57 protein-coding genes (1 of these 57 running past the window's edge) are annotated in these 53,753 nt (G+C 74.8%); 34 read left to right on the top strand and 23 right to left on the bottom strand.

Annotated elements, in window-relative coordinates:
• From ABZ923_RS18680 to ABZ923_RS18660, 5 genes are all read left to right on the top strand, one after another.
• Nucleotides 1-1,251, top strand: the 3' portion of a protein-coding gene (locus ABZ923_RS18680; protein ID WP_361472606.1) for an enoyl-CoA hydratase-related protein. 675 nt of this gene lie to the left of the window's left edge; the window shows 1,251 of its 1,926 coding nt (coding positions 676-1,926); the start codon falls outside the window, past its left edge; the stop codon is at nucleotides 1,249-1,251.
• A gap of 34 nt (nucleotides 1,252-1,285) precedes the next feature.
• Nucleotides 1,286-1,567, top strand: a complete 282-nt coding sequence (locus ABZ923_RS18675; protein WP_361472603.1) for a DUF6059 family protein — start codon at nucleotides 1,286-1,288, stop codon at nucleotides 1,565-1,567.
• Nucleotides 1,564-2,121, top strand: coding sequence for a sigma-70 family RNA polymerase sigma factor (locus tag ABZ923_RS18670; RefSeq protein ID WP_361472600.1), 558 nt, complete (start codon nucleotides 1,564-1,566; stop codon nucleotides 2,119-2,121). Before ABZ923_RS18675 ends, ABZ923_RS18670 begins: the two co-directional genes overlap by 4 nt.
• 5 nt (nucleotides 2,122-2,126) lie before the next feature.
• The gene (locus ABZ923_RS18665; protein WP_361472597.1) at nucleotides 2,127-2,693 is read left to right on the top strand and encodes a DUF5134 domain-containing protein; all 567 of its coding nucleotides are present in this window, start codon (nucleotides 2,127-2,129) and stop codon (nucleotides 2,691-2,693) included.
• Nucleotides 2,694-2,790: 97 nt separating this feature from the next.
• Nucleotides 2,791-4,005: a cytochrome P450 gene (locus ABZ923_RS18660; RefSeq protein ID WP_361472594.1), complete on the top strand. Its 1,215-nt coding sequence runs from the start codon at nucleotides 2,791-2,793 to the stop codon at nucleotides 4,003-4,005.
• 24 nt (nucleotides 4,006-4,029) lie between these two features.
• Here the strand turns inward: ABZ923_RS18660 and ABZ923_RS18655 are convergent, their stop codons facing one another.
• On the bottom strand, nucleotides 4,030-4,995 hold the full coding sequence (locus tag ABZ923_RS18655; RefSeq protein ID WP_361472591.1) for a phosphotransferase: 966 nt from the start codon (nucleotides 4,993-4,995) through the stop codon (nucleotides 4,030-4,032).
• A gap of 82 nt (nucleotides 4,996-5,077) precedes the next feature.
• Here ABZ923_RS18655 and ABZ923_RS18650 point away from each other — a divergent pair, with 82 nt between their 5' ends.
• Nucleotides 5,078-6,067: an NAD-dependent epimerase/dehydratase family protein gene (locus tag ABZ923_RS18650; RefSeq protein ID WP_361472588.1), complete on the top strand. Its 990-nt coding sequence runs from the start codon at nucleotides 5,078-5,080 to the stop codon at nucleotides 6,065-6,067.
• Nucleotides 6,068-6,134: 67 nt separating this feature from the next.
• On the opposite strand, the gene ABZ923_RS18645 is transcribed toward ABZ923_RS18650, so the two are convergent.
• Nucleotides 6,135-7,244, bottom strand: a complete 1,110-nt coding sequence (locus ABZ923_RS18645) for a HAMP domain-containing sensor histidine kinase (protein ID WP_361472585.1) — start codon at nucleotides 7,242-7,244, stop codon at nucleotides 6,135-6,137.
• Between the two features lies 1 nt (nucleotide 7,245).
• Nucleotides 7,246-8,028 (bottom strand): response regulator transcription factor, encoded by a 783-nt coding sequence (locus ABZ923_RS18640; RefSeq protein ID WP_361472582.1) that lies wholly within the window; start codon nucleotides 8,026-8,028, stop codon nucleotides 7,246-7,248.
• A gap of 114 nt (nucleotides 8,029-8,142) precedes the next feature.
• On the opposite strand from ABZ923_RS18640, the gene ABZ923_RS18635 reads away from it, so the two are divergent.
• Genes ABZ923_RS18635 through ABZ923_RS18625 form a run of 3 tightly spaced genes read left to right on the top strand, consistent with a single transcriptional unit; the run spans nucleotide 8,143 to nucleotide 10,252 of the window.
• Nucleotides 8,143-8,856 carry a glycosyltransferase family 2 protein gene (locus ABZ923_RS18635; RefSeq protein ID WP_361472579.1) on the top strand — a complete coding sequence of 238 codons (714 nt, stop codon included), beginning with the start codon at nucleotides 8,143-8,145 and terminating at the stop codon, nucleotides 8,854-8,856.
• Complete coding sequence (locus ABZ923_RS18630) at nucleotides 8,853-9,482, top strand: DUF2064 domain-containing protein (RefSeq protein ID WP_361472576.1); 630 nt, start codon at nucleotides 8,853-8,855, stop codon at nucleotides 9,480-9,482. Before ABZ923_RS18635 ends, ABZ923_RS18630 begins: the two co-directional genes overlap by 4 nt.
• Nucleotides 9,479-10,252 (top strand): class I SAM-dependent methyltransferase, encoded by a 774-nt coding sequence (locus ABZ923_RS18625; protein ID WP_361472573.1) that lies wholly within the window; start codon nucleotides 9,479-9,481, stop codon nucleotides 10,250-10,252. The genes ABZ923_RS18630 and ABZ923_RS18625 overlap by 4 nt, the downstream gene beginning before the upstream one ends.
• A gap of 313 nt (nucleotides 10,253-10,565) precedes the next feature.
• On the opposite strand, the gene ABZ923_RS18620 is transcribed toward ABZ923_RS18625, so the two are convergent.
• Entirely contained in the window at nucleotides 10,566-11,801 is a 1,236-nt protein-coding gene (locus tag ABZ923_RS18620) for a molybdopterin-dependent oxidoreductase (RefSeq protein WP_361472570.1), read from the bottom strand.
• A 113-nt stretch (nucleotides 11,802-11,914) separates the two neighbouring features.
• On the opposite strand from ABZ923_RS18620, the gene ABZ923_RS18615 reads away from it, so the two are divergent.
• Nucleotides 11,915-13,270, top strand: coding sequence for a hypothetical protein (locus tag ABZ923_RS18615; RefSeq protein WP_361472568.1), 1,356 nt, complete (start codon nucleotides 11,915-11,917; stop codon nucleotides 13,268-13,270).
• 105 nt (nucleotides 13,271-13,375) lie between these two features.
• On the opposite strand, the gene ABZ923_RS18610 is transcribed toward ABZ923_RS18615, so the two are convergent.
• On the bottom strand, nucleotides 13,376-14,101 hold the full coding sequence (locus ABZ923_RS18610; protein WP_361472565.1) for a chaplin: 726 nt from the start codon (nucleotides 14,099-14,101) through the stop codon (nucleotides 13,376-13,378).
• A gap of 303 nt (nucleotides 14,102-14,404) precedes the next feature.
• Between ABZ923_RS18610 and ABZ923_RS18605 the strand changes: the two genes are divergently transcribed.
• The 5 genes from ABZ923_RS18605 to ABZ923_RS18585 all read left to right on the top strand — a co-directional run bounded on the left by ABZ923_RS18605 (nucleotide 14,405) and on the right by ABZ923_RS18585 (nucleotide 17,189).
• On the top strand, nucleotides 14,405-14,965 hold the full coding sequence (locus tag ABZ923_RS18605) for a DUF2243 domain-containing protein (protein WP_361472562.1): 561 nt from the start codon (nucleotides 14,405-14,407) through the stop codon (nucleotides 14,963-14,965).
• Nucleotides 14,965-15,768, top strand: a complete 804-nt coding sequence (locus ABZ923_RS18600) for a cytochrome c oxidase assembly protein (RefSeq protein WP_361472559.1) — start codon at nucleotides 14,965-14,967, stop codon at nucleotides 15,766-15,768. The genes ABZ923_RS18605 and ABZ923_RS18600 overlap by 1 nt, the downstream gene beginning before the upstream one ends.
• Nucleotides 15,769-15,804: 36 nt before the next feature.
• Nucleotides 15,805-16,293: a MarR family transcriptional regulator gene (locus ABZ923_RS18595; protein WP_361472556.1), complete on the top strand. Its 489-nt coding sequence runs from the start codon at nucleotides 15,805-15,807 to the stop codon at nucleotides 16,291-16,293.
• The gene (locus ABZ923_RS18590; RefSeq protein WP_361472554.1) at nucleotides 16,290-16,739 is read left to right on the top strand and encodes a MarR family transcriptional regulator; all 450 of its coding nucleotides are present in this window, start codon (nucleotides 16,290-16,292) and stop codon (nucleotides 16,737-16,739) included. The genes ABZ923_RS18595 and ABZ923_RS18590 overlap by 4 nt, the downstream gene beginning before the upstream one ends.
• A 102-nt stretch (nucleotides 16,740-16,841) precedes the next feature.
• The gene (locus ABZ923_RS18585) at nucleotides 16,842-17,189 is read left to right on the top strand and encodes a tetratricopeptide repeat protein (protein ID WP_361472665.1); all 348 of its coding nucleotides are present in this window, start codon (nucleotides 16,842-16,844) and stop codon (nucleotides 17,187-17,189) included.
• 82 nt (nucleotides 17,190-17,271) lie between these two features.
• Here the strand turns inward: ABZ923_RS18585 and ABZ923_RS18580 are convergent, their stop codons facing one another.
• The 3 genes from ABZ923_RS18580 to ABZ923_RS18570 are packed head-to-tail and all read right to left on the bottom strand — an operon-like array spanning nucleotide 17,272 to nucleotide 20,049.
• On the bottom strand, nucleotides 17,272-18,201 hold the full coding sequence (locus ABZ923_RS18580) for a M56 family metallopeptidase (protein ID WP_361472553.1): 930 nt from the start codon (nucleotides 18,199-18,201) through the stop codon (nucleotides 17,272-17,274).
• Between the two features lie 6 nt (nucleotides 18,202-18,207).
• On the bottom strand, nucleotides 18,208-18,606 hold the full coding sequence (locus ABZ923_RS18575; RefSeq protein WP_361472550.1) for a BlaI/MecI/CopY family transcriptional regulator: 399 nt from the start codon (nucleotides 18,604-18,606) through the stop codon (nucleotides 18,208-18,210).
• Nucleotides 18,607-18,648: 42 nt separating this feature from the next.
• A complete protein-coding gene (locus ABZ923_RS18570) occupies nucleotides 18,649-20,049 on the bottom strand; it encodes a PepSY domain-containing protein (protein ID WP_361472547.1) in 1,401 nt (466 codons plus the stop codon).
• 132 nt (nucleotides 20,050-20,181) lie between these two features.
• Between ABZ923_RS18570 and ABZ923_RS18565 the strand changes: the two genes are divergently transcribed.
• Entirely contained in the window at nucleotides 20,182-20,826 is a 645-nt protein-coding gene (locus tag ABZ923_RS18565) for a peptide deformylase (protein WP_361472544.1), read from the top strand.
• Between the two features lie 8 nt (nucleotides 20,827-20,834).
• Here the strand turns inward: ABZ923_RS18565 and ABZ923_RS18560 are convergent, their stop codons facing one another.
• Entirely contained in the window at nucleotides 20,835-22,265 is a 1,431-nt protein-coding gene (locus ABZ923_RS18560; RefSeq protein ID WP_361472541.1) for an NAD(P)/FAD-dependent oxidoreductase, read from the bottom strand.
• Between the two features lie 142 nt (nucleotides 22,266-22,407).
• Here ABZ923_RS18560 and ABZ923_RS18555 point away from each other — a divergent pair, with 142 nt between their 5' ends.
• Nucleotides 22,408-22,788, top strand: coding sequence for a thioredoxin family protein (locus tag ABZ923_RS18555; RefSeq protein ID WP_361472538.1), 381 nt, complete (start codon nucleotides 22,408-22,410; stop codon nucleotides 22,786-22,788).
• Nucleotides 22,789-22,813: 25 nt separating this feature from the next.
• Here ABZ923_RS18555 and ABZ923_RS18550 read toward each other — a convergent pair whose 3' ends face one another.
• The gene (locus ABZ923_RS18550; RefSeq protein ID WP_361472535.1) at nucleotides 22,814-23,815 is read right to left on the bottom strand and encodes a LacI family DNA-binding transcriptional regulator; all 1,002 of its coding nucleotides are present in this window, start codon (nucleotides 23,813-23,815) and stop codon (nucleotides 22,814-22,816) included.
• A 151-nt stretch (nucleotides 23,816-23,966) separates the two neighbouring features.
• Here ABZ923_RS18550 and ABZ923_RS18545 point away from each other — a divergent pair, with 151 nt between their 5' ends.
• The gene (locus ABZ923_RS18545) at nucleotides 23,967-24,647 is read left to right on the top strand and encodes a TetR/AcrR family transcriptional regulator (RefSeq protein WP_361472532.1); all 681 of its coding nucleotides are present in this window, start codon (nucleotides 23,967-23,969) and stop codon (nucleotides 24,645-24,647) included.
• Entirely contained in the window at nucleotides 24,644-25,792 is a 1,149-nt protein-coding gene (locus ABZ923_RS18540) for an NAD(P)/FAD-dependent oxidoreductase (RefSeq protein WP_361472529.1), read from the top strand. The genes ABZ923_RS18545 and ABZ923_RS18540 overlap by 4 nt, the downstream gene beginning before the upstream one ends.
• Nucleotides 25,793-25,849: 57 nt before the next feature.
• Here the strand turns inward: ABZ923_RS18540 and ABZ923_RS18535 are convergent, their stop codons facing one another.
• A complete protein-coding gene (locus ABZ923_RS18535; RefSeq protein ID WP_361472526.1) occupies nucleotides 25,850-26,530 on the bottom strand; it encodes a helix-turn-helix domain-containing protein in 681 nt (226 codons plus the stop codon).
• A gap of 99 nt (nucleotides 26,531-26,629) precedes the next feature.
• Here ABZ923_RS18535 and ABZ923_RS18530 point away from each other — a divergent pair, with 99 nt between their 5' ends.
• The 5 genes from ABZ923_RS18530 to ABZ923_RS18510 all read left to right on the top strand — a co-directional run bounded on the left by ABZ923_RS18530 (nucleotide 26,630) and on the right by ABZ923_RS18510 (nucleotide 32,078).
• The gene (locus tag ABZ923_RS18530) at nucleotides 26,630-27,187 is read left to right on the top strand and encodes an NAD(P)H-dependent oxidoreductase (RefSeq protein ID WP_361472523.1); all 558 of its coding nucleotides are present in this window, start codon (nucleotides 26,630-26,632) and stop codon (nucleotides 27,185-27,187) included.
• Between the two features lie 509 nt (nucleotides 27,188-27,696).
• Entirely contained in the window at nucleotides 27,697-28,659 is a 963-nt protein-coding gene (locus ABZ923_RS18525; protein WP_361472520.1) for an alpha/beta hydrolase, read from the top strand.
• A gap of 128 nt (nucleotides 28,660-28,787) precedes the next feature.
• On the top strand, nucleotides 28,788-30,212 hold the full coding sequence (locus ABZ923_RS18520; protein WP_361472517.1) for an amidase: 1,425 nt from the start codon (nucleotides 28,788-28,790) through the stop codon (nucleotides 30,210-30,212).
• A gap of 26 nt (nucleotides 30,213-30,238) precedes the next feature.
• Nucleotides 30,239-30,457, top strand: coding sequence for a hypothetical protein (locus ABZ923_RS18515; RefSeq protein WP_361472515.1), 219 nt, complete (start codon nucleotides 30,239-30,241; stop codon nucleotides 30,455-30,457).
• A gap of 133 nt (nucleotides 30,458-30,590) precedes the next feature.
• Nucleotides 30,591-32,078: an SPFH domain-containing protein gene (locus ABZ923_RS18510; RefSeq protein WP_361472512.1), complete on the top strand. Its 1,488-nt coding sequence runs from the start codon at nucleotides 30,591-30,593 to the stop codon at nucleotides 32,076-32,078.
• Between the two features lie 210 nt (nucleotides 32,079-32,288).
• Here the strand turns inward: ABZ923_RS18510 and ABZ923_RS18505 are convergent, their stop codons facing one another.
• Nucleotides 32,289-32,417, bottom strand: coding sequence for a hypothetical protein (locus ABZ923_RS18505; protein ID WP_361472509.1), 129 nt, complete (start codon nucleotides 32,415-32,417; stop codon nucleotides 32,289-32,291).
• 207 nt (nucleotides 32,418-32,624) lie between these two features.
• Between ABZ923_RS18505 and ABZ923_RS18500 the strand changes: the two genes are divergently transcribed.
• Nucleotides 32,625-33,071 (top strand): type II toxin-antitoxin system PemK/MazF family toxin, encoded by a 447-nt coding sequence (locus ABZ923_RS18500; RefSeq protein WP_361472506.1) that lies wholly within the window; start codon nucleotides 32,625-32,627, stop codon nucleotides 33,069-33,071.
• A 163-nt stretch (nucleotides 33,072-33,234) separates the two neighbouring features.
• On the opposite strand, the gene ABZ923_RS18495 is transcribed toward ABZ923_RS18500, so the two are convergent.
• A complete protein-coding gene (locus ABZ923_RS18495) occupies nucleotides 33,235-34,089 on the bottom strand; it encodes a TIGR02452 family protein (protein ID WP_361472503.1) in 855 nt (284 codons plus the stop codon).
• A gap of 271 nt (nucleotides 34,090-34,360) precedes the next feature.
• Here ABZ923_RS18495 and egtA point away from each other — a divergent pair, with 271 nt between their 5' ends.
• Genes egtA through egtD form a run of 4 tightly spaced genes read left to right on the top strand, consistent with a single transcriptional unit; the run spans nucleotide 34,361 to nucleotide 38,779 of the window.
• Nucleotides 34,361-35,704 carry an ergothioneine biosynthesis glutamate--cysteine ligase EgtA gene (egtA, locus tag ABZ923_RS18490; protein ID WP_361472500.1) on the top strand — a complete coding sequence of 448 codons (1,344 nt, stop codon included), beginning with the start codon at nucleotides 34,361-34,363 and terminating at the stop codon, nucleotides 35,702-35,704.
• Nucleotides 35,701-37,044, top strand: a complete 1,344-nt coding sequence (gene egtB / locus ABZ923_RS18485; RefSeq protein ID WP_361472497.1) for an ergothioneine biosynthesis protein EgtB — start codon at nucleotides 35,701-35,703, stop codon at nucleotides 37,042-37,044. The genes egtA and egtB overlap by 4 nt, the downstream gene beginning before the upstream one ends.
• Entirely contained in the window at nucleotides 37,044-37,823 is a 780-nt protein-coding gene (gene egtC / locus ABZ923_RS18480) for an ergothioneine biosynthesis protein EgtC (protein WP_361472494.1), read from the top strand. Before egtB ends, egtC begins: the two co-directional genes overlap by 1 nt.
• Nucleotides 37,820-38,779, top strand: a complete 960-nt coding sequence (egtD, locus tag ABZ923_RS18475) for an L-histidine N(alpha)-methyltransferase (protein WP_361472491.1) — start codon at nucleotides 37,820-37,822, stop codon at nucleotides 38,777-38,779. The genes egtC and egtD overlap by 4 nt, the downstream gene beginning before the upstream one ends.
• A gap of 15 nt (nucleotides 38,780-38,794) precedes the next feature.
• Here the strand turns inward: egtD and ABZ923_RS18470 are convergent, their stop codons facing one another.
• Nucleotides 38,795-40,051, bottom strand: a complete 1,257-nt coding sequence (locus ABZ923_RS18470; RefSeq protein WP_361472487.1) for an extracellular solute-binding protein — start codon at nucleotides 40,049-40,051, stop codon at nucleotides 38,795-38,797.
• Nucleotides 40,052-40,260: 209 nt separating this feature from the next.
• Between ABZ923_RS18470 and ABZ923_RS18465 the strand changes: the two genes are divergently transcribed.
• Nucleotides 40,261-40,476, top strand: a complete 216-nt coding sequence (locus tag ABZ923_RS18465) for a dodecin (protein WP_361472484.1) — start codon at nucleotides 40,261-40,263, stop codon at nucleotides 40,474-40,476.
• Between the two features lie 18 nt (nucleotides 40,477-40,494).
• On the opposite strand, the gene ABZ923_RS18460 is transcribed toward ABZ923_RS18465, so the two are convergent.
• Entirely contained in the window at nucleotides 40,495-40,986 is a 492-nt protein-coding gene (locus ABZ923_RS18460; protein ID WP_361472481.1) for a hypothetical protein, read from the bottom strand.
• Nucleotides 40,987-41,213: 227 nt separating this feature from the next.
• On the opposite strand from ABZ923_RS18460, the gene ABZ923_RS18455 reads away from it, so the two are divergent.
• The 3 genes from ABZ923_RS18455 (at nucleotide 41,214) to ABZ923_RS18445 (ending at nucleotide 44,912) form a co-directional block, all read left to right on the top strand.
• Nucleotides 41,214-42,221, top strand: a complete 1,008-nt coding sequence (locus ABZ923_RS18455) for an LLM class flavin-dependent oxidoreductase (protein WP_361472478.1) — start codon at nucleotides 41,214-41,216, stop codon at nucleotides 42,219-42,221.
• 133 nt (nucleotides 42,222-42,354) lie between these two features.
• A complete protein-coding gene (locus ABZ923_RS18450) occupies nucleotides 42,355-42,552 on the top strand; it encodes an antitoxin (protein ID WP_361472475.1) in 198 nt (65 codons plus the stop codon).
• Nucleotides 42,553-42,581: 29 nt separating this feature from the next.
• Nucleotides 42,582-44,912: an excinuclease ABC subunit UvrA gene (locus tag ABZ923_RS18445; protein WP_361472472.1), complete on the top strand. Its 2,331-nt coding sequence runs from the start codon at nucleotides 42,582-42,584 to the stop codon at nucleotides 44,910-44,912.
• Nucleotides 44,913-44,946: 34 nt separating this feature from the next.
• Here ABZ923_RS18445 and ABZ923_RS18440 read toward each other — a convergent pair whose 3' ends face one another.
• From ABZ923_RS18440 to ABZ923_RS18405, 8 genes are all read right to left on the bottom strand, one after another.
• Nucleotides 44,947-45,501, bottom strand: coding sequence for a hypothetical protein (locus tag ABZ923_RS18440; RefSeq protein ID WP_361472469.1), 555 nt, complete (start codon nucleotides 45,499-45,501; stop codon nucleotides 44,947-44,949).
• Nucleotides 45,502-45,531: 30 nt separating this feature from the next.
• Entirely contained in the window at nucleotides 45,532-46,092 is a 561-nt protein-coding gene (locus tag ABZ923_RS18435) for a hypothetical protein (protein ID WP_361472466.1), read from the bottom strand.
• Between the two features lie 98 nt (nucleotides 46,093-46,190).
• Entirely contained in the window at nucleotides 46,191-47,024 is an 834-nt protein-coding gene (locus ABZ923_RS18430) for a lysophospholipid acyltransferase family protein (RefSeq protein WP_361472464.1), read from the bottom strand.
• Nucleotides 47,024-47,794, bottom strand: coding sequence for a GNAT family N-acyltransferase (locus tag ABZ923_RS18425; RefSeq protein WP_361472461.1), 771 nt, complete (start codon nucleotides 47,792-47,794; stop codon nucleotides 47,024-47,026). The genes ABZ923_RS18430 and ABZ923_RS18425 overlap by 1 nt, the downstream gene beginning before the upstream one ends.
• A gap of 144 nt (nucleotides 47,795-47,938) precedes the next feature.
• Nucleotides 47,939-48,967 carry a hypothetical protein gene (locus tag ABZ923_RS18420; RefSeq protein WP_361472458.1) on the bottom strand — a complete coding sequence of 343 codons (1,029 nt, stop codon included), beginning with the start codon at nucleotides 48,965-48,967 and terminating at the stop codon, nucleotides 47,939-47,941.
• A 104-nt stretch (nucleotides 48,968-49,071) separates the two neighbouring features.
• Nucleotides 49,072-49,821: a succinate dehydrogenase/fumarate reductase iron-sulfur subunit gene (locus ABZ923_RS18415; RefSeq protein ID WP_361472455.1), complete on the bottom strand. Its 750-nt coding sequence runs from the start codon at nucleotides 49,819-49,821 to the stop codon at nucleotides 49,072-49,074.
• Nucleotides 49,818-51,767: a fumarate reductase/succinate dehydrogenase flavoprotein subunit gene (locus ABZ923_RS18410; RefSeq protein ID WP_361472452.1), complete on the bottom strand. Its 1,950-nt coding sequence runs from the start codon at nucleotides 51,765-51,767 to the stop codon at nucleotides 49,818-49,820. Before ABZ923_RS18410 ends, ABZ923_RS18415 begins: the two co-directional genes overlap by 4 nt.
• Nucleotide 51,768: 1 nt before the next feature.
• A complete protein-coding gene (locus ABZ923_RS18405; RefSeq protein WP_361472662.1) occupies nucleotides 51,769-52,440 on the bottom strand; it encodes a succinate dehydrogenase in 672 nt (223 codons plus the stop codon).
• Nucleotides 52,441-52,560: 120 nt separating this feature from the next.
• Between ABZ923_RS18405 and ABZ923_RS18400 the strand changes: the two genes are divergently transcribed.
• Nucleotides 52,561-53,445, top strand: a complete 885-nt coding sequence (locus tag ABZ923_RS18400; protein ID WP_361472449.1) for a LysR substrate-binding domain-containing protein — start codon at nucleotides 52,561-52,563, stop codon at nucleotides 53,443-53,445.
• Nucleotides 53,446-53,753: the final 308 nt, after the last annotated feature.

Here is a 53,753-nt window from a genome sequence, read left to right as displayed (position 1 = left end):
TGGGCCGCCGGTGTGCTGCGCGGGCGGCACACCGTGACCCGGCCCGCGCCGGAGGACTTCGCCGGCCAGTGGGACGACGCGCTCGCCCGCGCCGCCGGCCTGGTGGAGAGCCGCACCCACGGCTTCGTCCCCGCGCCCCGCCGTGCCCTGGAGCTGCTCGCGCTCGCCAGGACGGCCTCGCGCGACGAGGTGTTCACCGCCGCCGAACAGGCGGCCGCCGACCTGTTCGTCACCCCGGAGTTCCAGGCCGGCCTGTACGCCCTCCACCTCACCCAGAAGCACGCCGAGGCGCACCCGGCGCGCCCCGACCCGCGCCTGGCCCGGCCGGTGCGCGGCGTGGGGCTGGTCGGCGGGGGCCGTCCGGGCCTGCGGCTCGCCGCCCTGCTGCTGGAGAAGCTGCGCCTGCCGGTCGTGGTGTACGCCCCCGACGCGGCCGGGTGCGACGCGGCGACCGCCGAGCTGCGCCGGCTGCTCGACGAGGCCGCGGCGTCGGGCCGTATCGCCGCGGCGGACGCCCGGCGGTGCGCCGAGCACATCACCGGCGGCACCACGGTGGACGTCCTCGCCGCCACCGACGCCGTCGTCGCCTCGCCCGGCGGCGACGAAGCGGTGCTGCGGGAGGCGGAAGGCGCTCTGCCCGACGGCTGCGTCCTCCTCGCCGCCGACGACGGTACGGTCGCCGCCCTGGCCGCCGGCCTGAAGCATCCCGACCGGGTGGTGGGTCTGCGGCTGCCGGCCGCGGCCGGCCCCGGTGCGGCGGAACTGTGCCGCGCCGCGGCCACCGACACCGCGTACGCCACGGCGGGCGCCCTGGCCGTGCGGCTCGGCCTGACCGTCCTGCCCGTCGGCGACCATCCCGGGTCCGTGGCGGACCGGCTGCGCGGCACCTTCCTCGGCGCGTTGCTCGACCACGCCCGGGAGGAGGACCTCGACACGGTGTGCGCACCGCTCGCCCTGCCGACACCGCCCAGCGTGGCGTGGCGGCGGCTGCGCGAGGCCGGCCGCCCGGACCGCTCGGCGCCGCCTGCCCCGGTCACCGCCCCGTCCGCGCTGGACGAGGCGCTGGCGGCCCTCGCCCGTGACATCCGTGCGCTCCTGGCCGACGGTGTGCTGGCCGGCCCCGCCGATGCCGACCTGCTGCTCCTGGCCAGCGGCGAGTGGCCCTTCCATCTGGGGGGCGTCACTCCGTACCTGAACCGTTCCGGCATCGCCGCCCGCGCCACGGGGGACGCGCTGGAGGAGCGGAGGTGACCGGCCGCCCGCAGCGTGTGCGCGCCGCACGCCGGTGAGCGGTGCCCTGTTCTGGCGCTGCCGGGTCCTCGTCCTGCTGGACGGGGCGTGGCGGGCGCTCACCGCGTACGGCAGCTTCTGGGTCGCCCCGGGCCATCCCGAGTTCACCGCGCTGCTGCTGCGCACGCGCGACCCCGCGCCGGGCCACCCGGAGCGCCGGGGCTCCGGGGCCCCCTGGGGAGCCGAGGAGCGGGCGCTCGCCCGCCGCCTGTACGGCGGCGGGCGCAGCCGTCGGCGCCCGCGCGGCCACGAGCACCGACCGAGAGGAACTCCGTGACGCACACCGACCGGTTGACCCGCGACACGCACGCGACCCGACTGGCGCTCGCGGCCCGCGACGGCGACGCGGACGCGGCGGAGCGCTTCGTCCGGTCACTGCACCGCGACGTCTGGCGCTTCGTCGCCCACCTCAGCCGCGACCCGCAGGCCGCCGACGACCTCACGCAGGAGACCTTCCTGCGCGCCCTCGGTGCGCTCGGCCGCTTCCAGGGCCGCTCCTCCGCGCGGACCTGGCTGCTGACGATCGCCCGGCGCGCCGTCGTCGACAGCAGCCGCTACGCGGCGAGCCGGCCCCGTCTGTACGCGGTGCCGGACTGGGAGTCGATGGCCGAGCGCGCCCAGCCGCGCGGCCTGCCGGGGTTCGACGACGGCATCGCGCTGGGGCAGTTGCTGGACACGCTGCCCGAGGAGCGGCGCGAGGCGTTCGTCCTCACCCAGGTGCTGGGGCTGCGCTACGCCGAGGCCGCGCGGGTCAGCGGCTGCCCGGTGGGGACGGTGCGGTCCCGGGTGGCCCGGGCGCGGGCCGCGCTCATCGAGGACCTGGTGGGCTGATCGCCATGCATCATGCGGCGCTGTCGGGGTTCCCCGGCTGGCTGCTGGCGGCCCTGTGCGCGGCCGTCGGCGCCTACTGTCTGCTGCGGGCGCGCACCGGGTCCGGGGCGGAGCGGGCCGGGATGACGGGGGATGCCGTGATGGGCCTGGGCATGGCCGTGATGGCGGTGCCGTCGCTCATGCCCGTCCTGCCCGGCTGGAGCGGTGCCCTGTTCGGGGCGGTCTTCGCCGCGGCGGGACTGGGCGCGCTGGTGGCCGCGGGCGCGTGGCACCAGCGCGTGCACCATGCCGTCGGCGCGCTCGCGATGGTCCACATGGCGCTCGCGATGCCGGCGGCGGGACACGGCGCGGGCACGGCACACGGCGCGCGGGCGGCCGTCACCGGCGTGCCGCTGCTCACCGGCGCGCTCCTCGCCTACTTCGCCGGCTACGTCCTGTACGCCGGGGCCACCCTGGTCACACCCCCCGCGGCCGGATTCCCCGGTCCGGCCCCGCACACCGGCCTGTTCGTGACGCGCGCCTGCCGCACCGCGATGGGGTTGGCGATGGTCACGATGCTCGCGGCGCTCTGACGCGTGCCGGTCCGTGCTGCGAGGTCGGCCGGACTACCGCATAGTGGACGAGGCGACCTCGTCCAGGGCCGCCTGACATCGTTGTCCGGGAGGCTGTATGTCGTTCCAGGACCCGGCAGTGCTCCACTGCCCCTTCGACTTCGCCGACGCGCTGGAGTTCGACCCCTCGCTGGCCTCGCTGGCGGAGCAAGGGCCGGTCAGCCGGATCCGGCTGCCCTACGGCGAGTCGGAGGCGTGGCTGGTGACCAGCTTCGCCGGAGTGCGCCAGGTGACGTGCGATCCCCGGTTCAGCCGGGCGGCGATCGTCGGGCGGGACTATCCGAGGATGACGCCGGAGCCCATCGTGTCGCCGGAATCGATCAACGTGACGGACCCGCCGCACGTCACCCGTCTGCGGCATGTGACGGCCCAGGCGTTCACCCGGGAGCGGGTGGCGGCGATGCGGCCGGCCGTGGACAAGGTGGTGGCCGGGCTGCTCACGGCGATGGCCGAGGCCGGGCCGCCCGCCGATCTGGTGACGCATCTGTCGGTGCCGCTGCCCCACCTGACGATCTGCGAGCTGCTCGCCGTCCCCGAGGCCGACCGCGACCAGTTGCGGGACTGGACCATGCGGCTGCTGGCCACCTCTCCGGACGCCCGGCAGGACGCGGCCGACGCCAAGGCCCGCCTGCGCAAGTACTTCGCCGAACTGATCCCGGCCCGGCGGAGCGCGCCGGGCGAGGACCTGCTGAGCGCGATGGCCACGGCCGAGGTGCCGGAGGGCGAGGAACCGCTGAGCGACGACGAGCTCGCGGTCCTGTCCGTGACGCTGATCCTGAGCGGCAACGACACCGCGACCTGCCAGATCAGCAACATCGCCTATCTGCTGCTGACCCGGCCCGAGGAGCGCGACGCGCTCGCGCGCGAGCCCGAGCGGTTCCCCGGCGCGCTGGAGGAGCTGCTGCGGTTCATCCCCTTCCGCAAGGGCGTGGGCATCCCGCGGATCGCGCTGGAGGACGCGGAGATCGAGGGCACCGCCATCAGCGCCGGCGACTACGTGCACGTGTCCTACCTGGCGGCCAACCGCGACCCGGCCGTCTTCCCGGACCCGCACAGGCTCGACCTCGGCCGGCCGGTGCACCCGCACATGACGTTCGGCTGGGGCGGGCACCACTGCCTCGCCGCGCCGCTCGCCCGCGCGGAGCTGGACAGCGCGGTCACCGGCCTGCTGGCCCGCTTCCCCGACCTGCGCCTCGACGTCTCCCCCGACGAGGTCCGCTGGGACACCGGCACCATCCGCCGCTTCCCGCTCAGCCTGCCGGTCACCTGGTGAAGCCGGGGCCCGGCCGCCGGGGCGTCAGCCGTACCGGCCGAGGAGCGCCTGGAGGTAGTCCTCCAGGCGCTCCGTGAGGACGGCCGCCGTCAGGTCCGTCCTGCCCAGCTGCCGCCAGGGCTCGGCGACCTTCTCCGCGTCCGGCGCGAAGGCCAGCGCGTCGAGCACCCGCCAGTACAGGTGGTCCGCCGGCGTCTCGCTGAGGGTGCCGCCGGCCGCCAAGTAGTGATCGGCCAGCCGCATGCCGGCCCGTACGCCGTGCAGCAGGGCGAGTGCGGTGGAGCAGTGGGCCACGTCCAGGTCGGCCGGCCCCCACGACGTCTCCACCCAGTCCACGACACCGGTGACGGCCAGACCGGCGCCCGTGCCGGAGAAGAGCACGTTCCCCGGGTGGAAGTCGCGGTGCAGGAAGCAGGGCCGGTGCGCCGGGGGCGGACGGCGGATCACGTCGACGGCACGCCGCCACACGTCCGGCCGTCCCGGGCGCCCGGGCAGCCGTACCCGGTCCGGACCGGTCCACGCCTCATAGGTGCGCGGCCGGGCGTCTTCCGGTACGGGCAGCGTGTGGATCGTCACCAGCTGCTCGGCCAGGAGTGCGGTCGTCCGCTCCAGGTCCTCCCCGGTCAGCCGTAGCGTTCCGGGCAGCAGGGACATCAGCAGGGACGGATGGTCGCAGTGCTCGGCCGCCGCGTCGACGGCGTGCAGCCGGGCCGCCGGCACGCCGGTGTCCGCCAGCAGCCGGAGGATGTCCGCTTCCCGGGTCAGCAGTCCCGGCGCGTGCCGGACGTAGAACGGCTTGACGAACGAGCGCAGGACCAGGGAGTACCCCTCACCGTCGCCCTCGACGTCCAGGCGCCGCATCCGCGAGGTCCAGCCCCCGCGCAGTTCCACCACACCGCGGATCCGCTCCCCGGGCCGCAGACCCCGCTCCACCCACGAGCGGGTCCTGGACCATCCGGCGGCCTCCGTCTCCCCCACTGCCTCGATCACGACGGCAGCCTAGGGCTTACGGAGTCGTGACGTGCGGGCGCGGCCGGGTGGTGCGGCGTCGGGGCGGGCCTAGCGTGGGCGTATGCGTGTACTGGTCACCGGCGGTGCCGGGTTCATCGGGTCCCATGTCGTGGCGGCGCTGACGGCGCGCGGGCACGAGGCGGTCGTCTTCGACGTGCGGGCGGATCCGGGCGCGGACGTGCGCGATCCGGCGGCGGTCGCCCGGGCCGTGGCCGGCGTGGACGCCGTCTGCCACCAGGCCGCGATGGTCGGCCTCGGGACGGGGTTCGGGGACGCGGCGGAGTACGTCTCCCGCAACGACCTGGGCACCGCCGTCCTGCTCGCCGCCATGGCGGAGGCGGGGGTACGGCACCTCGTGCTGGCCGGGTCGATGGTGGTGTACGGCGAGGGGCGGTACGCCTGCCCGCGCGACGGGGTCGTACGGCCGGGCCCGCGGGCGGTCGCCGACCTGGACGCGGGGCGGTTCGAGCCCAGGTGCCCGGGGTGCGGTGCGCAGCTGGCTCCGGGGCTGGTCGGTGAGGACGCGCCGGCCGATCCGCGCAACGTGTACGCCACGACCAAGCTCGCGCAGGAGCACCTGGCCGCCGCCTGGGCCCGGTCGACGGGCGGGTCCGCCGTGTCGCTGCGCTACCACAACGTGTACGGGCCCCGGATGCCCCGCGACACCCCGTACGCCGGTGTCGCCTCCTTCTTCCGGTCCGCGCTCGCCCGGGGCGAGGCGCCCCGCGTGTTCGAGGACGGGCGGCAGCGCCGGGACTTCGTCCACGTGCGGGACGTGGCCGCCGCCAACGTCGTGGCGCTGGAGGCCGGTTCCGCCCCGGGCGTGCTCACCGCGTACAACACCGGCAGCGGCGAGCCGCACACCGTCGGGGAGATGGCCCGCGCGCTGGCCGACGCCCACGGCGGTCCCGCTCCGGTGATCACCGGGGAGTACCGCCTGGGCGACGTACGGCACATCACGGCCGACTCCTCGCGGCTGCGGACCGAGCTGGGCTGGAAGCCGGAGGTCGGTTTCACGGAGGGCATGCGGGAGTTCGCCGTCTGCGAGTGAGCCGGGGGCCCGGCCCGGGCGTCGAAGTCCCGTCGTCCGCCCGGAGGGTGGGCCCCGGCGTCGGGGCCTAGGGTGCCGCGGGCAGGGTGACCTCGAAGCGGCAGCCGCCGGGGATGTTGTGCACGGTGGCCCGGCCCCGGTGGGCCTCGACGATGCCGCGCACGATGGCCAGGCCCAGGCCCGCGCCGGCCGGCGGGGTGCGGGCGTGGGTGCCGCGCCAGCCGGTGTCGAAGACGCGGGGCAGGTCCTCCTCGGGGATGCCGCCGCAGCCGTCCGTCACGGAGACGACCACGCCGTCGGCCGACCGCTCGGCGGCGACCGCGACCGTGCCGTCGGCGGGTGTCCGGCGGATGGCGTTGACCAGCAGGTTGCCCAGGACGCGGCTCATCTCCTTGGCGTCGACCTCCACCGGGACCGGCTCCACCCGGTCGCCGACCAGCCGGACGCCGTGGGCGCGGGCGAGCGGGTCGGCTCCGGCGAGGGCGTCGCCGACGAGGTCGTAGAGGGAGATCCGGGACGGGGCCAGCGGCAGGGTGCCGGCGTGGATGCGGGAGAGTTCGAAGAGGTCGCCGACCATGTCGTTGAGGCGCTCGACCTCGGTGCGGATCTGTTTCAGATAGCGGGCGGGGTCGTCGGCGACGCCGTCCTCCAGGGCCTCCGACATGGCGCGCAGCCCGGCGAGCGGGGTGCGCAGGTCGTGCGAGATCCAGGCGACCAGTTCCCGGCGTGAGGTCTCCAGCAGGCGTTCCCGCTCCCGGGACTCGGCGAGCCGCGCGCTGGTGGCCGCCAGCTCGCGGCTGAGCGCGGCCAGTTCGGCGGTGGCCGGGGCCGCGGGGGCGGCGAAGTCGCCGGCCTCCCCGAACGAGCGGGCCGCCAGGGCGAGTTCGCGGCTGCGGGCGACGACCCAGCGGCCGAGCAGGAGGGCGGTGGCCAGGGAGACCACGGCCGCCATCGCGACGACCGTCGTCACCACGGTCAGGTCGTGCGGGGACAGGAACATCGCCCAGGCGACCGCGAGGGTGCCGGTGAGCACGCCGCCGACGCCGACCGCGGCGACGACGGCGAGGGACACGGTGAGCGAGCGGTGCCGCAGCAGCCGGAGCGCGGCGGCCCCCGCGAGGCCCGTGACGGCGGCCCCGGCGAAGGCGTACAGGGCGATGAGCAGGGTGTCGCGCATGTCAGCCCTCCTCGTCCCGGCCGCTCGGGTCGAAGCGGTAGCCGACGCCCCACACGGTCTGGATCAGGCGCGGCCGCGCCGGGTCGTCCTCGGTCTTGCCGCGCAGCCGGCGGATGTGGACCGTCACGGTGGAGAGGTCGCCGAAGTCCCAGCCCCACACCTCGCGCATCAGGTCCTCCCTGCTGTACGCCCGCCCCGGGTGCCGCAGGAAGAAGGCGAGGAGGTCGAACTCGCGCAGGGTGAGGGCGAGTTCGGTGCCGTTCTTGGTGGCGCGGCGGGCGGCGGGGTCGACGGTGAGGCCGGCGGCGGCCAGCGGGCCGGCGGCCACGGCGGGGCGGGCGCGGCGCAGCACCGACTGCACCCGCAGGACCAGTTCGCGGGGGCTGAACGGCTTGGTCACGTAGTCGTCGGCGCCGACCTCCAGCCCCAGGATGCGGTCGTCCTCGTCGCCGCGTGCGGTGAGCATGACGACGGGCACGGCGGCCCGGGCGCGCAGCCGGCGGCAGACCTCCAGGCCGTCCATGCCGGGCAGCATCAGGTCGAGGACCACCAGGTCCGGCCAGTGCGCGGCGGCGCGGGTGAGGGCGGTGGGGCCGTCGTCGGCCCGGTCCACGAGGTACCCGGCGCGGCCGAGGTAGCCGGCGACGACCTCGGCCACGGTGGCGTCGTCGTCGACGACCAGGACCCGGGCGCCACCGGGGGCGGACGTCGGGGCCGGTGCGGGGGCGGCGGGGGCGGTCCCGCCGGTGGCTCTGCCCGTGCCGGGCGGGTGCGGCTGCTGCATGGTCCCAGCCTCGCACCGGGCCGTCGCGGGTGTCGCCCCGCGGCCCGCCCCCGGCCCCGACGTCCGCGTTTCGTAAGGAGCATCGGTCCGGTATGTCCGCTTCCCGTTCGTAGGGTGAACGGCGTGACCACCTCATCACCCTCTTCAGCGGCGAGCGTGGACGTGGTGCTGCCGTGCCTGGACGAGGCGGCGGCCCTGCCCTGGGTGCTCGCCCGGATCCCGGCCGGCTGGCGCGCCCTCGTCGTGGACAACGGCTCCACCGACGGCTCGGCGGACATCGCCCGCGCTCTTGGCGCGACCGTCGTCCACGAGCCGCGGCGCGGTTTCGGTGCCGCCTGCCACGCCGGGCTGACCGCCGCCACCGCCGACGTCGTCTGCTTCTGCGACTGCGACGCCTCCCTCGACCCCGGGCACCTGGTGCCCTTCGTGCGGGACGTCCTCGACGGCCGGGCCGACCTGGTCCTCGGCCGGCGGCGGGCGCGGGGCCGGGGTGCCTGGCCCGTGCACGCCCGGGCCGGCAACCTCGCACTCGCCCGGCTGCTGCGCCGCCGTACCGGACTGCGGCTGCACGACCTCGGCCCGCTGCGGGCGGCCCGCCGGGAGCAGCTGCTCGCGCTCGGGCTGAGCGACCGGCGCAGCGGCTATCCGCTCCAGATGGTGGTGCGGGCGGCCGACGCCGGCTGGCGGATCACCGAGCACGACGTGCCGTACCTGCCGCGCGCCGGCTCCTCCAAGGTGACGGGCACCTGGCGCGGCACCTGGCAGGCGGTGCGGGACATGAGCCGCGTCCTCGCCGAACCCCCGGCCGAGCGGAGGGCCGTACGGTGACCACGCTGCTCGTCATCGCCAAGGAACCGCTGCCGGGACGGGTCAAGACGCGGCTCACCCCGCCGTTCAGCCCCGCGGAGGCGGCGGCGCTCGCCGAGGCGGCACTCGCCGACACCCTGCACGCCGTGGCGGCCACCCCGGCCGACCGGCGCGTCCTGGTGCTGGACGGGGCTCCCGGCCCCTGGCTGCCGCCCGGTTTCGACGTCGTACCGCAGTGCGCGGGCGGCCTGGACGCCCGGCTGGCCGACGCGTTCGCCCGGTGCACGGGTCCCGCCCTGCTCATCGGCATGGACACCCCGCAGGTCACCCCGGAGTTGCTGACCGTGGACCTCGCCGGGTACGACGCGTGCTTCGGGCCGGCGGCGGACGGCGGGTTCTGGGCGCTGGGGCTGACCGAGCCCGATCCGCGGCTGCTGCGGGGCGTGCCCATGTCGACCCCGTGGACGGGTGCCGTGCAGCGGCGGCGGCTGGTGGCCGCCGGGCTGCGGGTGCGCGACCTGCCCATGCTGCGGGACGTGGACACCGCTGCCGACGCGGCGGCGGTCGCCGCGCTCGCACCGCACGGCCGGTTCGCCGCCCGGCTCGCCCGGTGCGCCGCGCACACCGCCCCCGGGACCGCCCGATGAGCACCCCGCCGGCCCTCGCCTGGGCCGGCGCCGATCCCTACGCGGCCGCGCTGCGCACCGGGCGCGGCCCGCTGTTCCTGCGCCGCAGCGACGGCTGGCTGCTGCCGCTGGAGGTCGAGCGGTGGTGCGCGCGGGCGGACCCGGTGGACCAGGCGGTGCTGGACCGCTGCGAGGGCGCCGTCCTCGACGTCGGCTGCGGGCCGGGGCGGCTGGTGGCGGAACTCGCCGTCCGGGGCCGTACCGTCCTCGGGATCGATGTCAGCGAGGCCGCCGTCGAGCACACCGTGCGGCTCGGCGGCCAGGCCCTGCGGCGCTCGGTGTTCGAGCCGCTGCCCGGCGAGGGCCGCTGGGGCACGGTGCTGCTCATGGACGGCAACATCGGCATCGGCGGCGATCCGGGCGCCCTGCTGGACCGGGTGGCCCGGCTGCTGCGTCCCGGCGGCCTGTTGATCGCCGAGACGGCCGCGGTCGACGTCGACGAACGCTCCGAGGTGCAGGTCGTCGCCGGCACCGGGGCGGGGACGGGCGGCGGTGCCTTCCCGTGGGCCCGGCTCGGCACCCCGGCCCTGCTGCGCTGCGCGGGCCGGGCGGGCTGGCGGACGGCGGGTCAGTGGACGGCCGGCGGGCGGCGCTTCGTCGCCCTGCGCAGCCGCACCCGCCCCCGGCCGCGCAGGGCCAGCAGCAGCGCCGAGCCGCCGAACAGCACGGCGCTGATCAGCAGCCAGCGGGCGAGGAAGCCGTCCGGGGACAGGCCGGTGGCGGACCGGTAGCGCCGGTCCGCCATCCCGCTGATCAGCGGGAACCATACGAGCAGGAGCAGCCCGGACAGGGCGGCCGGGACCCGGACGTACAGCGTCCACTCCCGCCGCCCGGCGGCGCCGAGCCCGCGGACGACCGCCCGGTCCGCCACCGAGTACAGCGGCAGCAGCACGAGGTCGTGCAGCAGGGCCGCCCCCACCACCCAGAGCGCCACGGCCCGCCAGTCGCCCGCGAGCAGCCGCACCCCGGCGTAGCCGGCGAGGGCGAACGAGCAGGCCAGCAGCAGGATCTGGAAGGGGTTTCCGAGGGTCGGGCGCGGGCGCATCACAGGTCTCCGAAGGTCAGCCGGGCCACCCACTTGGTGTTGAGCACGCCGGGCGCGGCGGGCACGATGATCCGCGCCGGGTAGCCGTGGTCGGGGGACAGCTCCTCGCCGTTGACGTACAGGGCGAGCAGCGAGCGGGGGTCGGCCACCTGGTTGGCCCGCAGGGCGGCGCGGCGGAAGGCGCCGTGCCGCTGGAGGGACTCCACGAACACGTCCGGCGGGTCGCCGTCGTGGCCGACGAGCGCGGCGAGGTCGCGCAGCCGCACCCCGCGCCACCACTGGTCGGCGGTCGACCAGCCCTCCACGCAGGCGATGGGCAGCGACGCGCTGTGCAGCGGCAGCCGGAGCAGCTCGGCGCGGCTCAGGCGTACGGTTCCGGTGCGCCCGGTGACGACGAGCCGCCACCCGTCCGGGTGCGTGTCGGCCGGGGTGATCCCGGCGTACCCGGCCGTCTTGTTGATCTGGAACCCGTTCGGGCCGCCGCCGGGGTCGGCCGCGCCGTGCGGCGCGAGCAGGGCCGTACGGCGGAAGGGCCCGCCCAGGCTCTGCCCCACCGTGGTCAGGAACAGCAGCAGCGAGCCGCCGCCGACCAGCGCCAGCGCCCCGCGCCGGGAGACGGTGGGCGGGTCGGGGCGCGGGGCGACCAGGTCGTCCTCCTCGGACGGTCGCCGCCGCACCGCCCGCAGGGCCGTCGGCAGCTTCAGCACGGCGTGCGCGATGAACGCGGCGAAGAACACCCACGCGCCGTAGAAGTGCAGCGGGTAGAAGGAGCCCGGGAAGACGTAGTCGAGCTGGACGTTGAGCACGCCGGTCGTGAACTCGAACAGGCCGCCGCCGACGAGCAGCAGCAGGGAGATCCGTTCCAGCGCGTGGGCGACCGAGCGGGCCGGGGGCAGGGCGAACAGCCTCGGCACCACCGACCACAGCTTGGCCAGCAGCACCGGGATCAGGGTGATGCCGAGGGTGACGTGGAGGCCCTGCGTGAACCGGTACAGCCATACCGGGCCGGTGGGCCAGGCGAAGAGGTAGAAGCCGAGGACCCCCTTGTCCGGGGTCTGGTCGTTCACCCGGGACAGGTCCGGGTTGTAGGCCGCGTACGACACCAGTCCGGTCACGAACAGCACGGTGATGCCGACGAGCAGCACCAGACCGAGCACCGAGGTGAACCAGGGGCCGCGCAGCGGGCTGCGCCAGAAGCCGGGAGAGGAGGGAAGCCGCGGGTGGTGGTCTCGCATGGTCCGACGGTAGGCCGGAACGGCACCGGTGACGGGTGCGCCACCCATGACGAAACGCTGACGTCCGACCGCCGGTCCCGTTCTCCGCCCGGCCGCCGACCTAGCGTTCCGGTGTGACCCAGGCTTCCCTCCGTGACCGGTACGCCGGTCTGCGCGCCGACCTCGGTGCCGCGACCGCCGCCGCCCTGCTCGTCCTCGTCGCCGTGCTCGTCGGCCGGCACCTCCAGGACACCCGCCGCACCCTGTTCGTGCACTGGCCGCCGCTGTTCGCCGACTGGGACCCGCACCTGGGCCCGGGCACGCCGGCCGCGGTCGTGGTGGCGGCCGCCGTGGTGGCCTGCGGGCCGTCCGTCGCCGCCCGGCTGCCGTGGCGGGGGCTGCTCCTCGCGGCCTGGGGCACGGCGCTGGCCTGGACGTGGTCGCTGGCGCTGGTGGACGGCTGGCGGCGGGGGGTGGCCGGCCGGCTCACCACCCGCAACGAGTACCTCACGGTCGTCGGCCGCTTCCACGACATCCCGGCGGCCCTGCGCGACTTCACCCACCACATCGTCAGCGGCTCCCCCGCCCCCTGGCCCGCCCACATCGCCGGGCACCCCCCGGCGGCCACCCTCACCTTCGTCCTGCTGGACCGGGCCGGTCTGCGGGGCGGCGGCTGGGCCGGCGCCTGGTGCGTCACGGTCGGCGCGACCGCCTGCGTGGCGGTGCTGGTGGCGGTGCGGGCCCTGGCCGACGAGCGCCTGGCCCGGCGGGCGGCGCCGTTCCTGGTGATGGCCCCGGCCGCGGTGTGGGTGGGGGCGTCGGCCGACGGGTACTTCGCGGCGGTCGCCGCCTGGTCCATGGCCCTGCTGGCCCTCGCGGTCACCGGACGGTCCGTGGCCTGGGCGGCGGGCGGCGGCCTGCTGTACGGCCTGACCTGCTACCTCTCCTACGGCCTCACGCTGTTCGCGCTGATCGGCGCGGCGGTGCTGGTGGCGGGCCGGCACCGGGTCCGCGAACGCCCGGTCGTGCCGCTTCTGTTCCTGGCCGGGGCGGCCGTCGTGCCGGTGGTGTTCACACTGGCCGGGTTCGACTGGTGGGAGGGGTACCGGCTGCTGGTCACGCGCTACTACCAGGGCGTCGGCGGCACCCGCCCGTACGGCTACTGGGTGTGGGCCAACCTGGCCTGCACGGTGCTGATCACCGGCCTGGCCACGGCGGCGGGGCTGCGGCGGACGGGCGCGCTGTCCGCCCGCCGCCGCACGGCGCCCCGGGCCGAGGCCCGTCTCGCGCTCCTCGTGTCGGCGGCCCTGCTGGCCCTGCTGGTCGCGGACCTGTCCGGGATGAGCAAGGCGGAGACGGAGCGCATCTGGCTGCCCTTCGCGACGTGGCTGCTCGCGGCCTGCGCGTTCCTGCCACGACCACGCGGCTGGCTCGCCGCGCAGGCGGTGCTCGCGCTCCTGCTGAACCATCTGCTGTTCACCGGCTGGTGACGCGCCCGCGGCCGCCGCGGGGTCCAGGCCGGCGGGTGCCGGGCCGGCCGGTGTGCTGCCGGCCGGCCCGGTGTTCCCTGGGCCGGGATGTGCCCGGGGCGCGGGTCAGCCCGCCCGGCCGGCCGCCCTGGACCGGAAGCGCCGGTACAGGACCGTTCCCCCCGCCATCGAGGCCAGGCCGGCGAGGGCCGCCGTCCAGGTGCCGTCCGCACCGGTGCGCGCGAGGGTGCCGGGCGGCTGGCGTACGACGACCGGGACCGGCTTCGGCAGCGAGTGCACCGTCGGCGGGTGCTGCGGCCGCGGAGGCTCGGAGCGCACCGGCGGGGTGACCCGCGTGGGCGGTTCCGACGCGGGCGGTTCCGACGCGGGCGGTTCCGACGCGGGCGGTGCGCTGGGCTCGGGGTGGTCCCCGGGGCCGTTCACAGACGTGTTGCCGAAGACGGGATTGCCGATGCCCACCACGTTCACGGTGTTGCCGCTGACGTTCACGGGCAGATCGACCGGCAGCTGGATGCCGTTGCCGGAGATCACGCCGGCCGAGTTCTGCTCGGTGCCGTGGGCGGTGGCCCCGCCCCGCGCCGCGGTCTCTGCCTTCTGCTTCCCGGCGGTGTGGTCGCCCGCGTTGGTGCAGCCGTTGCCCATCGCCGGGTTGAGCAGCCCGGCGACGTTCACGGTGTTCCCGCACACGTTCACCGGGAGGTGCACCGGCAGCTGGATGCCGTTGCCGGAGATCAGCCCGGGCGAGCCGCCCGCGGAGCCGTCCGCGGCGGAGTCGGCGTGGACCGGCCCCGCCACTGCCATGGCGCCGGAAGCGGCGGCGATGGCGATCACACTGTTTCGGGTAACCCGTTTCATCGGTTCCCTGTCCTTCCACATACGGTCGCGGGCAGTCACCCGCATCCGGTGAAACGCTGGCCAAACCGAGCAAGTTATGGCTTATCAGCCTTTCGCCCGGCACGAAGGGCGCGTAAGTGCGCCCGTGGGGCCGAATCCGAGTGGAGGGATTCCGGCCGTTCCGCCCGCTTCGCACACATGGCCGAGCGTGCCGCAGCGGTGAAGCCGGGTAACTGGTAGCTCTCGGTAGGGCATCCGCTGCCCCCCGAACGACCGAGGAACCGACCGAGACGAGGAGCGATGGCCACCACCGTACGTGCCCCCCGAGCCGACACCGCGCCCGCCAGCCTGCAACTGCCCGGGATCCTCCTGGGAGTGGGGCTCGGGGGATTCCTCGACGGCATCCTGCTGCACCAGCTCCTGCAGTGGCACCACATGCTCAGCAGCACCGACCACGACCGCATCGGCGTCCGGTACTACGACCCCCACACCGTCTCCGGGCTGGAGATGAACACCGTGTGGGACGGCGTCTTCCACACCGTGTGCTGGCTCGCCGTGCTCGGCGGACTCGCCGTCCTGTACGGCCGGGTGACCACCGGCCGGCGGCAGGTGTGGGCCTCGCGGGTGCTGTGGGGCTGGATCCTGGCCGGCTGGGGGCTGTTCAACCTGGTCGAGGGCCTGGTGGACCATCAGATCCTGGGCATCCACCATGTCCACGGCGGGCCGCACCAGGTGTGGTGGGACATCGCCTTCCTGGTCCTCGGCGCGCTGCTGGTGGCCGGCGGCCTGCTGCTGCGGCGGGGCGCACGGCCCTTCGACCCGGCGGCCCCGCGCGCCGGACGGAACGGACGCGCCGCCTGATGGACCACCACCACACCCCCCACCACGAGAGCGGCGGTGTGTTCGGCGTGCTGCTGCCGGTTCTGGCCCTGCTGGTGTGCGCGGGCGGCTACCTGCTGCTGGTGCGCCGGGCGCACCGCCGCGACCGGCCCTGGAGTCGCCGGCGGACCGTCGCCTTCGGCGCGGGCCTGGCCCTGCTGGCGGTGGCGCTGCTGCCGCCGCTCGCTCCGTTCGCCCACCGCGACTTCCGCGGGCACATGGCCCAGCACCTGCTCCTCGGCATGTACGCCCCGCTCGCGCTCGTGCTCGGCGCCCCGGTCACCCTCCTGCTGCGCGCGCTTCCCGCCGCCCGCGCCCGCCGCGTCACCGCGCTCCTGCACAGCGGCCCGTCCCGCCTGCTCTCGCGCCCGGTCCCGGCCCTGCTGCTGTCCACGGGGAGCCTCCCGGTCCTGTACTTCACCCCGCTCTACGACACCGTCGTGGCCCATCCGGCCGGACACTGGCTGCTGCACGCGCACTTCCTGCTGTCCGGGTGCCTGTTCGCGTACTCCGTCGCCGGGCCCGACCCGGCCCCGGCCCGTCCCGGGGTGCGCGCCCGGCTGGTCGTCCTGGGATGCGCGATCGCCGTGCACGCGGTCGTCGCCCAACTGATGTACGGCGGCTTCTGGGTGCACGTGCACGCTCCCGCCGGCGAGGTCCGGGGCGGCGCGGAGATCATGTACTACGGCGGCGACATCGCCGAACTCCTGCTCGCGGCGGCCCTGGTCGCCACCTGGCGCCCGGAACGCCCCGCGCTGCGGAAGCCGGCGGCACGGCCTATTTAGTAGCCATGTACATAGTAGCCATGTACTGTATTTGCCATGAGCAAGGTGTCCGAAGGGGCCACGCCCGGTTTCCTGGTGTGGCGGTTGTCCATGAAGTGGCGGGTCGCCGTGGACCGTGCGGTGGCCCCGCTCGGCCTGACCCACGCGCAGTACGTGGTGGTGGCCTCGCTGCACGGCATGCAGCGCCTCGGGGAGCGCCCCAGCCAGCGCCGCCTCGCCGACCGGACCGGCCTGGAGGCCCTGTACGTCTCCAAGCTGGCCCGCGGTCTGGAGTCGGCCGGGCTCATCGAGCGCACCCGGGACCCGGACGACCCGCGCGCGGTGCAGCTCGCCCTCACCGAGCAGGGCCGCGAGACCACCCGGAAGGCGATCGACGTCGTCCAGGGACTGCTGCGCCAGCTGCTGGCCCCGCTCGGCGGCCCCGACAGCCCGCGCGCCCGGGAGTTCACCCGCGACCTGACGACCCTTCTCGACGCACCGCTTGACCCGTTCGGCACCACCGATCACGAGACGGAGCAGTCATGACCACCACCGCACCCCGCGCCGACGGCCGCACCATAGCCCTCGCCCACTACGCCTCCCGCGCCGTCCTGGAGCACGTGCTCACCCCACACGGCATCGACTACCTGCAGTCCATCACCCTGCGCCTGACGGCCGTCGCGGACGGGCCGGTCGAGCGCGCCGACCTGGCGGACGGCGTGGTCAGCGCGGTCAAGGCCGACGAGGGCGAGGCCCGGCGCGCGATCGAGGGCCTGGCGGCCGCGGGCCTGATCGTCCCGGAGGGGCCGTCGAGCGTGCGCATCACACAGGCCGGGCGGGAGCTGTACGCCACGACCTCCGCCGAGGCCGCGGTGTTCTCCGCACGGCTGTACGCGGGCATCCCCGAGGAGGACCGGGCGGTGGCCGGCCGTGTGCTCGCCCTGGTCACCGAGCGGGCCGACGCCGAGCTGGCGGCTCTCCGCCGGCCGTAGGACCCGCCGCCGGAGGCCGTAGGCCCCCCAACCAAGGTAGTGGAATATTAAACAACTGCGTCCCGTTGTGGCCGTCGAAGGAGGTCACGAGTGGAGACGCAAGTGGAGACCACGTACTACGACCGGGGCACCCCCGCCGAGCGCTGGGAGCGCGCACGGCTGTTCTTCGACGCGAAGGACTACGCGGGCGCGGCCCGGGTGCTGGCCCGGCTGGTCGAGGAGGTGCCGGAGCAGACCGGACCGCGGCTGCTGCTGGCCCGCGCCTACTACCACTCGGCCCAGCTGCGCCGCGCCGAAGCCGAGCTGCGCACCATCGTGGAGCGCGACCCGGTGGAGCACTACGCCCGGCTGATGCTGGGCCGCACGCTCGAACGGCAGGCCCGGCACGAGGAGGCGGAGCGGCACCTGCGCATCGCCTCGGCGCTCGCGGGCGACTTCCCGCAGGAGTGAGCCGGCCGGCGGCCCGGTTCCCGTCAGGGGCCGGGCCGCCGGCATGTCTCGGGCCGCCGGCCCGCCGTCCCCGCGCCGCGGATCACAGCGGGGTCGCCGCCTGCAGGACCAGGAACAGGGTGACGGCGGAGTTCGCCGACGACATCGCGGACACCAGTGCCCCGGCGGCCGCGGCCCAGGCGGCCAGGCCGACCGGGGTGAACGCCGACGGCCAGGTACGGGCCACGGGCGCGGGGCCCAGCAGCGCGGCCACCCGGCGCGGCACCGGACCGGCCGCCGCCAGCGCGGCCAGGGTCGGCGCCGGGGTGCCCGGGGACAGCAGGGCCGCCTTGCCGATGGCGCGGGCCACCGTGCGCCGGTCGCCGACCGCGCGGGCCGCCTCCTCGTCCGCCCACCGCTCGGCCGTGTAGACGACGGCGGTGCGCAGCGGACGCAGGAACGGGTTGGCGCGGGCCGCCAGGTGCGCGGCGAGCAGATGCCGGTGGTGACAGGCGCTCAGGTGGGCCCGCTCGTGGGCGAACAGGGCGCGCCGCTCCGCGGGCGCGAGCCCGGCCAGCAGCGCCGTGGTGACCACGATCCGGCCCCGGCCGCCGGGCAGGGCGTACGCGTACGGCGTGCTGTCCGGCAGGACCGCCACCGTGCGCCCCGGCACCCCGGCCAGCGCCCGGCGGGCCCGGCGGGTCACCCGGCGGTGCCGCCGGAGGGTGCGCCCGCAGGCGGCGGCGACCACGCCGAGCGCGGGGATGGCGGCCCGGCCGGCCACCTCGTCGTAGGGGACGGCGGCCCGCACCTCGGGGTCGGACCAGCCGTCCGGCAGGGGATTACCGGGCAGTTGGGCGGTGCCGACCACCATGAGCAGGGCCAGGCACAGCGTGCTGCACACCGCCATGACGACGGCGACCGCGGTCAGCAGCCGGGTGGCGGTGCGCGGGTGCAGCCGGGTCTCGGCGAGCCGGGCGACCGGCCACGCGGACAGCGGCAGCACCAGTGGCAGGAAGACGAAGACCCCCATGGGCGGTCAGTCTTCCGTACCGCCGGCGTCCGGGCCCGGGATGTCGAGCAGGGCCCGCAGCACCTGCTCGTCGCCGGGCGGCAGGGCGGTGACGAAGCTGGCCAGGACCGCCTCGCGGTCCCGTTCGCCGTCCAGCAGGCGGCGCATGCGCAGGGCGGCCAGCCGGGCCACGTCGGCCGTCGGCGTCCACACGAAGGACCGGCCGTGCCGTTCGCGGGCGACGACGTCCTTGGCGAGCAGCCGGGTCAGGATGGTGACGACGGTGGTGTAGGCGAGGTCGCCGCCGAGGCGCTGCTGCACCCAGGCCGCGGTGACCGGCCCGTCCGCCTCGCGCAGCGCGCCGAGGACCTGGCCCTCCAGTTCACCCTGGCCGCGCCGCCGGGCCCGCTCGCCCTCCCGCGCCATCGTCCCGTGTCCCCTCTCTCGGCGTCGGCGTGTCGCCCCACGCTACTTCACCCGGCCGGCACCCCCGTAGGTGCGGCGCCCGCGCCGGTGCGCGATCTCGCCGAGGACGACGTCGACGGCGAGGAAGCCGGCCAGCGGGATGCCGAGCAGCGGCACGAACCAGCCGAGCACGGCGACGGCCGCGAGCGCCGGGACGAGCAGGTACGGCGGCACCTCGGCCCAGGCGCCGCGCGGGACCGGCCGGCCGAAGGCGGAGCCCCGGCCGCGCTGCCACCACATGCGGTAGCCCCATCCGACGAGCAGGACCAGGGCGAGCGCGAGCAGCGCGAGGGCGATCTGGTTGACGAGCCCGAACAGGACGCCGGTATGCAGGTCGATGCCCCAGCGGGTGAGCTTGGCGAGCACCGGGTAGTCGGCGAACCGCAGCTCGTCGGTGACCTGCCCGGTGGCCGGGTCGACGGCGACGGAGTCCTGCTTCGTGGGCCAGCCGCGCTGGACCTGCCTGACCACCCAGGCGCTGTGCGCGTCCGCCGGCGGCACGATCTCCACCGGGTCGTCCAGCCCCTTCGCGCGGGCCGCCGCGAGCACCCTGTCCAGGCCCACGCCGTGCTCGGCCGTGCCGCCGGTGCCGGCCGCCGAGCCGTGGCCCGCGTGCTCTCCGCCGGCCACGGCCGCCGAGACCGACGGGGTGGCCTGGCCCAGCGAGGTGCGCAGCTCGTCGATGTTCGCGCCGGCGTACGCCGACCAGGTCAGGCCGGTGGCGGACAGGAACAGGAACCCGGCGGCCGTCCAGACGCCGACGGTGCCGTGCAGGCCGAGGGTGCGGCGCCGGCCGCTGGTGCCGCGGACCCGGCGCAGGGCGCGGCGCCGGGAGAACCACAGCACCAGGCCGCCGCCCGCGATCACCCACAGCCAGCTGGCGGCCAGCTCGCTGTAGAGCCGGCCGGTCTCGCCCAGGTGGAGGTCGCGGTGCAGTTCGTCGATCCAGGTGCGCAGCGGCAGCGCGCCGGTCGAGCCGTACTGTTCCAGCGCGCCGCGGACCTTCCCGGTGTACGGGTCCACGAACACCGCGAGGGTGTGCTCGGGGTCGACGCCCTCCACGCCGGAGAGCAGCACCCGCGTGGTGGCGCCGGCCTCGGGCGCGGGGCGTACGGCGGCCACGGTGCCCTCGGGGTGGGCCTTGCGGGCGGCGGCCACCTGGGCGGAGACCGGCAGCGCCCGCTCCCCCACCGGAACGGTCAGCTCGTGGTCGTACACGAGCTTCTCGGCCTGGAAGGAGCCCGCGTACAGCAGGCCGGTGACGGCGGCGACCAGCAGGAAGGGTGCGATCAGCACACCGGCGTAGAAGTGCAGGCGGAGCACGAGGGGGCGCAGGGGTGCCCAGCGGTCGCGTGCCGCTGGACGGGACGCCTCGGCCGGGACGGTCGAGGGAGCGGTGGTCATCTGGGGGCTTCTCCGGGGCTCGGTGCGGTGGCGGTGACGGTCCAGGAGTCGGACCGCGAAGCGGCTGAGTTCCCCGGGGTGTTGGTGACCCGTGCCACAGAGACCGGTGGGCGGGCGTGGCATCCTGACGCGATGGCACCTCCCCGAGATCACGCGCCGCTCGCCGAGCGGGTCGAGGAACTCCTCGCCGCCGGCGGCCCCTTGCCCATCGTCGCGGCCGGACAGCCGGTGCTGCGCCGCGGCACCGAGCCGTACGACGGCCAGCTCGGGCCCGCGCTGCTGGCCCGGTTCGTCGAGGCGCTGCGCGCCACCATGCACGCGGCCCCCGGTGTGGGCCTGGCCGCGCCGCAGGTCGGCGTGCCGCTCAGGATCGCCGTCCTGGAGGACCCGGCGCCGGTGCCCCAGGAGGTCGCGGCGGCCCGGGGCCGCGTGCCGCAGCCGTTCCGGGTGCTGGTCAACCCGGTGTACGAGCCGGTCGGCACCGCCCGCGCCGCGTTCTTCGAGGGCTGCCTGAGCGTGCCGGGCTGGCAGGCGGTGGTGGCCCGGCACGCCGAGGTGCGGCTGCGCGCCGAGGACGAGCACGGCCACCCCCTGGACGAGCTGTTCACCGGCTGGCCGGCCCGCATCGTCCAGCACGAGACGGACCACCTGGACGGCACCCTGTACCTGGACCACGCGGAACTGCGCTCACTGTCGACGAACGAGGCGGTCGCCGCGCTGTGGAACGAGCCGACGCCCCGGCCGGCCGCCGAGGCACTCGGCTTCGACCTGCCCTGACGGACGCGTCAGTTGTCCCGGTAGGCCTCCAGCAGCCGCAGCCACACCTCGCTCAGGGTCGGGTACGACGGGACCGCGTGCCAGAGGCGGTCGAGCGGGACGCGGCCCGCGACGGCGATGGTGGCCGAGTGGATGAGTTCGCCGACGCCGGGGCCGACGAAGGTGACCCCGCGCAGGATTTCCTCCTCCAGGTCCACGACCATGCGGGCGTGGCCCTTGTAGCCGTCGCCGTACAGGCCCGCGCCCGCGACGGAGGAGAACTCGACGTCGACGGCGCGGACGCGGTGGCCGGCCTGTTCCGCCTCGGCGAGGGAGAGGCCGACCGCGGCGGCCTCCGGGTCGGTGAAGACGACCTGGGGTACGGCGTGGTGGTCGGCGGTGGCCGCGTGGGCGCCCCACGGCTCCTCCGTGAGGGTGCTGCCGGACGCGCGGGCGGCGATCGCGGCGCCGGCGATGCGGGCCTGGTACTTGCCCTGGTGGGTGAGGAGGGCGCGGTGGTTGACGTCGCCGACCGCGTACAGCCAGTCGGTGCCGGTGACGCGGAGGCTGTCGTCCACGTCCAGCCAGGAGCCGGGTTCCAGGCCGACGGTCTCCAGGCCGAGGTCGCCGGTGTGCGGGACGCGCCCGGTGGCGAAGAGGATCTCGTCGGCCTCGATCCGGTCACCGGCGGAGGTGACGGCCACGACCGTGCCGTTCTCGCGGCTGACGGACTCCACGGAGGTGCCGGTGCGGAGGTCGACGCCCGCCTCGGTGAGGGCCTCGGCGACCAGTTCCCCGGCGAACGGCTCCATCCGGTTCAGCAGGCCCTTGCCGCGGACCAGCAGGGTGACCCGGGAGCCGAGGGCCTGCCAGGCGGTGGCCATCTCGGTGGCGACGACCCCGCCGCCCACCACGATCAGGCGGCCGGGGGCCGTCTTGCCGCTGGTGGCCTCGCGGCTGGTCCAGGGCTTCACGGCGGCGAGGCCGGGCAGGTCGGGCAGCTGCGCGCGGGTGCCCGTGGAGACGGCGACGGCGTGCCGGGCGGTGAGGGCGGTGACCGTGCCGTCGGAGGCGGTGACGGTGACCGTGCGCGGTCCGGCCAGCCGGCCCTGGCCGCGGTAGAAGTCGGCGCCGGTGCCCTCCAGCCAGGCGACCTGGCCGTCGTCGTGCCAGTGGGAGGTGTAGTCGTCCCGGCGGGCGAGGACCGCCGCGGCGTCGAGCGGGCCCCGGACCGCCTGGGCGAGGCCGGGCAGGCGGCGGGCGTCGGCCTGCGCGATGACCGGCCTGAGCAGGGCCTTGCTCGGCATGCAGGCCCAGTACGAGCACTCGCCGCCGAGGAGTTCGCTCTCCACGAGCGCGGTGGTCAGCCCGGCCGCGCGGGTGCGGTCGGCGACGTTCTCCCCCACGGGTCCGCCCCCGATCACCACGACGTCGTACGCGATGGATTCCGTTTCCGTCATGGGGTCAGTCTGGTGGGTGGTGTGCGCCGTGGCCACACGGGTACGCGCGCGGAACACAGGCGTGCGCGGGTGGAATAGGCGGCCGGGTGACCGTGTTTCCGCCGTCGGCACACCCCCTACACCAGGAAGTGGGAATCACGCCATGAGCAGCACCGTGGAGCTGACCAAGGAGAACTTCGACCAGACGGTCAGTGAGAACGAGTTCGTTCTCATCGACTTCTGGGCGCAGTGGTGCCCTCCGTGCCGGCAGTTCGCGCCCGTCTACGAGAAGGCCGCCGCCGACAACCCCGACCTGGTGTTCGGGAAGGTGGACACCGAGGCGCAGCCGGAGCTGGCCGCGGCCTTCGACATCCAGTCGATCCCGACGCTGATGATCATCCGTGACCAGGTGGCGGTCTTCGCCCAGCCGGGCGCCCTGCCCGCGCCGGTGCTGGAGGACCTGATCGGCCAGGCCCGCAACCTCGACATGGACGAGGTCCGCAAGAGCATCGCCGACCAGCAGGGCCAGGCGCAGCAGCAGTAGCGCGTGCGGGGGCAGCGGTACCGGGTCAGCTGGACTCCCGCTGCACCACCGAGGCCCCCAGCACGGTGTGCACCTCCGGTTCGCCGCCGGGATCGCGCACCACGCGGTCGACCAGTTCGGCGAGGGCGCGGCCCGAAGGCAGCTCGATGTGGACCGTGCTCAGCCGGGGCCGCAGCAGCCGGCCCAGCATCAGGTCGTCCGCGCCGATCACGGCGACGTCGTCGGGAACGCGCAGCCCCTCGTCCTGGAGCGCGCGCATCAGCAGCATGGCGTACTCGTCGTTGTACGCGAACACCCCGTCCAGGCCCGACGCGCGCCAGCCGGCGGCCACTTCGGCGGCGGCCTCCTCGGTGTAGGCGAGCGGCAGCTCCGTCACGGCGGCGCCGGTGCCGCGCAGCGCCTCGCGGACGCCGGCGAGCCGGGGCCGGGAGTAGGCCTCCAGACCCGGCTCGGCGGGCAGGACGACACCGATCCGGCGCCGGCCCCGGTCGTACAGGTGGGTGCCCGCGCAGTGGCCGACGGCGTCGTGGTCCATCAGCAGGGCGTGCGCCCCGTCGACGCGGGCGGGACCGAGGGTGACCACGGCCCGGGTGCCGGAGCGTTTGAGCAGGGCGACGCCTTCCCGGCCGAGTCCGGCGCCGGGCACCAGGACGGCCACCGGCCGCAACTCGGCCCAGGCGCGGGCTGCTTCGTCGCCCTGCAGGCCGACGCTGCCGTACTGCACGACGGTGTAGTCGAGCCGGCCGAGCGCCCACTGGAGTTCGTTGAGGAACCCGCCGTACAGCGGGCCCACGGGGATGGGCGGGGCGGGCATGAGGACCATACGGCTGTGTCCGGCGCGCAGGCTGCGGGCGGCGGCGTGCGGGACGTACCCCAGTTCCCGGGCGGCCTCGTGCACGCGCCGGCGGGTCGCCTCGCTGATCCGTACGGCGCTGGTGTTGTTGAGGACGTAGGACACGGTCGCGCGCGAGACGCCGGCCAGGCGGGCCACATCGGCACTCGTGGGCGTGTTCGGTATCTGCACCATGACAGACCGCATCTTGGCAGAGGAGCGAGGGCCGAGAGCGGGCGGGGCAAGGTGGTTCATCGTTCGACAAACACGGCACATCCCCGCCCCCTTGCGCGAACACGTTCGGCACGAACTTGTTCGCTACGAACATGTTCGTTACGGTGGCGGCATGAACGACGCTCCACGCTCCCGCCGGGAGCGCCCCGCCAAGCCCGCCCTGACCCGGGAGGGCATCATCGCCGCGGCCGTCGCGATCCTGCGGGCGGAAGGGCTGCGCAAGGTGACCATGCGCCGGCTCGCCCGGGAACTCGACACCGGCCCCGCCTCGCTCTACGTCTACGTCCGCAACACCGACGAGCTGCACGCGGCCGTCCTGGACGAGCTGCTCGGCACGGTCGGCCCGGCGCCGGCCGAGGGCGGCTGGCGGGAGCGGCTGGAGCGGGTGCTCACCTCCTACACCGCGATGCTCCTGGAGCACCCCTCCCTGGCCCGCTCGGCGCTGACCGCCCGGCCGAGCGGACCGCACTACCTGCGGCTGATCGAGACCCTGCTGGGCCTCCTGCGGGACGGCGGGGTGCCCGCCGCCCAGGCGGCCTGGGGCGTGGACCTGCTGCTTCAGCACGCCACGGCGACCGCCGCCGAGCACGCCGGGGACCAGTCGCCGGACGAGTGGCAGGCGCTGATCCGGGCCCTGCGCGAGGCGCCCGCCGCCACCCACCCGCACCTCGCCGCCGACGCGGAGGCCCTGCTCTCCGGCACCCCCGAGGCCCGCCTGTCGTGGGCCTTCCGCGCCCTGATCAACGGCATCGAGCGGACCGCCGTACCGACCGAAGGCCAGGAGGCCACATGACCGCCACCCCCCTGCCCCACCACCCCGTCGCCGTCGTCGGAGCGGGCCTGGGCGGGCTCGCGCTCGCCCGCGTGCTGCACGTGCACGGCATCGAGGCCGCGCTGTTCGACCTGGAGGCGTCGGCCGGCGCCCGAACCCAGGGCGGAATGCTCGACATCCACGAGGACTCCGGCCAGGAGGCGCTGCGGGCGGCCGGGCTGTACGAGGAGTTCCTCACCCGGGTCCACCCCGGCGGCCAGGCCACCCGGGTGCTCGACCGGTACGGCACCGTCCACCTGGCCGAGCCCGACGAGGGCACCGGCGGGCGCCCCGAGATCGACCGGGGGGACCTGCGCGCACTGCTGCTCGGCTCCCTGCCCGCGGGCACGGTCCGCTGGGGCGCCAAGGTCACCGACGCGCGCCCGCTGGACGGCGGCCGGCACCGGGTGACGCTCGCGGACGGCACCGCCTTCACCACCGATGTCCTGGTCGGCGCGGACGGCGCCTGGTCGCGGGTGCGCCCGCTGGTCTCCGCCGCCCGGCCCGCGTACACGGGCGTGTCGTTCGTGGAGGCGGACCTGCTGGAGGGGGATCTGCGCCACCCGGCGAGCGCGGCGGTGGTCGGCGGCGGCATGCTGTTCGCGCTCGGCCCCGGCCGCGGCTTCCTCGCCCACCGCGAGACCGACGGCAGCCTGCACGTGTACGCCGCCGTGACGGCCCCCGAGGACTGGCTGGACGGCATCGACTTCACCGACACCGAGGCGGCCAGGACGGCCGTGCTGAAGGAGTTCGACGGCTGGGACGAGAGCCTGCGGGCGCTGGTCGCGGACGCGGACGGGGCGCTGGTGCCGCGCCGGATCCACGCCCTGCCGGCCGGCCACCGCTGGGACCGGGTGCCCGGGGTCACGCTGCTCGGGGACGCCGCCCACCTGATGTCGCCCTTCGCCGGCGAGGGCGCCAACCTGGCCCTGCTCGACGGGGCCGAACTGGGCCTCGCGCTGGCGGCGGCCCCCGGGGACACCGAGGCCGCGCTGGCCGCCTACGAGGCCCGGATGTTCCGGCGCGCGGAGGAGGCCGCGACGGACTCCGCGCGCAGCCAGGAGCTACTCTTCCGCGCGGACGCCCCGCAGGGACTGGTGGGGATGTTCACCGGGGAGGGCGACTGACCGGACGCCGGGCACGGTACCGACCGGGCGGGTGGCCCGCCCGGTCCGGTACGGCGGTCAGCGCGGCGGCTGCGTGCCGGTCACCCGGGCGACCAGGTCGAGCCAGCCGGCCTCCAGCCGCTCCATGGGCAGCTCGCGCTGCCGGGTCAGGTGGTGGATCAGCGCCGGGTCCAGCGCGCCGAGCAGGGTGTGGGCGAGCAGGTCGCAGTCGGCGCCCGGCACGAGCTGCCGGAGCAGCACCGTGAGGTGCATGCGCAGCGACCCGAACGCGGGGTGGGTGAACCGACGGGTCGGCTCCGGCTGGGCCGCCAGCTGCAGGTCCAGCTGCTCGGCCGTGCGGTACAGCACCGCCACGCCGAACGCCCGCAGCCGCTCCAGGGGCGGCGCGCCGGGGCCCAGCGGCGGCGGTCCGCTCAGGAAGTCGGCCTGGAGCTGCCTGGCCGAGTGGTCGAGCAGGGCCATCAGCAGTCCGGTGCGGTCGCCGAAGCGGCGGAAGACCGTGCCCTTGCCCACCTGGGCCGCGGCGGCCACCGCCTCCATCGTGACCCCGGCCACCCCGTGCTCGGCGATCAGCCGGGCGGCGGCCTCCAGCAGCCGGGCCCGGTTGCGGGCCGCGTCGGCGCGCAGGCACGGCTCGTCGGAAGCCGGGCCGACCTCCAGCAACTGGGGTGCGTCGAGGGGCTCCTGAGGCTTCGGGAAGGGCGGCAGGGCGCTGGACATGAAGACAGCGTAAAGCATCGGGAAGAAAACTGGACCCCGGTCCGCTTAGGGTGGTAGAAAACTAAACGGACCCCGGTCCGGATCGTGACCGCGATGTTTCAGCTTCTTGGAGTTCTCATGTCTGTTCGCATCCTCGCGCTCGTCGGCAGCCTCCGCGCCGGTTCGCACAACCGCCAGCTCGCCGAGGCGGCCGTGAAGCTCGCGCCGGAGGGCGCCGAGGTCGAGCTGTTCGAGGGCCTGGCCGACGTCCCCTTCTACAACGAGGACATCGACGTGGAGGGCAGCGTCCCGGCCGCCGCCGTCAGGCTGCGCGAGGCCGCCCACGCCGCCGACGCCTTCCTGCTCTTCTCGCCCGAGTACAACGGCACCATCCCGGCCGTCCTGAAGAACGCCATCGACTGGCTGTCCCGCCCGTACGGCGCCGGCGCCTTCGGCGGCAAGCCCGTCGCCGTCGTCGGCACCGCCTTCGGCCAGTACGGCGGCGTGTGGGCGCAGGACGAGGCCCGCAAGGCCGTGGGCATCGCCGGCGGCAAGGTGATCGAGGACATCAAGCTGTCCATCCCCGGCTCCCTGACCCGCTTCGCCGAGACCCACCCGGCCGACGACGCCGAGGTCGCCGCCCAGCTGACCGAGGTCGTGGCCCGCCTGCACGGCAACGTGGGCGCGGCGGCCTGAACCGTACGGCACCCTGCGAGGGCGACTTCCCGCGCGGGCCTGACCGTACGACTCCCCGCAGGCGTCTGAGCTGTACACCCCCCCGCAAGGGCCGGAGCCGTCGTGGCTCCGGCCCTGCCGTATGCCTGCCGGCGCCCCTCGGCACTCGTCCGAGCCCCGCGAGTCGGCCGCCGCCCGGGTCCGGCCGGTACGGCAGCCCCCTGCGCGGGCGCGCTGCCGGGTGGCGGCACCGGCTCGCGGCCCGGCACCCGGGCGGTCGGTGCTCCGGCGGCGCCGGGGCCTGGACCGGTATCTCACAGCGCGGCTCACACCCGCCGCCGTGGCCCGGCCTGGCGGAGCGCGGCTGCGGCGGGTCGTCGTCCGGGCGCGACGGGGTAGACGGCTGGTGACCGCGTACGCCGTGTCGGGGCACCTGACGAGGGGCCGCCGCCGGAGGAGGGGAGGTTCGCCCGGCAACGGGCCGCCGCCCGGCGCGCCGCCGAGTCAGACACCTCAGGGGAGGAGGAGCGATGTCCCTGGTCCCGCCGCCGTTCGATCCGGAGCTCGCCACCGTGCTGGAGTCGTTCCGGGAGGCGCTCGCGCCCGGGCTCACCCCGGACGACGTCGAGTCCGCCCGGCGCGCCGCCGCCCTCGGGATGGTCGACGTGACCCTGGACGGCGCCTTCGAGGCGGAGGACCGTACGGTGCCCGGACCGCGGGGCGCCCCCGATGTGTCCCTCCTCGTGTGCCGGCCCACGGCCGCTCCCGCCCGGTCCGGGCTGCCGGTCGTCTACCACGTGCACGGCGGCGGGCTGGTGGCCGGCACCAACCGGGCCGGCGTGACCGAACCCCTGGCCTGGGCCCGCGAACTGGACGCGGTGGTGGTGTCGGTGGAGTACCGGCTGGCCCCCGAACACCCGCACCCGGCACCGGTCGAGGACGTGTACGCCGGACTGCTGTGGACCGCGGAGCACGCACGGGAGATCGGCGGTGACCCGGACCGGATCGTGGTCGCGGGCGCCAGCGCCGGCGGCGGCCTGACGGCGGCGCTCGCCCTCCTGTGCCGGGACCGGCGGGGCCCGCACCCGCTCGGCCAGCTGCTGATGTGCCCGATGCTGGACGACCGCAACGACACGCTCTCCAGCCGTCAGATGGCCGGCCGGGGCGTGTGGGACCGCACCGCCAACGAGACCGCCTGGACGGCCCTGCTCGGCGACCGCCGCGGCGGCCCCGACGTCTCCCCGTACGCGGCCCCGGCCCGCGCCACCGACCTCTCCGGCCTGCCCCCGGCCTTCCTGGACGTCGGCTCGGCGGAGACCTTCCGGGACGAGGTGGTCGGCTACGCCTCCCGCATCTGGCAGGCCGGCGGCGTGGCCGAACTCCACGTCTGGCCGGGGGGCTGCCACTGCTTCGACGCCCTGGCCCCGGAGGCCTCCCTCTCCCGCACCGCCCGCGCCACCCGGATCGCCTGGCTGCGCCGGCTGCTGGGATGAACCCGCGGCCACTGCCCATGCTCGTGAACGCCTCGCGGAAGACACCCGCGCGAAAACCGTACGTGCACCCCGAATTGAGGTTACCGTTCAGTAGAAACCGTGCCCGGCCCTCCCGGAGGTGCTCCCCCATGACGCCTGACCGTGCCGCGGGTCTCGCGGAGAGTTGTCGTGCTCTCGCTGACGGGGAGGTGAGTTCCCGGGCGCTGGTGGAGCAGGCGCTGGCGCGGATCGAGGGGACGCGGGCTTCGCTGAACGCCTTCCGGATCGTACGCGCCGAGGCCGCGCTCGCCGAAGCGGACGCGGCCGACCGGGAGTTGGCAGCCGGCGGGCGGCGCCCGCTGCTCGGGGTGCCGGTGGCGGTCAAGGACGACATGGACGTGGCCGGTGAGCCGACGGCGTTCGGCTGCCGGGGCGAGTTCCCGCCGGCGGCCGCGGACGGGGAGGCGGTACGGCGGCTGCGCGCGGCCGGTGCGGTGATCGTGGGCAAGACCAACACCTGCGAGCTGGGGCAGTGGCCGTTCACCGAGGGTCCGGCCTTCGGCGAGACCCGCAACCCGTGGAACACCGGGCACACGCCGGGCGGCTCCTCGGGCGGGTCGGCCGCGGCCGTCGCCGCCGGGCTCGTCCCGGCCGCGCTCGGCTCCGACGGCGCCGGATCGGTGCGCATCCCCGCCTCCTGGACCCATCTGATCGGCATCAAGCCGCAGCGCGGCCGCATCTCGACCTGGCCGCGCGCCGAGTCCTTCCACGGCATCACGGTCAACGGCACCCTCGCCCGTACGGTCGCCGACGCGGCCCTGCTGCTGGACGCGGCGAGCGGCAACCACGACCGCGACCGGCACCGGCCGCCCGCCCTGGTGGTGGCGGACGCGGTCGGCCGCGACCCGGGCCGGCTGCGCATCGCCCTGTCCCTGAAGCCGCCGTTCACCGCCGTGGCCGCCCGGCTGGACCCGGAGATCCGCGCCCGGGTCCTCGAACTCGCTGAAAAACTTGCCGGGTTGGGACATGTGGTGGAGGAGGCCGACCCGCCGTACGGGCAGATCGGGCTGACCTTCGTACCCCGGGCCACCGCCGGCATCGCCGAGTGGGTCCGCGAGGCGCCCGACCCCGCGCTGCTCGACCCGCGCACCCGGGGCGCGGCCCGGCTGGGCCGGCTGCTCGGCGGGGCCCCGCTGCGGGCGGCCCGGCGGGCCGAGGCGGTGCTGCACCGGCGGATCGGCGCGTTCTTCGGCTCGTACGACGTGATCCTCGCGCCGACCACCGCCCTGCCCCCGCCGCGGATCGGCGCCTTCTCCCGGCTCGGCGGGCTGGCGACCGACCGGGCGATCATCGCCGCCTGCCCGTACGCCTGGCCGTGGAACGTGCTCGGCTGGCCGGGGGTGAACGTGCCCGCCGGGTTCACCGGCTCCGGGCTCCCGGTGGGCGCGCAGTTGCTCGGCCCGGCCCACAGCGAGCCGCTCCTGGTCTCCCTGGCCGCGCAGTTGGAGGCGGAGCTGGGCTGGCACGAGCGGTGGCCGCCGCGGTGGGCGGACGCGGACAGCCCGGCCGCGTAACGGCGTTCCGGCCGTACGCTGGGGCCATGGAGGACGCGTCGATGGTCGGGCTGATGGGGCGGGTGACGGGGACGGTCGGGCCCGGTCTGGTGGGCGAGGTGATCGTACGGGTGCGCGGCGGCGCGGAACACTTCCTCGCCCATCCGGCCGACGGCAGGTCCCGGATCACCACCGGGACGGTGGTGATGGTCGTGGAGCACCTGCCGCCGAGGACGGTCTACGTCACCGCGGCGTACGACGGTTGAGCCCGCGTCGCCCCAGGTGAGGGCGGCGTGCGTCAAGATTGCAACAAGGATTCGCCAGCGTCTTCACCCGGGACCCCGGCAGGCGCACACTCCCTTCGTTCGGTGCCGAACGGGCACCATGCAAAGGGGGCGTATGCCGATGGTTGTCGGCGTCGTTGCGGGGGCGGTCGTCGTTGCCGTCCTCGTACTGATCGGTCTGTTCAAGATGATGTGGCGGGTCGCCGAGCCGAACGAGGCGCTCATCATCTCCGGGTCCAAGCACCGCACCGAGGGCCTCGAGGAGGGCATGGGCTTCCGCATCGTCACCGGGCGGGGCACGCTGGTGCTCCCCGGGGTGCAGGCGGTGCGCAAGCTCTCGCTGGACCTGAACGAGACCGAGCTGCACGTGGACTGCGTGACGCACCAGGGCATTCCGCTGAAGGTGCGGGGCGTGGTCATCTTCAAGGTGGGCGACGACTTCGTGTCGATCGCCAACGCGGCCCGGCGGTTCCTGGACCAGCAGCGGCTGATGGCGGAGCGGGTGCACAACGTCTTCGCCGGTCATCTGCGGTCCATCGTGGGCGGGTTGACCGTCGAGGACATGATCCGTGACCGGGAGAAGCTGACCGGGCAGACCAGGGCGGCCTGCGGTACGGAGATGGAGAAGCTCGGTCTGATCGTGGACTCGCTCCAGATCCACGAGATCGAGGACCCGACCGGGTACATCCAGAACCTGGCGATGCCGCACGCGGCGGCCGTCCAGCGGGACGCGCGGATCGCCCAGGCGGAGGCGAACCGGCTGGCCACCGAGGCCGAGCAGCAGTCGTTCGCGCGGATGGCGGAGGCCACCCGGGACAGCGAGATCCTCCAGGCCGGCTACCAGGCCGAGCGGGACAAGGCGGCGGCCAAGGCCCAGCAGGCCGGGCCGCTCGCCGCGGCGGCGGCCCGGCAGGAGGTCGTGGTGCAGGAGACGCGGGTCGCCGAGCTGGAGGCGAACCGGCGTGAGCAGCAGCTCCAGGCGGACGTCCGCAAGCCGGCGGACGCCAGGGCGTACGAGAAGCGGACGCTGGCCGAGGCCGAGCGCGACGCACGGATCTCGGCGGCCCAGGCCAAGGCGAAGGAGACGGAGCTGGCCGCGGCGGCCGAGGCGACCCGGGTGAAGACCGCCGCGGCGGCCGAGGCCGAGGCGACCAAGACCCGGGGCACGGCGAGCGCCGCCGCCACCCGGGCCACCGGTGAGGCCGAGGCGGCCGCCGCGCAGGCGAAGGGTCTCGCGGAGGCCGAGGCGACCCGCGCCCAGGGCCTGGCGGAGGCCGAGGCCATCAAGGCCCGGGCGGCGGCCCTGGCCGAGAACCAGGAGGCGGTCGTCGCGCAACAACTCGCCGAGAAGTGGCCGGAGATCGTCCAGGCCGGCGCGTCCGCGTTCGGCAACGTCGACAACATGGTGCTGCTCAACGGCGCCGACGGTATGGGTGAGCTGTTCGCGAAGGCGCTCACCATGGGCGGCACGGGCCTGGGTCTGGCCCGCAAGCTGCTCGCCACGATGGGCGACAACGGGCAGCCGGTGAACGGCGGTTCGCCCTCGCTCAACGGAGTGGTGGCGCCTCCGCCGCAGAAGGTGCCCGTGGAGCAGGAGGGCTGAGGTCACGCGACCGGCCACGGCCGGGGTCCCTCACCAGGGGCCCCGGCCGTGCGTGCGCCCGAGCCGGTCGACGGTCGACGGTCGGGGCCCGGTGCCGGGTCCGCGGGTCCGGTGCGGGTCCGCGGGTCCGGTGCGGGTCCGCGGGTCCGGTGCGGGTCCGCAGGTCCGGTGCGGGTCCGCGGCGGCGGCCCGTCGGCCGGCCCCGCGGGATCACGCCGTGCGCAGGGAGACGCCCAGGGCGACCAGGGCGCCGGCCTTGAGGATCTCCAGGGCCAGGTACCACAGATGGCTGCGCGAGCGGGGCAGTTCCTCACCCGCGAGGACCCGGCGCCCGGGCATGCGGATCGGCCCGCGCCCCTGTTGAGGTGCGCCGGCCCGCAGCCGAGTGCGCACGGCTGGGCGCGCTCGGCGCGGTACGCGCGCAACTCCTGTGAGGCCGCGACGACTCGTGCAGCGTGGTGCGGGACGTCGGGGGTGACACCCTCCGTCCCGGCTGAGCCGTTGCCCGGACGCCGCACCCTCCGGCGCAGCCCTTAGGGTGCCAGCGTGACTACGTCCACCGAAGAGAACGTCCCGGGCCGGCACGGCCCGTACGCCACCACCGAGGCCGATCCGCGCGCGGTCGGCCGGGTGCGCACCGAGTACTCCCCCGCCCACGACGGTGACCCGGATCCCGGGGAGATCGTGTGGACCTGGGTGCCGTTCGAGGAGAACGACGGGCGGGGCAAGGACCGCCCGGTGCTGGTCGTGGCCCGGGAGCCGGGCCGCACCCTGCTCGCCGTCCAGCTGTCCAGCAAGCGGCACGACGGCGACCGGGAGTGGGTGGCGATCGGCAGCGGGCCCTGGGACCGGTCGGGCCGGGACTCCTGGGTGGACGTGGACCGCGTGCTGCGCCTCCACGAGGAGGGCATGCGCCGGGAGGCGTGCGCCCTGGACCGGATGCGCTTCAACCTCGTCCGCCAACGCCTGCACGAGCGCTACGGCTGGACCTGACCCGCCCGCACCGCTCGAACCCGGCCGTCCGCACGGGCGTGGCGGCCGTCCGCGGCGGGCCCGCCCGGCCCCACGCGGACGCGAACACCCGCGCCCGCCATGTCCAGACCAGCCCCCACGGCCCACCCGCACGGGCACCGCGGCCGGCCGTGCCCCACACGCCCTACGTCCTGATCCGGCCCGCTTCGCCGACCCCGGCCCGCGCGTCCGGAAACGCCCGTTCGAACGCCTCCCGCACCACCGTCCCCGGTGTCCGGTCCAGCACGCCGAACACCACGTGCTCGAACCGGTGGGCGAACCGGCCGCCGGGGCCCAGCAGGGTGCGGAAGGCGTGGGCGACCCGGGCCGGGTCGTTCTGGAAGACGCCGCAGCCCCAGGCGCCGAGGACCAGGCGGCGGTAGCCGTGGGCCGCGGCCGTCTCCAGGACGCGTTCGGCGCGCGCGGCGAGGGCGGCGGGGAGCTCGCCGGCCCGGTGCGGGGCCGTCCGGCGGACCACGCCCGCGTTGGGGGCGGCGGCCGTCAGGAAGCCCGCGTGGTACGGCTCGGCGAGCAGCCGGCCCCGGTCGTCGCGGAAGACGGGGACGGCCGGGGAGTGGATCACCCGGTCGGTGTAGAACGGGTCGCGGTCGGCGCGGTGGTGGTCGTAGAAGGCGCGGGCCGTCAGCAGGCAGGTGTGCAGCGCGGAGGCGCGGCACAGGGCCTCCTCCTGGGCCTGCGCGCCGTTGAGGTAGCCGCCGCCCGGGTTCCGGGCCGAGGCGAAGTTCAGAACGGCGACGGGGGCGTCGGCCAGCCGGCGGGCCGCCTCCAGGCTGCTCTCGCCGGTGACCTCGACGACCGTCCCTCCCACGGGTCCCGCGGGCGGGACCGGTACCGGCGCGGGACCGAACATGCGGGTGCCCGCCCGCGCGGCCTCGACCGCGTCCGCGACGGACACCTCCCGCCCGTCCGGCGCCGGGTACCGGCCCGCGGCGACGATACGTTCCGTCTCCGCAGCGATCCCGCGCAGGCGCGCGCTCACGGCGCCACCCCCGTGGGCGCCGCGGCCGCGGCCTGCGCGGTCTCCCCCGTCGTGCTCATGCAGGCATCCTCTGTGATGCTGGTGATGCGGTGCAACGGAGTTTCCCGTCCCCGGAACGGCCCGGTAACGCACAAGGAAACGGAGGTGACGGATCCGGAACGTCCCGGTTGGCACCCTTGTGCGATGCGGCGGAAAGGTTTTGGGTGGGACGAGCGCCTGCCCGGACACGACACCGGGCCGGCGGCATGGTGGAACCTCAGGAGGACCCGACATGTCCGATACACAGAGCGACGGCGGTGACTGTACGGAACACCGCACCGCCGTCACCGAGGCCGAGGTGGAGGCCCTGGTCCGGGGCATCTGCTTCAAGACCGGCCCGCCCCGCACCCTCGGTGTCGAGCTGGAGTGGCTCGTCCACTCCCTGGAGCTGCCGCAGCTCCCGGTCACACCCGAACGGCTCGAAGCGGCCTACGCCACCCTGCGGGCCGTACCCCTGGGCTCGGCGCTCACCGTCGAACCCGGCGGCCAGCTGGAGCTGAGCTCGCCGCCCGCCGCCTCCCTGATGGAGTGCGTCGACACCGTCTCCGCCGACCTGGACACCGTGAGGTCGGTCCTGGCGAAGGACGGTCTCGGCCTCGCGGGCATCGGCCACGACCCCTGGCACGCGCCCCGCAGGTTCCTGCGCGAGCCGCGCTACGACGCCATGGAGGCCTGCCTGGACCGCAACGGTCCCGCCGGCCGTCACATGATGTGCACCTCGGCCTCCGTCCAGGTCTGCGTGGACGCCGGCCACGAGGAGCCCGGCCCGCTGGGGCACGCCCGGCGCTGGTGGCTGGCGCACCAGCTGGGCGCGGTGCTGGTGGCCGCGTTCGCCAACTCGCCGCTGCTGGGCGGCCGGCCCACGGGCTGGCAGTCCACCCGGCAGCTGATGTGGACGGAGATCGGTGCCGGCCGGGCCGGCGCTCCCCCGCTGAACGGCGAGCCGCGCACCGCGTGGGCCCGGCACGTGCTGGACTCGCCGGTGATGTGCGTCCGCCGGGAGAGCGGGCCGTGGGAGGTGCCCGCGGGGCTGACCTTCCGGGAGTGGACCCGCTCCGGGTCGCCCCGGCCGCCCACCCGCGCGGATCTGGACTACCACCTGACGACCCTGTTCCCGCCGGTCCGGCCGCGCGGTCATCTGGAGTTGCGGATGATCGACGCGCAGCCCGGCGAGGACGGCTGGCTGGTGCCGCTCGCGGTGACGGCGGCGCTGTTCGACGACCCGGAGGCCACCGAACGCGCCTACCGCACCGTGAAACCGCTGGCCGAACGCACCCTGAACCTGCCCGCGCCGCACAACCCGCTGTGGGTCGACGCGGCCCGGCTCGGGCTCGCCGACCCGGAGCTGCGCGAGGTCGCCGACACCTGTTTCGCGGCGGCCCAGGAGGCGCTGCCCCGGCTGGGGGCCACGGCCCGGGTGACCGACGCCGTGGCGGCGTTCCGGGACCGCTATGTGGCCCGCGGCCGCTGCCCGGCCGACGACCTGCCGGACCGGCTGCCCGCCACCGACCCGCCCCGATCCGGCCCCGCCGGGGGCACGCGTACCGCCCACGGGAGGAAGGACATCCGTACATGACCGCCCCCGAGACCGACACCGGGACCTTGGCCGAAGGGACGGACAGCGAGGCGCTGCGCGAGCGCGCGCTGGCCTCCCTGACCACCGCCCGCGACCGCACCACGTTGCTGACCAGCTGCGTCGACGAACCGGATCTCACCGCCCAGCACTCCCCGCTGATGTCCCCGCTGGTGTGGGACCTGGCGCACATCGGCAACCAGGAGGAACTGTGGCTGCTCCGGACGGTCGGCGGCCGGGAGGCGATACGGCCCGAGATAGACAATCTGTACGACGCCTTCGAGCACCCGCGGGCCGAGCGTCCCTCGCTGCCGCTGCTGCCGCCCGCCGAGGCCCGCCGGTACGCGGCCGAGGTGCGCGGCCGGGCGCTGGACCTGCTGGAGTCCGCCGACTTCCACGGCACCCGGCTGACCGAGGCCGGCTTCGCCTTCGGCATGATCGCCCAGCACGAACAGCAGCACGACGAGACCATGCTGATCACCCATCAGCTCCGCACCGGCCCGCAGGTCCTGACCGCCCCGGACCCGGATCCGCTCCCGCTGTTCACCGGACCCGCCGAAGTCCTCGTCCCCGGCGGCCCGTTCACCATGGGCACCTCCAGCGAGCCGTGGGCGCTGGACAACGAACGCCCGGCACACCCGCGGGAGGTGGCGCCGTTCTGGATCGACACGACCCCGGTGACGAACGCCGCGTACCAGGCGTTCATCGACGACGGTGGCTACGACACCGAGCGCTGGTGGTCGCCGGAGGGCTGGGCGCACATCCGGCGGCACGGCATCTCGGCCCCGCTGTTCTGGCGGCGGGACGGCGGCCAGTGGCTGCGGCGCCGGTTCGGGATCACGGAACCGGTCCCGCCGGACGAGCCGGTGCTGCACGTGTGCTGGTACGAGGCGGACGCCTACGCCCGCTGGGCCGGACGGCGGCTGCCCACGGAGACGGAGTGGGAGAAGGCGGCCCGCTTCGACCCGGCCACCGGCCGCTCCCGGCGCTACCCGTGGGGCGACGCCGACCCGGCGCCCGACCACGCCAACCTGGGCCAGCGGCACCTCCGGCCCGCCCCCGCCGGCAGCTACCCGGCCGGTGAATCGCCGCTCGGCGTCCGGCAGTTGATCGGTGACGTGTGGGAGTGGACGGCGAGCGACTTCCTGCCGTACCCGGGCTTCACGGCCTTCCCGTACAAGGAGTACTCGGAGGTGTTCTTCGGACCCGAGTACAAGGTGCTGCGCGGTGGTTCGTTCGCCGTGGACCCGGTGGCCTGCCGGGGCACGTTCCGCAACTGGGACTACCCGATCCGCCGGCAGATCTTCTCCGGGTTCCGCACCGCCCGCTCGGAGGCCGTCTGATGTGCCGTCACCTCGCCTACCTGGGGCCGGAGGAGCCGCTCGGCCGGCTCCTCGTGGAGCCCCCGCACAGTCTGTTCCGGCAGTCGTGGGCGCCGCGCCGGCAGCGGCACGGGACGGTCAACGCCGACGGTTTCGGGGTGGGCTGGTACACCTCCGACGATCCCGTCCCGGCGCGCTACCGGCGGGCCGGGCCGATCTGGGCCGACCTGTCCTTCGCCGACCTGGGCCGGGTGGTGCGCTCGGGCGCCGTGCTCGCGGCCGTCCGGGACGCCACCCTGGCGGGGGCGGACGCCGAGGCCGCGGCGGCGCCGTTCGCGGCCGGGCGGTGGCTGTTCAGCCACAACGGGGTGATCGCGGGCTGGCCGGACTCGGCGGCGCCCCTGGTGTCCGCGCTGCCGCCGGTCGACCTGCTGTCGCTCCAGGCCCGCAACGACTCGGCGTTCGTCTGGGCGCTGGTCCTGCACCGGCTGCGGCACGGGGACGAACCGGAGGAAGCCTTGGGCGCATCGGTTCGCCAACTGGCCCGGGCCGCCCCCGCCTCCCGTCTGAACCTGCTGCTGACCGACGGAGCCATGATCGCCGCCACCGCCTGGGGCGACTCGCTCTGGTACCGCACGGAGCCCGGCCGGAGCACCGTCGTGGCCTCCGAGCCGTACGACGACGACCCCCTCTGGCAGGAGGTCCCCGACCGCACCGTGCTCACCGCGAGCCGCGCCGGAGTGCTGCTCGCCCCCTTGGACGAACCGGCGCCCGCATCACCGAAGGAGCCCTGCCGTTGAGCCCCCTGCACGTCACCCGCACGCTCCCCGAGGACGCGACGGACGCCGCGCTGCGCGCCGACGTCCTGACCGGCCTCACCGCCACGCCCAAGTGGCTGCCGCCGAAGTGGTTCTACGACGCCCGAGGCAGCGAGCTGTTCGACCGGATCACCGAACTGCCCGAGTACTACCCCACCCGCGCCGAGCGGGAGATCCTCGCCGCCCGGTCCGGTGAGATCGCCGCCGCCAGCGGTGCCCGCACCCTGGTCGAGCTGGGTTCGGGCTCCTCGGAGAAGACCCGCTATCTGATCGACGCGCTCCCCCTGGCGGCGTACGTCCCGGTCGACGTCAGCGAGAGCGCCCTCACGCAGGCCGGGCAGGCCCTGATCGAGGAGCGCCCGGACCTCGATGTGCACGCCCTGATCGCCGACTTCACCGCCCCGCTGACCCTGCCCGCCACGCCCGGTCCCCGGCTGGTGGCGTTCCTCGGCGGCACGATCGGCAATCTGCTGCCCGACGAACGCGCCCGCTTCCTGGGCTCGGTGCGCTCGCTGCTCGCCCCGGGCGACGGGCTGCTGCTCGGCACGGACCTGGTCAAGGACGAGCGGGTGCTGGTCCGGGCGTACGACGACGCGGCCGGGGTGACGGCCGCGTTCAACAAGAACGTGCTGGCCGTCGTCGACCGCGAACTGGGCGCCGACTTCGATCCGGACGCGTTCGACCACGTGGCCCTGTGGGACGCCGAGCGGGAGTGGATCGAGATGCGGCTGCGCTCCCGCACCGCGCAGACCGTGAAGGTGCCCGCGCTGGATCTCGCCGTGGACTTCGCGGCGGGCGAGGAACTGCGCACCGAGGTGTCGGCCAAGTTCCGGAAGGAGGGTGTGACCGCGGAACTGGCCGCCGCGGGCCTGGAGCTGACCCACTGGTGGACGGACCCGCAGGGCCGCTTCGCGCTGTCGCTGAGCGTCCTGCGGTGAGCCGGCTCCGGCCGGTCAGCCCACGTTCGGGGCGAGCACCTCGGTGATCTTGCGGGAGGCGCGGCGGGCCTCGGTCGCCGGGTCCGCGCCGTTCAGCACCCGGGTCATGTACTCCTTGATCGGGTTGTCGGCCTCCACGTCGGCCCACTGAGGGGTGTGGGGGGTCGCCCGGCCGTGCGCCGCGCCCGCGGCCATGGCGGCGACCCCCTCCTCCCCGGCGACCGCGCCGGCCAGGGTGGTCTTGTTGGGCACGTAGTTCATGGTGCGGGCGAGTTCGGTGTCCCACTTGGCGCCGGTGAGCGCCCCGACGACGGCGGTCGCGGCGAACTGGTCGTCGGTGTTGCGCGGGACGACCAGGTCGGAGCCGCCGGTGAAGACGGTCCCGGGCCGTCCGGCGGTCCTGCCGGGCACCGGGAAGAAGCCGAGCTTGCCCGCCAGGTCCGGGTTCTGCCGGACGACGGCCCGGGCGAGTCCGGGTACGGCGATGATCTGGGCGACCTTGCCGCCGGCGAACACCCCGGCCTGGGGCGGGTGTTCCTCGTCGGCGTCCACGGGCCCCCTGCCCAGCGCCTGGAGCCGGCGGTAGAAGTCCATGCCGCGCAGCGCGGCCGGGGTGTCCAGGGTGCCCCGCCACGTGTGGTCCTGCTCCCGGGCGAGGTCGCCGCCCTCGTCCCAGACGAAGCCGGAGAGCGTGTACCAGTCCTGTCCGGCGAGGTAGATGCCCTGTGTGTCACCGGAGTCGAGCTTCTCGGTGGCGGCGAGCCATTCCTCGCGGGTCTTCGGCGGGCGGGTGACGCCGGCCCGGTCGAACAGGTCCTTGCGGTAGATGACGACGCGGTTGGCCGCGTACCAGGGGATGCCGTACTGCTTGTTGCCGTCCTTGCCGGGCTGGGCGAGGCCGGGCAGCCACTTCTCCTTGCCCCAGTCCCGCATCGACTCCAGGGTGAGGTCCGTGAGCCGGCCGCCGTCGGCGTACAGCGGCACCTGGGTGTTGCCGACCTCGATGACGTCCGGACCGTCGCCGGACGGTGCCTTCAGCGCGGTGCGGACCTTCTCGACGATGCCGGTCCACTGCTGGATCCGGATGTCCAACCGCAGGTCCTCGTGGGTGCGTTCGAAGTCCTCGGTGAACCGCTGCAGGAACTCCTTGGAGGCGCTGTCCTTCATCAGCCACACGGTGACGGTCGTGCGCTCGTGGTCGCCGGGGAGCATCCCGCAGCCGCTGACGAGGGAGCCGGTGGCGCAGATGAGGGCGAGCAGACGTCGTCTCACGAGGGGTCCTGTTCTGTCTGGCAGGGGTGCTGGGACAGGGGAGGGGGCCCGACGTGGGGGGACGAGCGGGGAGCTCGTACGGGTGTGCTGGATTTTGGTATGGACCAATGCGGAGGTCAAGGGGCTACCGGTGGTACAGCGTGACGCCGTGCGGACGGAGCGCGGATACGGCACGGTGGAGTACGGCGTGACACGAGAGGAGCACCCGCATGTCGAACCACACCTACCGGGTCACCGAGATCGTCGGCACCTCGCACGAGGGCCTCGACCAGGCCATCCGCAACGGCATCGCCCGAGCCGACCAGACCCTGCGCAACCTGGACTGGTTCGAGGTGACCCAGATCCGCGGCCAGATCGAGAACGGCCGGGTCGAGCACTACCAGGTGGGCCTGAAGGTGGGCTTCCGCCTCGAGGACGGGGCCTGAGCGGGCCGATACGGCTTCTCAGGTACGCCCTTCGCGCTCCTGCGCCTCCTCCAGCGCGGCCGACTTCGCGGCCCAGCGGGCCCGTACGACGGTGAACCCGGCACGCTCGGCGTCGTCGCACACCAGCTCGTCGTCGTCCACCAGCACCCGCACCTCCCGGTCCCGGGCGAGCCGGCGCAGGATCTGCAGCTTGGTGAACCGGGCCGGTCTGCGGTCGGCGTTGCCGCGCATGTGGACGGGCCCCTCGGGCAGCCCGTGGGCCGCGAGCCAGTCCAGCGTGTCCCGGCGGCACCGCTCGGGGCGGCCGGTGAGGTAGACGACCTCGCACGTGCCGGCGCTCTCCACGGCCAGCGCCACGCCCTCCGCGAGCGGCGGGTCCTGGGGCGCGGCGGCGAAGAACGCGTCCCAGTCGCGCGGCCGGCTCTCCAGGAAGTGCTGGCGGTGGGCGGTGTCGGCCAGCGTGTTGTCGAGGTCGAACACGGCCAGCGGGCGCTTGCTGCTGTCTGTCACACCCGCCACCCTAGCCAGCCCGCGGGCCCCGGCAACCTCCGCGCCACCGGCGGCGACCGGGGAACGACCGAGCCGGCCCGCACCCCGGAGACCTCCTGCGCGACACCTCGATCCGGACCCGAGCCCGACACCGCCGACGCGCCGCGCGCGCCCCACCGTGCGTGCCCGGGCACCGCGACCGGGCGTGGCTGCGGGAATCCCGTGCCCGCCAGGGCGTTGAACCCTGCGTGAGCAGCACACTGATCAGCCGGACCCGGTTCTCCGTCCTCGACCGCTCCCGCACCCGCGAGGGCCGCCCGCCCGGCGAGGCGCTGCGGGACACCGTCGCGCTGGCCCGGGAGGCGGAGGCGCTCGGCTACCACCGGTTCTGGGTGTCCGAGCACCACGGGGTGCCGGGGGTCGCCGGCTCGGCGCCGACCGTGCTCGCCGCCGCGGTCGCCGCGGCCACCCGCACCATCCGGGTCGGCACCGGCGGGGTCATGCTGCCCAACCACCGGCCCCTCGTGGTGGCCGAGCAGTTCGGGGTGCTGGAGGCGCTGTTCCCGGGGCGGATCGACATGGGGCTCGGCCGCTCCGTGGGTTTCACGGACGGGGTGCGCAGGGCGCTCGGCCGGGACAAGGGCGACGCCGAGGACTTCGCCGCGCACCTCGGTGAGCTGCTGGGCTGGTTCACGGGCGGCTCGCCGGACGGGGTGCACGCCCGCCCCGCGGAGGGCCTCAGGGTGCCGCCGTTCGTACTGGCCATGGGCGAGGGCGCACGGATCGCGGCCCGCGCGGGCCTGCCCGTGGTCATCGGCGACCTGCGCGGCCGGGAGAAGATGCTGCGCGGCATCGACGAGTACCGCTCCCTGTTCCGCCCCTCCGCCTGGGCGTCCGAGCCGTACGTGGTGATCTCCGGCACGGTCGCGGTCGCCGGCACCGAGGCCGAGGCGCGCCGGCTGCTGGTTCCCGAGGCCTGGTCGATGGCGTACTCCCGCACCCACGGCACGTTCCCGCCGCTCGCCCCCGCCGAGTCGGTCGAGGCCCGCACGATGACCCCGAGGGAACGGGACTTCTACGAGTCCGCTCTGACCGGGCACATCGCCGGCACCGCCGAGCAGGTCGCCCACGAACTGGAGGCGGTGCTGAAGGAGACCGGCGCCGAGGAACTGCTCGTCACCACCAGCACCCACGACCGTACGGCCCTGCTGGACTCCCACCGGCGGCTCGCCGCGCTCTTCGCGCCGGACCGCTGAGCGCGGGACCGCCGAGCGGCGGACCGACCGGCACCGGGCCGCCGGGCCGTTCGAGACGGCCGTTCGAGATGCGGTTCCGGCCCGGGCCGGTGACCCTGGGAGGGCGAACCCGACAGCGACGAGGAGGGCTGCCATGTCCTTCATGGACAAGATCAAGGGCATGCTCAAGGGCCACGAGGGCACGGCCGACAAGGGCATCGACAAGGGCGGGGACTACATCGACCAGCGCACCGGGGACAAGTACCGCTCGCAGGTCGACACCGGCCAGGACAAGCTGCGGGACCAGTTCGGCACCCGGCCGCAGGACCGGGACAACCCTCCGCGGGCGTAGCGCACGGGGGCGGTTAGAGTATCCCCCCGATGCACAGCCCCCATGACCCGTACGTCCGCGTCCGCGGCGCCCGTGAGCACAACCTCAAGGGCGTGGACGTGGACATCCCCCGGGACGTCCTGGCCGTGTTCACGGGCGTCTCCGGCTCGGGCAAGTCCTCGCTGGCGTTCGGCACGGTCTACGCCGAGGCGCAGCGGCGGTACTTCGAGTCGGTCGCCCCGTACGCGCGCAGGCTGATCCACCAGGTCGGGGCGCCGAAGGTGGGTGAGATCACCGGGCTGCCGCCCGCGGTCTCGCTGCAGCAGCGCCGCGCGGCCCCCACCTCGCGCTCCTCGGTGGGCACGGTCACCAACCTCTCCAACTCGCTGCGCATGCTGTTCTCGCGCGCCGGCACCTACCCGCCCGGCGCCCCGCGGCTCGACTCGGACGCGTTCTCGCCGAACACGGCGGCCGGCGCCTGCCCCGCCTGCCACGGCCTCGGGCGGGTGCACGAGACCACCGAGGAACTGCTGGTCCCGGACCCCTCGCTGTCCGTCCGCGAGGGCGCCGTCGCGGCCTGGCCGGGCGCCTGGCAGGGCAAGAACCTGCGGGACATCCTGGACGCGCTCGGGTACGACGTGGACCGGCCCTGGCGCGAACTGCCCGCCGAGCAGCGCGCGTGGATCCTGTTCACCGACGAGCAGCCGGTCGTCACGGTGCACCCGGTCCGGGACGCGGACCGCATCCAACGGCCGTACCAGGGCACGTACACGAGTGCCCGCCGGTACGTGCTGAAGACCTTCTCCGACACCAAGTCGCCCACCCTGCGGGCGAAGGCGGAACGGTTCCTGACCAGCGCGCCCTGCCCGGCCTGCGGGGGCAGCCGGCTGCGGCCCGAGGCGCTCGCGGTGACCTTCGGCGGCCGGACCATCGCCGAGCTGGCCGCGCTGCCGCTGACCGACCTGGCGGAGCTGCTCGACGGCGGCGGCGAGACGGCCCGGGTGCTCACGGCCGACCTGAAGTCCCGGATCGCGCCGGTGGTCGAGCTGGGCCTCGGCTACCTCAGTCTGGACCGGGCCACCCCGACGCTGTCCGCGGGCGAGCTGCAACGGCTGCGGCTCGCCACCCAGTTGCGCGCCGGCCTGTTCGGTGTCGTCTACGTGCTGGACGAGCCGTCCGCCGGGCTGCACCCGGCGGACACCGAGGCGCTGCTGACCGTGCTGGAGCGGCTCAAGGCGGCCGGGAACTCGGTGTTCGTGGTGGAGCACCACCTGGAGGTGGTGCGCGGCGCCGACTGGCTGGTCGACGTGGGCCCGGGCGCGGGCGAGCACGGTGGCCGGGTGCTGTACAGCGGGCCGCCGGCCGAGCTGGCCTCGGTCGAGGAGTCGGCGACGGCCGCGTTCCTGTTCGACGAGTCCCCCGGTCCGGCGCGCGAGGTCCGCGAGCCGCGCGGCTGGCTGACGGTGGGCCCGGTGACCCGGCACAACCTGCGCGCGGTGACGGCCGCGTTCCCGCTCGGCGCGTTCACCGCGGTCACCGGTGTCTCCGGCTCGGGAAAGTCCACGCTGATCGGCGAGTTGACGGAGGACGCGGCGGGGGTCGGGCGGCTGGTACGGGTGGACCAGCGGCCCATCGGGCGCACCCCGCGCTCCAACCTGGCCACCTACACGGGCCTGTTCGACGTCGTACGGAAGGTGTTCGCCGGTACCGAGGAGGCGCGGGCACGCGGGTACGGGGTGGGACGGTTCTCGTTCAACGTGGCGGGAGGGCGCTGCGAGACCTGCCAGGGCGAGGGGTTCGTCAGCGTGGAGCTGCTGTTCCTGCCGAGCACGTACGCGCCCTGCCCGGACTGCGGCGGCGCCCGCTACAACCCCGAGACGCTTCAGGTGACGTACCGGGGGCGGAGCATCGCCGACGTGCTCGACCTGACCGTGGAGGCCGCCGCGGAGTTCTTCGCGGACGCCCCGGGCGCCGCCCGCAGCCTGGGCACCCTGCTCGACGTGGGCCTCGGCTACCTGCGGCTCGGCCAGCCGGCGACCGAGCTGTCCGGCGGGGAGGCACAGCGGATCAAGCTGGCGAGCGAACTCCAGCGCGGGCGCCGCGGCCACACCCTGTACCTGCTGGACGAGCCGACGACCGGACTGCACCCGGCCGATGTGGAGGTGCTGATGGAGCGGCTGCACGGGCTGGTCGACGCCGGGCACACGGTCGTCGTGGTCGAGCACGACATGACGGTGGTGGCGGGCGCCGACTGGGTGATCGACCTCGGCCCGGGCGGCGGCGACCGGGGCGGCCGGATCGTGGCGGCCGGCCCGCCGCAGCGGGTGGCCGGGGCGGAGGGCAGCGCCACGGCGCCCTACCTCGCGCGGGTCATGCCCTGAGCCGGGCGGGGCGCCGTCCACGGCAGTGCGGGGCTCAGGTGCTCAGCAGGCGGTTGAAGAAGGAACGGTAGCGTCGCAGCGCTCCCCGGAGTTCCTCCGTGTCCACCTTCTCGCCCTCGCCCCACTGGCTCTCCAGGTCCTTCTTGTGCTGGGCGAAGGTGGAGGCCAGGGTCTGCATGACGTCCGCCACCAGGGCGTCGGCGTCGTGCACGGCCTCGCGCGGGTCGTCCACGAACCGGTTCTGGATCACCTGCCAGCGGTCGCGGAAGGCCCGCTCGTCGTCGTCCGTCAGTAGTTGCGGAGCCTCGTCCGCCGAGGCCGGAGCGCTGGTGGCGGCCGGAGCCCCGGCCGTCTCCGAAGCGTCGGTGTCGGCGTGGGTGTCCGTGTCGGTGTCGGCTCCGCCGCCGACGGCCGTGTCGCCCGCGCTCTGCGTGCCGGTGCTCGGCGTGCCGGTGCTCTCACCGGGGTACACCGGGGCTCGCGAGGGGGCTTCCTCCGGCTCGGCGCCCGCACCGGCGGCCGTCGGCTGGGCGAGGTCCTCGGTCGACAGTTCGCCGGTGGTGCGGCCCACGTCCTCGTTGCTGTGCATGCGTTCCTCCGTGCGGGGTCGTGATCGCGGTCAGGACCGGGCGGGCTGCGCCCGGCCGCCGCCGTCGGAGAGCAACTCGTCGAACAGGGCGCGGTAGTGCACCATGGCGCCCCGCAGCTGTTCGGTCGTCGCCTGCTTGCGGGTGGAGAGGGACTCCACCTCGTGCGCGGCCCGGTAGTGCTCCAGCGTGGAGCTGTGCTCCACCGAGAGGTCCTTCATCTGCTGCTCGAACCCCTCGGTCGGATACCCGCGCTCGTGCATCAGGGAGGTCACCAGACGGTCCGCGTCGTGCACCGCGTCCTCCGGCCGGTCGACGAACTCCTCCTGGACGCTGGTCCACTCCCGCGTGTAGCGGTCCCGTGAGACGGGGGGCAGCGCCTTGATGTCCAGCGAGTCGTGTCGCCTCTCGCGCTGCCTGAGCTCACGCTCGGCGGCGAGCCGGCTGTCGGATCCCTCGACCGTCCGTTCGTACTCCGGGCCGAAGCGCTCACGGAGGTGACGGCGTCGCATCAGCAGGGAGACCGCCACGGCGGCCAGAGCGATCACCACCACGATCGGAATGATGATCGCCAGAAGCGTTCCCGTAGACATGGGCACACGCTCCTCAGGGAGTAGTGATGTGCATCCTCCGAATTCCCTCTCGCACCAAATCTACGCATTCCAGACATCAACCACAGCCGTTTCACGCGCTACGCGTTCACGGCGGCCCGCTCCCCGGCGGTGACCAGGGCCGCGTGCGTCCAGGCCGGCTCCGGGGCCGCCGGCTGGGCGGCCCGGGCCAGGGAGCGCCGGTCGGGGTGGACGCCCGGCGGGATCACCGGCCGCACCTCCACCTCGGCGACCAGGCCACGGGCCCGGGCCACCCGCCACAGCGAGGCCGGCAGGCTGTCCTCGCCGACGAAGGCGGCCGCGGTGCCGGGCCGGCCGTCCTGCCGGCGGTAGCGCAGGCTGACCGGCTGGACGGGCACGCCCGCGTCGAGCGCGGCCTGGAAGACCGCCCGGCGGAACCGGCCGTGGGCCCGTCCGCACCAGGTGCTGCCCTCGGGGAAGGCGGTCACGGCCGTGCCCGCGCGCAGGGCGCCGGCGATCCGGGCGACCGTGCCGGGCAGGGCGCGCAGCCGGTCCCGCTCGATGAACAGGGCCCCGCCGCGCGCGGCGAGCGCGCCCGCCACAGGCCACTGCCCGACCTCCGTCTTGGCGAGCATCCGGGCCGGGCGTACGGCGGTGAGCAGCGGGATGTCCAGCCAGGACACGTGGTTGGCGACCAGCAGCAGCCCGCCGGCCGGCGGGACGGTGCCAGTGATCCGCACCCGCACCCCGACGGCCCGCACGATCCACCGGCACCACCGCGCGACCCACCCGGCGGGGATCCTCCCGCGGAACGGGGACAGCACGACGCCGGCCAGCACCAGGGCCGCGACCGCGGTCAGCCGCAGCACGGCACGGGGTACGGCCGCGGCGGGCGGATCCGGCTCCACGCAGGCGTCCGGGGTGCAGGGCGCGGTGGGCAGCCAGCCGCTCATCAGGCCGGGACGAGGGAGAGGAAGTGCCGCAGGTAGCGCGGGTTGACCCGGCGCATCGACAGCAGCACGTACAGGTCGGCGACCCCGAAGTCGGGGTCGTGCGCGGGTTCGCCGCACACCCAGGCGCCGAGCCTGAGGTAGCCGCGCAGCAGGGCGGGGAGGTCGGTGCGGGCGGCCGGGGCCTGGGCGCCGGGAGTCCACGGCAGCAGCGGCCGTACCCGGAACTCCGCGGGCGCCAGGTGCCTGTCCTTGACCCGCTCCCAGGTGCCGGTGGCCAGGGCCCCGCCGTCGGCGAGCGGTACGGAGCAGCAGCCCGCGAGCCATTCGTGGCCCCGGTCGGTCATGTAGCGGGCGATGCCGGCCCAGATCAGGCCGATGACGGTGCCGTCGCGGTGGCCGGGGTGGACGCAGGAGCGGCCGACCTCGACCAGGCCGGGCCGGATCGCGTCGAGCGCGGCCAGGTCGAACTCGCCCTCGGAGTAGAGCCGGCCGGCGACCGCGGCCCGCTCCGGGGGCAGCAGCCGGTAGGTGCCGACGACCTGCCCGGTCACCTCCTCGCGCACCAGCAGGTGGTCGCAGTAGGCGTCGAAGGCGTCGACGTCGTGCCCCGGCTCGGGGGTGGCCAGCAGGGCCCCCATCTCCCCGGCGAAGACCTCGTGCCGCAGCCGCTGCGCGGCACGCACGTCGGCCTCGTCACGGGCGAGGGTGACGGTGTAGCGGGTCGGTGCCGCGGGCTGCGGGGGACGGTCGAGGGTGGTCACGCCGGTCATGGCTGTCTCCTGGGCACGGGCCGGATCGTCGGCAGGGGCGGCGGGCCCGGTGGCTACGGCCCGCCGCTCCTGTTCTTCCGACGCCGGTTGGCGTGCGTGTGACCGGTGCCAGGAGCGCGGATGTGGGCGTGGTGAACGCCTTGGTCAGCCGTCCTTGGTGACGCATCCGGCGAGCAGCCGCCCGGCCTCGTCCGCGCCGAGCACCCGCTCCAGGACGAGGTCGCCCGTCATGTGCGGGAAGAAGCGGCCCGCGGGCCAGCTGCGCTGGTACGGCGGCGGGTCGAGGACGAGCAGCCGTACGCCGTCCACGACGGGGATGTCCGAGGGCGTGCCCTCGTTCCACACCCAGTCGCCGGTGGGGGTGACGAGGTTGAAGGAGCCGGTGGTGTCGACCTGGCCGGGCCGGTCGCGGCAGACGGCCGCCTCCTCTGCGGACGGGGCGTCGCCGGGCAGGTGTCCGCCGCCGATGAGGACGTCGGCGAGCAGGGTGTGCAGCTGGAAGTTGTCGCCGATGCCGGTCATGCGCAGCGCGTAGCCCGTGCCGGTGGGGCGGTGCAGGACGACCAGCGGTTCGTCGTCGAGCACGAGCAGCGCGTAGGCCAGGCACTTGAAGTCGTGGCCGGAGGCCTCCTCGACGGCGCGCAGCGCCTGGAAAAGGCCGGCGCGGGTCCCGGCGTCGAGGGCGGTGCGGACGGCGGCGTGGTTGAGCATGGCGACGGCGGCCATCTCCCACTGGTGCAGGGTCAGCCAGGCCACGGCCGCGTCCGGGCCGACCCGGTCGAAGAGGCCGTCGTGCGGCTCCTCGGCCTGCGGGTCGGGGAAGTCGCCGCCGCCGGTGGCCGCCCAGCGCTCGCAGAACTCACGGGCGCCGTCGAGCGCTCCGGCGAGCCCGGCGAGGACGTGCGGCCCGCAGGCGGAGGCGTCGGCGCCGCGCTCGACGCAGGCGCCGACGATCACGGCGACGGTGGCGCGGGGTCCCGGCGGGACCTCGTCGAGTATGCCGGCGAGCCGTGGCCCGGCCTGGTGGAACTCCGCGTCGGCCGCCTCGCCGAAGTACCGGTGCATGTCCTGGAAGTACTGCTGCGACCGGTCGGCGTCCTGTTCGCGCACAGCGGCCTCGAAACCGGTGGCGGCGTCGAGGAACCGCTGCTTCCCCTTGTTCCCGAAGATCATGGGCGGAGACTACAGGGGCCCGTAAACCCAGACGGGGCCGGGGAGCACCACTCCCGGCCCCGCCCGCCCGCCTCCGTCCGGCGAACGCTCTCGGGCGGTGACCGCTACCGCTTCCCCGCCTTCCGGGTCGCCCTCAGCCACTCCCTGTTCATGCTGGTGATCGACACCAACGGGATCCCCTTGGGGCAGGCGGTGGCGCACTCCCCCGCCAGCGTGCAGCCGCCGAACCCCTCCGCGTCCATCTGGGCCACCATGTCCAGCACCCGCGTCTCCCGCTCGGGCGCGCCCTGGGGCAGCACGTTGAGGTGGTTGACCTTGGCGGAGGTGAACAGCATCGCCGCGCCGTTCGGGCACGCGGCCACGCACGCCCCGCAGCCGATGCACTCCGCGTGCTCGAACGCGAAGTCGGCGTCGGCCTTGGGCACCGGGGTGGCGTGGGCCTCCGGCGCGGATCCGGTCGGCGCGGTGACGTAGCCGCCGGCCTGGATGATCCGGTCGAACGCCGACCGGTCCACCACCAGGTCCTTGATCACCGGGAACGCGGACGCCCGCCACGGCTCGATGTCGATGGTGTCGCCGTCCCGGAAGGACCGCATGTGCAGCTGGCAGGTGGTGGTGCGCTCCGGGCCGTGCGCGTCGCCGTTGATGACCAGGCTGCACGCGCCGCAGATGCCCTCGCGGCAGTCGTGGTCGAAGGCGACCGGCTCCTCGCCGGAGAGGATGAGCCGTTCGTTGAGGACGTCCAGCATCTCCAGGAAGGACATGTCGGGCGAGATGTCGTCCACCTCGTAGGTGGACATCGCTCCTTCGGCGTCGGCGTTCTTCTGCCGCCAGACGCGCAGGGTGAGCTTCATGCGTAGCTCCGCTGGGTGGGGTGGACGTACTCGAAGACCAGGTCTTCCTTGTGCAGGACGGGGGCCTCGCCGGTGCCGGTGAACTCCCAGGCGGCGGCGTAGGAGAACGTGTCGTCCTTGCGGGCCGCCTCGCCGTCCGGGGTCTGGGACTCCTCGCGGAAGTGGCCGCCGCAGGACTCGGTGCGGTGCAGCGCGTCGAGGCACATCAGCTCGGCGAGCTCCAGGTAGTCGACGATGCGGTTGGCCTTCTCCAGCGACTGGTTGAACTCCTCGCCGGTGCCGGGCACCTTGATCCGCCGCCAGAACTCCTCGCGGATCTGCGGGATCCGTTCCAGGGCCTTGCGCAGGCCCGTGTCGGAGCGGGCCATGCCGCAGAACTCCCACATCAGCTCGCCCAGTTCACGGTGGAAGGAGTCCGGGGTGCGGTCGCCGTCCACGGCCAGCAGCAGGTTGATCCGGTCCTCGGTCTCGGCCAGCACCTCCTGGACGACGGGGTGCTCCTCGGTGACCGGCTCCTGGTGCGGGTTGCGGGCCAGGTAGTCGTTGATGGTGGCCGGCAGCACGAAGTAGCCGTCCGCCAGGCCCTGCATCAGCGCCGAGGCCCCGAGCCGGTTGGCCCCGTGGTCGGAGAAGTTGGCCTCGCCGATCGCGAACAGGCCGGGGATCGTGGTCTGGAGGTCGTAGTCGACCCACAGGCCGCCCATCGTGTAGTGCACGGCCGGGTAGATCCGCATCGGCACCTCGTACGGATCCTCGTCGGTGATCCGCTGGTACATGTCGAAGAGGTTGCCGTACTTCGCCTCGACGGCCTTGCGGCCCATGCGCCGGATGGCGTCGGCGAAGTCCAGGTAGACGCCCTGGCCGCCGGGGCCCACTCCCCTGCCCTCGTCGCACACGTTCTTCGCGGCGCGGGAGGCGATGTCCCGGGGCACGAGGTTGCCGAAGGACGGGTAGATGCGCTCCAGGTAGTAGTCGCGTTCGTCCTCGGGGATCTCGTTCGGCGGGCGGGTGTCGCCCTGGGCCTTCGGCACCCAGATCCGGCCGTCGTTGCGCAGCGACTCGCTCATCAGCGTCAGCTTGGACTGGTGGTCGCCGGTGCGCGGGATGCACGTCGGGTGGATCTGCGTGAAGCAGGGGTTGGCGAAGTAGGCACCGCGCCGGTGCGCCCGCCAGACGGCGGTCGCGTTGGAGTTCATGGCGTTGGTCGACAGGTAGAAGACGTTGCCGTAGCCGCCCGAGGCGAGGACGACGGCGTCCGCGAAGTACGTGTCGATCTTTCCGGTGATCAGGTCCCGGGCGACGATCCCGCGGGCCCGCCCGTCGACCACGATCAGGTCGAGCATCTCGGTGCGCGGGTGCATCTCCACGTTGCCCGCGGCGATCTGCCTGCTGAGGGCCTGGTAGGCGCCGAGGAGCAGCTGCTGCCCGGTCTGGCCGCGGGCGTAGAACGTACGCGACACCTGGACACCGCCGAAGGAGCGGGTGTCGAGCAGGCCGCCGTACTCGCGGGCGAAGGGCACGCCCTGGGCCACGCACTGGTCGATGATCTCGACGGAGATCTGCGCGAGCCGGTGCACGTTGGACTCGCGGGCCCGGAAGTCGCCGCCCTTGACGGTGTCGTAGAAGAGGCGGTGGACGGAGTCGCCGTCGTTGCGGTAGTTCTTCGCCGCGTTGATGCCGCCCTGCGCGGCGATGGAGTGGGCGCGGCGCGGGGAGTCCTGGTAGCAGAACTGGACGACGTGGTAGCCCTGTTCGGCGAGCGTGGCGCCCGCGGAGCCGCCGGCCAGGCCGGTGCCGACGACGATGATCGTGTGCTTGCGCCGGTTGGCGGGGTTGACCAGCTTCGCCTCGAAGCGGCGCTTGTCCCAGCGTTCGTGGATGGGCCCGGCGGGGGCCTTGGTGTCGGTGACCGGCGCGCCGGTCGCGTAGTCGGCGTAGGTAGTCATGTCAGCTCACCACTCCGGTCATGACGCCCACGGGTACGGCGACGAAGCCGGCCGTGAGCAGCAGCGCGAGGACGTTCGCGAGGATCTTCAGGGCGCGGTCGCGCCTCCGGCTGCCGACGCCGAGGGTCTGCGCGGCGCTCCAGAAGCCGTGCCGGATGTGCAGGCCGAGCGCCAGCATCGCGACGATGTAGACGACGTTGCCGTACCAGGTGGAGAAGGTGTCCACGACGTTCTGGTACGGGTGGCCCTCCTGGAAGCCGCCGGAGTGCACGGTGCCGGTGGTCAGGTCGAGGACGTGCCAGACGATGAAAAGGCCGAGGATGACGCCGCCCCAGCGCATGGTGCGGGTCGCGTAGCCGGCCCGCGGCTTCTTGTGCACGTACTTGCTGGGCCGCGCCTTGATGTCGCGGCGGCTGAGCTGGTAGGCGGACGTGGCGTGGGCGACCACGGCGACGACGAGGACGATCCGGACGATCCAGAGCGTCCACTCGTAGTGCATGAAGGGTTCGCCGACGGTGCGCAGCCAGTGCCCGTAGTGGTTGAACTCCCCCGCGCCGAAGAAGATCTTCAGGTTCCCGATGACGTGGGCGACCAGGTACAGCAGCATGATCACGCCGCTGACGGCCATCACGGTCTTCTTGCCGACGGAGGAGTCCCACATCGTGCGCGCCATGGACGGCCGTCGGTCCGTCCGCGTTGCCAGTGCCATGGCACAGCACGCTAGGGCCGAAGGTCCCGATCGGTCCAAGACATGGTCCAGCTTGTTTCCATAGGCTGGAGCTATGCTGAGAGGGTGCAGTTCCAGCAGCTCCAGTACTTCGTGGCCGTCGCCGAGACCCGGCACTTCACCCGGGCCGCCGAGCTGGTCCACGTCGCCCAGCCGTCGCTGTCCCAGCAGATCAAGGCGTTGGAGCGGGAGCTGGGCGCGGATCTGTTCCTGCGTGCCCGGGGCAACATCACGCTCACCGACGCCGGCGAGGCGCTGCTGCCGCTGGCCCGGCGCATCCTGGCCGACGCGGACACCGCCCGGCACGAGGTGCAGGAACTGGTGCAGCTGCGGCGCGGGCGGGTCCGGCTGGGGGCGACGCCGAGCCTGTGCACGGGGCTGCTGCCCGACGTGCTGCGGGCCTTCCACGACCGGTACCCCGGTATCCGGCTGCTGATCGAGGAGGGCGGCTCGCACGACCTGGTGCGGGAGCTGGCGCGCGGTGCGCTCGACCTCGCGCTGGTCGTGCTGCCGCTGCCGACGCCGGCGCCCGCGCTGACGACCGTGGAGCTGCTGCGCGAGGACCTGGTGGTGGTGTCCTCACCGGAGGCGCCGGTGCCCGGCCGGGACGGGCGGGCGGTGGAGATCGGCGACCTGGAGGGCGAACGGCTGGTGATGTTCCGGCACGGGTACGACCTCAGGGAGCTGACCGTCGCCGCGTGCCGCTCGGCCGGGTTCGAGCCGGACTTCGCGGTGGAGGGCGGCGAGATGGACGCGGTGCTCGGCTTCGTCCGCGCCGGTCTCGGGCTGGCCGTCGTACCCCGCATGGTGGCCGCCCGGGCGGGCCGGGACCTACGCGTCACCCCCCTGGCCCGCCCCGGCCTGCACCGCACCATCGCCCTCGCCCACCGCAGCGACGTGGCTCCACCGCGCGCGGCCCGGGAGTTGCAGCGGATGCTGCTGGAGCGGTAGCCGGCCAGGTGGGGCGGGCGGGAACGGCGGGACGCACCGGTCGCCTGCCGGCGGCCCCACGGGCCACACCCGGCGGCACGCCCGGGCCCTTCGGGTAGGGCCGTCGGCCGTGCGGGCGGAGCGACGGGTGGGAGCCGCGCGACGCGCCGGCCGCCTGCCGGCGGCCCCACGGGCCACACCCAGCGGCACGCCCGGGCCCTTCGGGTAGGGCCGCCGGCGGTGCGGGTGGAGCGACGGGCGGGAGCCGCGGGACGCGCCGGCCGCCTGCCGGTGGCCCCACGGCCCACACCCAGCGGCACGCCCGGGCC

The organism is Streptomyces sp. NPDC046881, from assembly GCF_040645015.1.
GTDB lineage: Bacteria > Actinomycetota > Actinomycetes > Streptomycetales > Streptomycetaceae > Streptomyces.
Note: the sequence above shows the minus strand (reverse complement) of the source record. Positions and strands in the feature narration are given on the sequence as shown.

Excerpts from the sequence above, each read along its gene's own strand:
- ABZ923_RS18665 (WP_361472597.1), top strand. The coding sequence starts at position 2,127 with ATGCATCATGCGGCGCTGTCGGGGTTCCCCGGCTGGCTGCTGGCGGCC.
- ABZ923_RS18660 (WP_361472594.1), top strand. The coding sequence starts at position 2,791 with ATGTCGTTCCAGGACCCGGCAGTGCTCCACTGCCCCTTCGACTTCGCC.
- ABZ923_RS18650 (WP_361472588.1), top strand. The coding sequence starts at position 5,078 with ATGCGTGTACTGGTCACCGGCGGTGCCGGGTTCATCGGGTCCCATGTC.
- ABZ923_RS18645 (WP_361472585.1), bottom strand. The coding sequence starts at position 7,244 with ATGCGCGACACCCTGCTCATCGCCCTGTACGCCTTCGCCGGGGCCGCC.
- ABZ923_RS18640 (WP_361472582.1), bottom strand. The coding sequence starts at position 8,028 with ATGCAGCAGCCGCACCCGCCCGGCACGGGCAGAGCCACCGGCGGGACC.
- ABZ923_RS18625 (WP_361472573.1), top strand. The coding sequence starts at position 9,479 with ATGAGCACCCCGCCGGCCCTCGCCTGGGCCGGCGCCGATCCCTACGCG.
- ABZ923_RS18620 (WP_361472570.1), bottom strand. The coding sequence starts at position 11,801 with ATGCGAGACCACCACCCGCGGCTTCCCTCCTCTCCCGGCTTCTGGCGC.
- ABZ923_RS18605 (WP_361472562.1), top strand. The coding sequence starts at position 14,405 with ATGGCCACCACCGTACGTGCCCCCCGAGCCGACACCGCGCCCGCCAGC.
- ABZ923_RS18600 (WP_361472559.1), top strand. The coding sequence starts at position 14,965 with ATGGACCACCACCACACCCCCCACCACGAGAGCGGCGGTGTGTTCGGC.
- ABZ923_RS18595 (WP_361472556.1), top strand. The coding sequence starts at position 15,805 with ATGAGCAAGGTGTCCGAAGGGGCCACGCCCGGTTTCCTGGTGTGGCGG.
- ABZ923_RS18590 (WP_361472554.1), top strand. The coding sequence starts at position 16,290 with ATGACCACCACCGCACCCCGCGCCGACGGCCGCACCATAGCCCTCGCC.
- ABZ923_RS18580 (WP_361472553.1), bottom strand. The coding sequence starts at position 18,201 with ATGGGGGTCTTCGTCTTCCTGCCACTGGTGCTGCCGCTGTCCGCGTGG.
- ABZ923_RS18575 (WP_361472550.1), bottom strand. The coding sequence starts at position 18,606 with ATGGCGCGGGAGGGCGAGCGGGCCCGGCGGCGCGGCCAGGGTGAACTG.
- ABZ923_RS18570 (WP_361472547.1), bottom strand. The coding sequence starts at position 20,049 with ATGACCACCGCTCCCTCGACCGTCCCGGCCGAGGCGTCCCGTCCAGCG.
- ABZ923_RS18565 (WP_361472544.1), top strand. The coding sequence starts at position 20,182 with ATGGCACCTCCCCGAGATCACGCGCCGCTCGCCGAGCGGGTCGAGGAA.
- ABZ923_RS18560 (WP_361472541.1), bottom strand. The coding sequence starts at position 22,265 with ATGACGGAAACGGAATCCATCGCGTACGACGTCGTGGTGATCGGGGGC.
- ABZ923_RS18555 (WP_361472538.1), top strand. The coding sequence starts at position 22,408 with ATGAGCAGCACCGTGGAGCTGACCAAGGAGAACTTCGACCAGACGGTC.
- ABZ923_RS18550 (WP_361472535.1), bottom strand. The coding sequence starts at position 23,815 with ATGGTGCAGATACCGAACACGCCCACGAGTGCCGATGTGGCCCGCCTG.
- ABZ923_RS18545 (WP_361472532.1), top strand. The coding sequence starts at position 23,967 with ATGAACGACGCTCCACGCTCCCGCCGGGAGCGCCCCGCCAAGCCCGCC.
- ABZ923_RS18540 (WP_361472529.1), top strand. The coding sequence starts at position 24,644 with ATGACCGCCACCCCCCTGCCCCACCACCCCGTCGCCGTCGTCGGAGCG.
- ABZ923_RS18535 (WP_361472526.1), bottom strand. The coding sequence starts at position 26,530 with ATGCTTTACGCTGTCTTCATGTCCAGCGCCCTGCCGCCCTTCCCGAAG.
- ABZ923_RS18530 (WP_361472523.1), top strand. The coding sequence starts at position 26,630 with ATGTCTGTTCGCATCCTCGCGCTCGTCGGCAGCCTCCGCGCCGGTTCG.
- ABZ923_RS18525 (WP_361472520.1), top strand. The coding sequence starts at position 27,697 with ATGTCCCTGGTCCCGCCGCCGTTCGATCCGGAGCTCGCCACCGTGCTG.
- ABZ923_RS18520 (WP_361472517.1), top strand. The coding sequence starts at position 28,788 with ATGACGCCTGACCGTGCCGCGGGTCTCGCGGAGAGTTGTCGTGCTCTC.
- ABZ923_RS18515 (WP_361472515.1), top strand. The coding sequence starts at position 30,239 with ATGGAGGACGCGTCGATGGTCGGGCTGATGGGGCGGGTGACGGGGACG.
- ABZ923_RS18510 (WP_361472512.1), top strand. The coding sequence starts at position 30,591 with ATGCCGATGGTTGTCGGCGTCGTTGCGGGGGCGGTCGTCGTTGCCGTC.
- ABZ923_RS18505 (WP_361472509.1), bottom strand. The coding sequence starts at position 32,417 with ATGCCCGGGCGCCGGGTCCTCGCGGGTGAGGAACTGCCCCGCTCGCGC.
- egtA (WP_361472500.1), top strand. The coding sequence starts at position 34,361 with ATGTCCGATACACAGAGCGACGGCGGTGACTGTACGGAACACCGCACC.
- egtB (WP_361472497.1), top strand. The coding sequence starts at position 35,701 with ATGACCGCCCCCGAGACCGACACCGGGACCTTGGCCGAAGGGACGGAC.
- egtC (WP_361472494.1), top strand. The coding sequence starts at position 37,044 with ATGTGCCGTCACCTCGCCTACCTGGGGCCGGAGGAGCCGCTCGGCCGG.
- ABZ923_RS18465 (WP_361472484.1), top strand. The coding sequence starts at position 40,261 with ATGTCGAACCACACCTACCGGGTCACCGAGATCGTCGGCACCTCGCAC.
- ABZ923_RS18450 (WP_361472475.1), top strand. The coding sequence starts at position 42,355 with ATGTCCTTCATGGACAAGATCAAGGGCATGCTCAAGGGCCACGAGGGC.
- ABZ923_RS18445 (WP_361472472.1), top strand. The coding sequence starts at position 42,582 with ATGCACAGCCCCCATGACCCGTACGTCCGCGTCCGCGGCGCCCGTGAG.
- ABZ923_RS18440 (WP_361472469.1), bottom strand. The coding sequence starts at position 45,501 with ATGCACAGCAACGAGGACGTGGGCCGCACCACCGGCGAACTGTCGACC.
- ABZ923_RS18435 (WP_361472466.1), bottom strand. The coding sequence starts at position 46,092 with ATGTCTACGGGAACGCTTCTGGCGATCATCATTCCGATCGTGGTGGTG.
- ABZ923_RS18430 (WP_361472464.1), bottom strand. The coding sequence starts at position 47,024 with ATGAGCGGCTGGCTGCCCACCGCGCCCTGCACCCCGGACGCCTGCGTG.
- ABZ923_RS18425 (WP_361472461.1), bottom strand. The coding sequence starts at position 47,794 with ATGACCGGCGTGACCACCCTCGACCGTCCCCCGCAGCCCGCGGCACCG.
- ABZ923_RS18420 (WP_361472458.1), bottom strand. The coding sequence starts at position 48,967 with ATGATCTTCGGGAACAAGGGGAAGCAGCGGTTCCTCGACGCCGCCACC.
- ABZ923_RS18415 (WP_361472455.1), bottom strand. The coding sequence starts at position 49,821 with ATGAAGCTCACCCTGCGCGTCTGGCGGCAGAAGAACGCCGACGCCGAA.
- ABZ923_RS18410 (WP_361472452.1), bottom strand. The coding sequence starts at position 51,767 with ATGACTACCTACGCCGACTACGCGACCGGCGCGCCGGTCACCGACACC.
- ABZ923_RS18405 (WP_361472662.1), bottom strand. The coding sequence starts at position 52,440 with ATGGCGCGCACGATGTGGGACTCCTCCGTCGGCAAGAAGACCGTGATG.